Origin of the sequence: Flavobacterium crocinum, assembly GCF_003122385.1 — a bacterium.
GTDB classification, from domain to species: Bacteria; Bacteroidota; Bacteroidia; order Flavobacteriales; family Flavobacteriaceae; genus Flavobacterium; species Flavobacterium crocinum.
In genome coordinates, this window is the sequence record NZ_CP029255.1 from 2883574 (window position 1) to 2941244 (window position 57671).

The following is a 57671-nucleotide window of genomic DNA, read 5'->3' on the forward strand; positions in this document are numbered from 1 at the left end:
GATATGCTTTTTTGATATCTGCTTCAGTTGCAGATTTTGTAACATCCAATACTTTATAATAATCGATATAATCCATTTTGCTAAGATTTATAAATGGCACAATAAAGTCTTGAAGTTAAGAATAAGTTGCTAATTATCAAAATACTGAATCCGTTTTAAAAGTTAAAAAATACTGATTTTGAAAAGAATTTTGGAATTTGGAATTTTACAATTTTGATTATTATTTTTTATAAAGGAAAAAATTCTGGCAGGTTTTTTGATTCCAAAAATTAGCTTAATTTAATGTTATAAAAGTCCTAAAGTTGCAGCGCCTAATTAAATTATACTATTTTTGTGATGCTGGACTTTTGGTTTTATAGTAATAATAAAAGCCGATTCGATAATATTAATTCAATGAAGCACATTTTATTTTTCATATTATTTTTTACTGCTTTGTCAGTATCTGCCCAAGGTGAATTTAATTCTAAATTCAAAGCTATTCCTGCTCCAAAGTTCAGTGCAAAACCTAAAAAAACGCCAATTCCAGAAGTAAAAGATCCTCAGGCAGAGGTTAGTGATATTCCGGGTATTAAAACTCCAAATGTTTTTGAAAACACCACTATAACTCCCAAATCTAAATTTCAGATTGGAGAAGAAAAAAGCAAATTTACCATGTCTACCGAAACTGATTTTGCTAATCCCGGCGATCGTTATGTAGCAAAAATGGAAAAAGATCTGGACAAAGCTTTAAAAGATGCCGGTTTAAGAGAAGGTCGTGGCGTTTTGGTCAAGAAAAATATATCGCTAGGGGATTTTAAAACCAAATCAGAATATTTCATTGTTAAATTCCGTGATTTTGGAGCCATTGATGGAGATTTAGTGAAAGTGTCTTCAAATGATTATGTAATTAGAGACCGACTTTTATTAGATTCTAATTATCAATCGGTAAAAATAAATCTTGCTCAGGGTTTCAATAAATTAGATTTTGAGGCTTTAAATATCGGTACACTTGGTGGTAATACTGCAGAAATACAAGTGTTTGACGATAAAGGGAATATGGTTACAAGTGATTATTGGGATAATCTGGCGGCAGGTTTTAAGGCGTCTATTGTGGTGACGAAAGAATGATTTTTTTGAGTTGTTAAGGTTCTGAGATACTAAGTTTTTTTGAAACTTAAACACAAATAAAAAATGAGGTTCTATGTTTAGAACCTCATTTTTTATACAATCTGATTAGAAATCTCAGTATCTTAGTATCTTAGAAAGGATCTGCAGTAACTCTAAATTTCATATCTGCTTTTACAGTAACATCTTTTGTTAAAGTTTCTTTTAGGGTTACCTGAGTTCTGATTTTGTAACTGTCGGCTTTAATGTATTGATCAAGTCTTTTATCTGTACAGATCAAATCGATTGAATTAGTTGAAACATTAATATTGTCCTGATAAGCCAATTCAATTTCATCAGAATTTGTGGTTGAAATATAGATGTGAACTGATTTTAAAAACGTAAACGTTTTGTCAGAGGGATCAGATATAGATAATTTCAGAGATCTGATTTTCACATCTTTTACTAAACTCGCTTTTGTTTTGTTGTTCTCAAATTCAGCCGAAGAATTGGTTGTAACTTCCGGAGTGATTATTTCCGAAGGCAGATTGATTGGAGAAGTACTCTGGATTTTAATCGAAGCTGAATTAGAAATGTTAAAGCTTAACAAATCATCAACCGTGTTACAGGAGCTTAAAAAAATTGACAAGAAAACTGTCAAGACAATAAATTTTGATTTCATAGTTAAATTTAAATGGGTTTTTCGATAGATACGAAATAATTGGGGGTTTGGATTTTTCTTTTTAAGATTCTTAGTTTCTAAGGTGATAAGATGCTAAGTTTTTTTAGATTTTGAAATATAAAATATCAGAATCTTAGATGCTTAGAATCTTAGCATGTTTTGATTTTAAAAAAAATCAAAAATCAATTTTTGAATTTCGAATATAAAAAGTACTTTTGCGCATGCAACACAACGTACTTATTTTAGATTTCGGGTCGCAATATACTCAGCTTATTGCGCGTAGAGTTCGCGAATTAAATATATTCTGCGAAATTTTTCCTTACAATCACATTCCAAGTGATTTATCAAGTTATAAAGCCGTAATTTTAGGAGGAAGCCCTTTCTCTGTTAGAGGTGAAGATGCTCCACATCCTGATTTATCGCAAATTAGAGGTAAAATGCCTTTACTTGCTGTTTGTTACGGAGCTCAGTATTTAGCGCATTTCAGCGGTGGAGAAGTAGCCGCTTCAAACACAAGAGAATACGGTAGAGCAAACTTATCTTATATTAAAGAAGCTGAAACTTTCTTTGACGGAGTTTCAGAAAACAGCCAGGTTTGGATGAGCCATAGCGATAGTATCAAAGCGCTTCCAACAAATGCTGTAAAATTAGCAAGCACGCATGATGTAGAATACGCAGCTTACAAAATTGAAGGCGAAACTACTTATGCAATTCAATACCACCCGGAAGTTTACCATTCAACAGATGGAAAAAAAATGCTGGAAAACTTCTTAGTAAAAATTGCTGAAGTTCCTCAAAACTTTACTCCAAATGCTTTCGTTGATGAAATGGTAGCTGAATTAAAAGAGAAATTAGGAAACGACAAAGTGGTTCTTGGTTTATCTGGAGGAGTAGATTCTACGGTAGCGGCAGTTTTATTAAACAAAGCAATCGGACAAAACTTATATTGCATCTTCGTTAACAACGGACTTTTACGTAAAAATGAATTCCAAAATGTATTAGATCAATACAAAGGAATGGGATTAAATGTAAAAGGAGTTGACGCTGGAGATCGTTTCCTTGGCGAATTAGCAGGAATCAGCGACCCAGAAACCAAACGTAAAACAATTGGTCGTGTATTTATCGAAGTTTTTGATGATGAATCACACTTATTAGAAGATGTAAAATGGTTGGCTCAGGGAACAATTTACCCAGACGTAATTGAATCTGTTTCGGTAAAAGGACCATCTGCAACTATTAAATCGCATCATAACGTGGGCGGATTGCCGGATTATATGAAATTAAAAATTGTAGAACCGCTTAGAATGTTGTTTAAAGACGAAGTTCGTAGAGTTGGTGCTACATTAGGAATAGATCCTGAATTATTAGGAAGACACCCTTTCCCGGGGCCAGGATTATCAATTAGAATTTTAGGAGATATTACTCCGGAGAAAGTTAGAATTTTACAAGATGTAGATTCTGTATTTATTGAAGGATTAAAATCTTGGGGATTATACGATAAAGTTTGGCAGGCTGGAGCAATTTTGCTTCCTGTAAACTCTGTTGGGGTTATGGGCGATGAGCGTACGTACGAAAAAGTAGTAGCGCTTAGAGCTGTAGAATCAACAGATGGTATGACTGCTGACTGGGTTCATTTACCTTACGATTTCTTGATGAAAGTATCCAACGATATTATCAATAAGGTAAAAGGCGTGAATCGTGTTGTTTACGATATTAGTTCAAAACCACCAGCAACAATTGAGTGGGAATAGTAGCATATTTTAAAATTAAGGTCTTACATTTGTAAGGCCTTAATTTTTTATAACCTACTATTTATGAGAGAACTTTTAATAATTTCTCTTGTCTTTATTTTGTCTTTTAACAAAATAATTGCGCAAGATTCAATTATCGAGCACAAGATTCAAAAAGGTGAAACCGCTTATTTTATTGCCCAAAAGTATAAGGTTTCTTTAGATGAGATTTACAAACTCAACCCCGAATCGCAAAACGGAATCAAGGATAATCAAGTTTTAAAGATTCCGGTTCATTCCTCCCAACAAATTAGTACAGAAAAGCAGCAAACTCATATTGTTGCACCAAAAGAAACACTGTTTGGTTTATCAAAACAATATCATGTTTCGTTAGAAGCCATTCAAAATGCCAATCAGGAAATTCTTGCCGGTGGACTCCAAATTGGTCAGGAATTAATTATTCCTCAAAATTCAGATCATTTCTCCAAACAAGAAATTGTTGTTTCTTCAAAAGCAACACATCAGGTTCTGGCAAAAGAATCTTTATTTAGTATTGCCAGACAGTATAATGTTTCGGTTCAGGATTTGGAAAATCTTAATAAAGATATTTTGATTAATGGCTTACAAATTGGCCAGGCAATTTCAATTCCAAACAAAAGAAAAACTATTGATGGAAGAGTTCGTGTTATCAATCAGGAAACGGTTTTTCATGTTGTTGAGCCAAAGGAAACCAAGTTTTCGATTGCAAAGAAATACGGAATTTCAATTGATCAGTTAGAATCTCAAAACCCAGAAATTGTAAACGGATTAATTGTTGGAAATAAATTAGCCATCAATACAAAAGGAATTCAGCCCGCAAACGAAAGTGAAGAATTAATGTTGGCTTTGGCCGAAAAACAAGTTGTTGTTGAGAAAACTAAAGCCAAAACGGTTGAAATTGAAGATTTAAAAGATCGTTTGGTTGTTCAGAAAGAAATGAACCAGAAAATCATTAAGATTAACGATTTAAAAGTGAATCTGAATGATATGAATGGCTCTAAAGAAAATTCGGTTGAAAAACTTCGTCTGGTTTTAGAAGCCAATAAAAATGTTCAGGATGTTTTAATGGTAAAATTGGATTCGCTTGTTGTTGCCATGAACAATGATTTGAAAGAATTAAAGCGAATGGATATTTTGAATGTAGAAGAATCAAAAAGATTGGAGAAACAATCTTCTGAAGGAATCAATAAAACTAATGAATTATCGTCTCAATTGAAAAAAGAATTGGCAGAAAACAGAAAAGTGTATGCCGGTTTGATGAATAAAGTAGAGAAAATTGCCGTTGAAGAAAATCAGGAATACAAAAAGAAAATCCGCGAAAGCGAGAAAAAAACGAATACAGAACCTTTACAGCAACGTTTATCTTTAGAAGAAATTAAACGTTATAAAATAGAGCAGGAGAAAGGCGATGCGCAAAATCAGCTTTTAATTGCTAAGATTGATTCCTTAGACAATCAGAAAAAAATTGAAGTAAAAAGACACATCAGCAAAGCTTCTTATTACAGTATGGAAGCTCGAAAATTTGATGATAAACTGGCTTTGGTTAAACTGAAAAAATATCAGGATGAAGCAGTCAAAAAACGGAAGAAAGAGAATACTGTAGAAAATTCAAAAACAATTTCACTGGAAGAAATGAAACAGGAATTGAAAGACAATCCGTTAAGACCTGATAAAACAGTAAAAGTAGAAGTTTATGATAATCTTAGAGAAGTTTCGAATGGGTATTACTTAGTTTTGGGTATATTTACAGACGCAGTTGACCGAGATAAGCTTATTATGAAACTCATTGATTCTGGCGATTTTAATGCTAGTTTCTTCTTCAATATCAATAGCCTTTCGTACTATGTTTACAGTGATAAATTCGAAAACATGGAAGAAGTGCTTTATAAATGCAAGAAAAAAGAAGAAGATGAGTTATATAAAGAAATCGTAATTGCCAAAGCAGAAATCGACTTGAGGTGATTTTGAGATGAGTTTACAAACGGCCCGAATTTTGCTTCGGAGTAGATCTGTGAGATATTTTTGAATTAGAAATTAAATTGTTTTAAGCCATATTATGAAATACTATTTAACATTATTATCCCTTGTATTCTTTATTAGTTCAAGTGCTTTTTCACAAGAAAAAGTGGTGAAATATAAAGTGTCAAGCGGTGAAACTATTAATCAGATTGCACAGAAATTTAAGGTTACACCTTATGATATTTACAAACTTAATCCGGATGCCAGAACAGGAATAAGCCCAAATACAGTTTTGTTGATTCCAACAGCGGCTGGAGAAGCGAAAAAAGAAGTTGCTGAAACTAAAGCTGCCGTTTCTTCAGGAAAAGATATTATTCATGAAGTACAACCGAAAGAAACATTCTACAGCATTGAGCATAAATATGGAATTTCTGATGAAGCGTTAAAAGCAGCAAATCCATTTTTAGAGAAAACAGGAGTTCAGATTGGACAAAAACTGGTAATTCCTGCGAAAGGATCAGCTCCTAAAACAGCAGCTAAACCGACTGGAAAAGAAAAAGGAATTGAAAAATATGTTTATCATGACGTGCAGCCAAAAGAAACAAAATTTGGTATTGCAAAACAGTACAATATGTCTGTTGCGGAGTTAGAGAAAAAAAATCCGGATATCGTTACGAATTTGCCGGTTGGTTACAGATTAACAATAAAAGGAACTGCTCCAAAAACAGAAAGTACTCTGGCAGAAACAGCTAAACCTGCTGAGAATAAAAAGCCGGCGGAAACTTCGAAAAAGGCGGTTACTTACATGGATTATCAGGTTAAACCAAAAGAAACTTTGTACAGTTTGTCCAGAACTTTTCATTTGACTCAGGATGAATTAACAGCGCTTAATCCATCACTTTCTGAAGGTGTAAAAGAAGGAATGGTTTTAAAAGTTCCAACAGGATATTTAGCTCCGGTTGCGATTGTTACAGCACAAGTACCTGCAGAAAAACCAGTTGAAACTTCAGTTAACCGACCATCAGAAAGTAGTGGTGGCGGAATTAAGATTATTGATAAAGTAAAATCAACTGAGAACGATAATGTAGAAATTGTAGAATTGACTAAAAAGAGAGGAGCTAATGAGCGTAAAAAAGTAGCTTTACTACTTCCTTTTAATTTGGCTAAAGTGCAAAGTGATACTTCCGGAACAGCTAACAGAATTAAAAATGATAAGTTCTTAAATATGACTTTAGATTTTTATTCCGGAGCTATGATGGCAATCGATTCTGCTAAAACTTTGAAATTGCCAATTGATGTTACGATTTATGATTCTCAGGAAACTAAAACAACATCTAATGTTTCTGGTTTGATTTCTAAACTTCAGGATGCAGATGCCGTAATTGGACCATTCTATCAAAGTAATGCAGAAGCGGCAGCAAATTCACTTCGTTTGTATAATGTGCCGGTAATTTCACCATTATCAAAAGATATCGCAAATCCAATTGATAATTTATATCAGACTATCCCGGCAAACGATGTGATTAGAAATTCAGTTTTTGATTATATGCGATCTAAAAACGGAAATATTGTAGCAGTAGTAGATAAGAAAAAAGAGTCGGTTATCAATTATATCAGACAAAATCAAAAAGGAGTAGCATTTGCATCCCTGACTGAAACCGGTGGTTTGGACGTAGCTAATTTAAAAAGTCTGTTAATTCCCGGACGAATGAATTATGTTGTAATGGAAACTGGAAATACTGCGATGGTTAAAACGACAATAAAGGCTTTACTTGATTCTCAGAAAACCTGTCAGGTACAGCTTGTAATTCTGGAGCCAAACAGCACATTGGATACAGATGAAATTAGTTTTGATAACTTGGTAAAACTAAAATTGATGTATCCGTCTGTAACTCGCGAAAGTGATGAACAATCTGTTTTAATTTATGAAAAACAATATCGTCTGAAAAACAAAGCCAATCCAACGACTTACGCAACAAGAGGATTTGATGTGACGTTTGACACGATGATGCGTTTGGTACAAGGAAAAACATTTCAGGAAACCGCTGACTTAATGACCACACAACAAGTAGATAATAAATTTCAATATTACAGAAAAGAAGACGGCGGACACGCTAACAAAGGTGTTTACATCTTATATTACGATAGTGACTTAACTTTAAAAGTAGCAAATTAATGACATCAAAAGTAACCTATTTAGGCGATTTAAGAACAAGTTCAATTCACGTGCAGTCAGGCAGCGAAATCATTTCTGATGCACCATTAGATAACAACGGAAAAGGAGAAGCGTTTTCTCCAACAGATACTGTCGCCAATGCTTTAGCAAGCTGTATGATGACGATTATGGGAATTAAAGCCCGTGATTTAGAAGTTGATTTTGTAGGTTCAACTGCAGAAGTAACAAAGATCATGAATGCAGAACCAAGAAGAATTGGTGCAATCGAAATTGTTTTTAATATGAAAAGCAATGCTGATGAAAAAAGCAGAACAATTCTGGAACGTGCAGCAATGACTTGTCCAGTGTTTTTAAGTTTAAGCAGTGAAATTGAAAAGAAAATTAGTTTTAACTGGAATTAATTTTTAATAAATAAAAAAAGAGGCTGTCTGCAAAGGCAGCCTCTTTTTTTTTATAAGCTTCTGAGAAGCGAAATATTAATAGCAAAGAATAGACATGATTGAAATTCTATAAATATTTTGCCCGCTGGGCTTTTAAAGCGATTTCTTTTTTTAGGAATGGTCTAAAACAGACAAGAGAGCAACATCTACTTTGCTCTCTTGTCCCTTTCTAACTAACCAATAATTATTCTGAAAATTCTAATTTTTTCAATTTGTTCCATCCGCCTCGAGTGAAATCTGGAATTTCAACAGGAGCAGAATTATTGTCTAATGAAATTTCGGTTAATGAACCCAGACAAGACCATTCAGCCAAATCGTAAACATCCATATCTAATGGAAGTCCTTTTTGCAGACAGTGAATTAAACGGTAATCCATAATGAAATCCATTCCGCCGTGACCGCCCACTTTTTTAGCCTGTTCCTCGATTCCTTTTGCAATTGGATGTTTGTATTTTTCCATTAAAGCTTTTTTTACTTCTTCCGGAACAAAAGAGTGGGCACTTAATTTTTCATGATTTGGTTTAACATCATCACCAAGTTCTTTTCCATCTAAAGCATAACCTTCTAACGGATATTTATTCGCAAAACCTTTTGTACCGCTCAATTGGTACATTCTGCTGTAAGGACGAGGAGAAGTAACATCATGCTGTATCTGGATTGTTTTCCCGTTTTCAGTACGAATCATCGTCATAGTATGATCTCCATTTCTAAAATCTTTGATTTCTTTTCCTGATTTTTCTTTGATATAAGCTGGATTTCCAACTGCTTTGGTATCCATAGAAACCAGGAAATTCATTTTGTCTCCACGGTGAATGTTTAAAGCCTGACAAGCCGGCCCCATTCCGTGAGTTGCATAAACATCACCACGGTGTTTGATGTTGTAATCCATTCTCCAATTGTTCCAGTATTCTCCCCAAAATGGTTGTAACCCATGAATGTATGAACCTTCGGCATGAAGAATTTCTCCAAAAACACCTTGCTGCGCCATATTTAAAGTAGTTAATTCAAAGAAATCATAAACGCAGTTTTCTAATTGCATGCAGTGTTTGCGAGTCTTTTCAGAAGTATCGATCAGTTCCCAGATTTCGTTCATGGTTAAAGCTCCCGGAACTTCAATAGCAACATGTTTACCATCTTTCATCGCCTGAACTCCAATAACAGCATGATGAAGCCAATCTGTAGCTACATAAACTAAATCTACATTTGGTAAAGCGGTAACTTTTCTCCAGGCATTTTCGTCTCCGTAAAATTCCTGAGCTTTAGGAAAACCAGCTTTTGTTAGAATTTCATTAGACTTTGCAGTGTTTTCTTGTGTCATATCGCATAATGCCACAATTTCAACACCCGGAATATGTGTCATACGTTCTACAGCTCCGGGACCACGCATTCCTAGTCCGATAAAAGCAACACGAACCGTAGGAATCGCCGGCGCCGCTAAACGTAAAACATCGGTCTGACCTTTAGCACGTGCAGGAGTTTTTGTCTTTATCATTTGAGCAGATGCAAATGTTCCCCACAACATAATGCATGTGGCTAAAATGAATTTTAAATTACTGGTTTTCATAGTTAATTTGTTTTAAATGTTTTGATAGTTTTTCAACTATCGGAAATACTGAATTTTTTATTTTTTTACCATTAAGAAATAAGTTCATAAAGTCTGGCTTAAATTGCTTATTCTCTTAATGGTAAAAAGAAAATTAAGCTTGATTTTGAAAATGTATTACTGTAAATTATTAAAATCTATTTCTGGCTTCTTATTGTTGAGTGGTCTGGTAAAGTTAGTTTTTGGCATTGTATAATTATTAAAAAAGCCTCCATTTTTTAAGTAGAAAGAGTTGTTTTCTGTTCCGCCTGCGAAATCCATTCGGTATTCTTTAGCTCCTGTATTATCATTCGTAAATCTGGCAGTATTAAGTTCTGTCCATTTACCTTTTTCATCACAAATCCATTGATTATTGAAGAAAACTGTACGAGAATAATCACCTTGTTCCGGAATAAAATTTTCTAAAAATGAATGAAATCTCTTTAAATAAGTATTCGTTTCGGGACGACTGAAACTGGCAATCAGCATCCATTTATTCTCTTCCGGAGCGAAAAAGTAAGCGGTGTAAGTGGTTGTATTATTTCCGTTTGGTGTACCTTTTAGCAGGAATTTGTAAGTTGTGCCTGCTTTCCAATTGTACTTTAAATAGCTTTGTCCGCCGGAACCTTCATTACCAAATTCTCCTGTATGTACATTTTCTCCTTTTTTGAGCATTTGGATTTTATGTGATTCTGGAATACTGGCTGGATCATCTGTATTGAACGGACTCCAAACCGAAAATAAAACTCTTCTTTCAGTTGCTGAATTGACCTGAATTCCGAAATAGCCTTCGCCAAAACCATTTGCCATAAAATAAGAACCAATTTTATCTTCGTTTTCAGGAACCGTCATTTCGTTATAAAACCATTCAGCATTAATGTTCTCAGGAATAGCATAATTTAGGTGGACAGAGGGACCTCGGCGTCCCCAATGATAAAAATTACCTTCGTTGTTGGGAACAAAAGAGATTTTTCCGTCATAATCTGCGCTGGAAATTTTTAATCTGTCCATAGACGGAAAACGATCACCATTTTTACTAATTCCTTTTATTTTTAATGCCACATAACCTTCTTGATTGATTTTCCAGTTTCCAATTAAAACAGCTTTTTTAGAAGTAGTGAAAGTTATTTTTTTTGTTTCATTAAGAATGGAAAATTCAACTTCAGATTTTCCGAAAACTTCAACTGATTCTTCAACGGAAATTTGGAAAGTTCCCGGTTTAAAAATTCTGAAATAAACAGTAAAAGTTTCATTAGAATCCTTCCAGTTTTCGATTCCATTATCTGTAATATTGCTTTCCTCTAAATGTTTAGAACTATAAGCATTTCCTGCTAACGGTAAAGAAATAGAGGTTTTAGGATTTTCGATTGTGTTATTTTCTGAATTTGTTTCACTGTGATCAGCACAGGAAAAAGAAGCGAGGGAAAATGCTAAAATAAGATGGAGTAAATTTTTCATCAGTAAGTTTTGAATGATTAACTTTTTTAAACCTCTCTAATCTTTACAATTAGAGAGGCTGTTAAAAACAATAAACAAATCTAAAACGATTATGGGTTTTGGGTCAAAGTTCCCGGATATGCATTAATTTCTGATTGCGGAATGTATTGCACGACTCTTAAACTTGTTGCAGGCACATCATTCATAGGCAAATGCGGACCTGGATAACGTCGCGTCATAGTTTGCCCATTTCGATATACATCATAACCACGGTGCGCTTCAAAAGCCAATTCCAATTGACGTTCTTCATCGATTCTCTGCACAGCATTTGTACTGTTTAAAGAAGTGTAACTGCCACCAATAATGGCTCTTTCGCGAACAATATTCAAATTAGTCAAAGCATTGCTGTAATCGCCTTTTTTAGCATAAGCTTCAGCAAGATTTAAATACATTTCTGCTAATCGTGAAATAATAGGAGAGTGCAAGTGAGAATCATTATCCTGAAGCGAACATTTGGTAATATAATACATTGGATAAACACGGTTTAAAAGCATCATATAATCCTTTTCACCCGTATACGTTTTTCCTTCATAGACAATCGAATATTGATTTTCTGCAGCATTTACAGTAGTCAAATTGTAATTTGTAGTACCGATAGTAATATAGAATGAACCATCAGGATTACGTTTTAGAGGTTGTTGCATATAATTATATCCAGTTTGAGTTCCTCCGGTATTATAAACATCATATATAAAACGGAAAGCTTCTGTTTTGTTTCCTGCAGCATCTGTAGCATATTGCGGATCAATAAAAGCCCAGCGTGCGTCATTTTTTCCTCCGGCTTTGCGAAGTAAATCTAAATATTTAGCGCTGGCATACATTTCGCCCCAGCCTTGTCCTTGAATGTTGGCATACATACCACCAATTCCATAATAGTGATCATAGCCCGAAAATTCAGAAGCAACTTGTTTTACAGCAAAAATAGTTTCGGTTTGTTCTGGAGCGTCGGGAGCATATGTATTGTACTTCATGAAACTATTACGACTCAACATGCTGTAACGCCCGCTAGCAATTACCTTGTTTGAATATTCGATAGACTGCGTTGCATATTCCTGATTTGGCGTTTCATAAGTGCCGCTCATGTATAAGTAGATTCTGGAAAGCATTGCCTGCGCAGCTTCTTTAGTCGCATAAGCAGCGGTTTTCCCTTCATTCATTAAAGATTCCGCTTTTTTCAAGTCATTTATAGCTTGCGCATAAGTATCTTTTACAGTAGAACGATCTGGCAATGTTAAATTGTCTAAATCGGCTGGCAGACCATTTACAATTGGAACTCCTAGATTGGTTTCAGGAGATTGCGCATAAGGTCTTCCATACGTTTTGCATAGGTAGAAATAAATCATACCTCTTAAATAATAGGCTTCTCCTAATTGCTGATCTACAGCATCGCTTTCTCCTTCTTTAATAATTTTAATTAAATCACTTGACTGCGAAATAATTTTATAGCTATTGTTCCAAAAAACAGATAAACGTCCGTTATTGGTCACATGCTGATAGGATATGAAAGAGTAGAAAGAATCTGTAGAAGTTCCTCTAATCATAATATTATCGCCAGGATATTCTCCAACTCTGTGCATTACATCAGACCAGCCTTTAAGCTGTGCATAACAACCATTTAATAAAACTTCGATAGAAGCCTCTTTATCTTCCTGAATTTTATCTTGTGTATAGGAATTAAAAGGTTCTCTGTCTAACTCACATGAAGACAGGAAACTAATTGCTGTAAATAATAGAAATATCTTTTTCATGATTTTGTTTTTAAAGAGTTAAGTTAAGTCCTAATACCACTTTTCTTGTTGAAGGATAGACCTGTGTAGCAACACCGGTAATGGCACCATTAATTGGTGGGATTTCAGGATCAACACCAGAATAATGTGTAATAGTGAATAAATTTTCTCCAGCGATGTACAATCTTAAATTTGAAATGTAAAGACTCTCGATTGGCATATTGTAGCCTAAAGTCACACTTCTCATTTTAAGGTAAGTTCCAGTTTCTAAGAAACGGGAAGAAGCTTTGTTGGAGTTGCTTGGGTTGTTGTAGATAGCCTGTGGATGCGTTGCAATATCTCCGGGTTTTTCCCAACGGCTCCAGCCACTGTGTAAATTCATTTGATTACGGTCTGTATAAGCTCCATCTGAATCAAATTCAGCTCTTGCATAGTTGTAAATTTCTCCGCCAACAGAATAACTGAATATCGCTGCAAAATCGAAATTTTTATAATTTAGATTAGTAGAAAAACCTCCAAAAAAGTCCGGAGTATAAGCGCTAATTACTTTTTGATTTTTAGAAGCAGCTGCATAATCGTAAGTTTTCACACGCGCTCCGTTTGCATCTGTTGTCATCCATTGTGGTTTTCCGTTTTCGGGATCAACGCCAGCCCATTCGGTAAGGTACCAGCTATCAACATCCAATCCTGGTGTGAGCAATTTATTAGCAGAACCTGCAATACCGCTTCCGTCACCAACAATAATTTGTGTTTTACCACCGTAAAGACTGGTTACTTTATTTTTGTTTGTTCCAATGTTGGCATCAACAGACCATTTAAAGTTGTCGTTTTTAATGATGTCTACATTTATAGAAGCTTCAAAACCTCTATTGTTTACCGCTCCAACGTTTCTCCAAATACTGGTTACTCCAATTACGCCCGGAAGTGGTACTTGGTATAAAAGATCAGAAGTGTTTTTATTATAATAATCTAAAGTAATGTTCACACGATTAAACAATCCAATATCCAATCCGATATCTCCTGTGTATGTTTTTTCCCAGCTTAAATCCGGATTACCCAATTGCGAAATTAAAGCGCCAGGATTTTCATTGTAACTTTGAGAGAAAGAATACAAAGGCAGATGCCCGTATAAGCTGTTAGGTCTGTTTCCTACTGAACCATAACTTGCTTTCAATTTTAGGTTATGAATAAAATCGGCATGGAAAAAGCTTTCTTTATGAATGTTCCAACCGCCGCTTACAGAAAAGAAATTTCCGTATTGTGCATTTTTACCAAAGTTGGAAGCACCGTCACGACGAAAAGAAACCTGTGCCAAATAACGGTCATCATAAGAATAATTTATATTCGATAATAAAGACTGAACGGCCCATTGTGCTCTTCCTCCGCCTACTTTTTCAGGAACCGCCGCTGCATCTGCAACAATAATTCCCGGCGGAATTCCGGTCGCGATTCCGTTACTATATTTAGAGTTGTATTCGTTCCATTCATAACCTGCAACAGCATTAAAACTATGTTTATCAAAAGTTTTATTAAATCTTAAAAGCTGGTTGCTGTAAACTCTGTTATAATTACTAAAATAATCTTCAATTCTTCCTTTCACCGCTTCTCCTGAAGAAGATCTCGGATCTGAGTAATACGTTGAGGTATAACTTCCGAAAATATAATTATTAACCGAAGCAAAAGTCAACCAGTCTGTAAATTTAATGTCGAAATCCATGTTGGCACGAACAGTATAACTTTCAGATTCACCATAATTCCACTGTAAATCGTACAGATAATTAGAACCTGTTGTATTTACCCAAGTTGGGTTTGGAGCATTTCCAACCAAAGTTCCATCTTCTAAATATGGACTATCCCAAGGCATGTTTCCGTACAACGCGCCTACAGAATGCTGTTGGTCAAATGTAGTTTCTTTAGTTAAATTGATTTGAGGACGTAAAGTAAACCAATTACTTGGCTTGTACTCAAATTTCATTAAACCATTGTATTTTTTATATTCATATCCTTTTATGGCTCCGGTTTCGTCATAATAGCCAAGAGAAACATAACTTTTAAAATTATCACCGCCTCCGCTGATCGATAAATTATAATCGTTTGCTATTCCTGTTTTACTGCCGTTATCCCACCAATCATAGTTTTTGTTTCGCAGTTCAGGAGTCCACCACCAAACATTTTGGAAATCTTCTTTGTTAGCAAAAGAATCATATAAATCATATAATTCTGCGCCGTTCATAATGTCAAAATTTCCGTTGTTGATTGTTGTCATTGCAGTTCTTGCAGAAAAACTAATGGCAGGTTTGCCTTTTTTACCGCTTTTTGTAGTTACTACGATAACTCCGTTTGCTCCCTGCGAACCATAAACGGCTGTAGATGCAGCATCTTTAAGAACAGTAAGAGTTTCGATATCGGCTGGGTTCATATTTCCAGAGCTGTTTCCAACAATAACGCCGTCAATAACCCAAAGTGGATCAGTGCTTCCGTTTACCGTTGTTCTACCGCGGATAATAATTTTTCCAACAGATCCAGGCTGTCCTCCGCCTGTATTCACAAAAACACCGGTTGCTTTTCCTGCCAGCATATTTTCTACTGCTGGAGTTGTAACGTCAACGATTTTTTTGTTGTCTAAAGTTTGAAGAGATCCTGTTAAACTTTCCTTTTTCACTTTGCTGTATCCAACAACGACTACTTCGTCCATTTGTTGGCCAGCTTCTTTCATAGTGATTTTTAAAGAAGAATTTCCAGCTGGTACTTCCTGTTCCTGCATTCCAAGGAATGAAAATACTAATATGGTTGAAGCGCTTGGCACTTCTATGGCAAAACTTCCATCCATATCGGTTTGAACACCAGTTTTACTTCCTTTAATCACAACATTAACTCCAGGGATCGGAGTTCCTTTTTCATCTACTACTTTTCCTTTTACAATTTTTTGAAATGCCAATAAACTGGTTTTGTTTGAAGCATTTTCATTAATTGGTGCTGCAGAAGCGGCTTGAATACTTAATGTCAGCAATGAAAATAATGCCGTTTTTAAGCTTTTTTCAAGTACTGAATGCATTCTAAAAGTTCGAGACTTTTTGGCGAATACTTTTTTCATACTCTGGTTAGGTTTTGGTTAATAATTGAGTTTTTTGGTATTGTTGATTACATATTAAAATTTCAGTTTTGTTGACTTTTTTAGGCTAAAAGTGATCAAAAAAGGATAAGAATTTCAACGCTAAAATTGTAATTGTTCGACGAAACTATAGATTAAAAAATTATAAAACAAGAAAAAACAGAAAAAATGTGCTCGAACACACAAAATTTATGTTCTCGAGCACATAAAATTGTGTTACTGATTTTTTTTCTGATAAAAAGTTGTTGATTTTCTAAAATAAAATGTAAAAAGGACAGTTGTCAGATTTAATCGTATTCTTAGCGGGAAGTTTTTATTTTTATGGAATATAAAGTGCTTTTATTTTTTAATAAGAATTTCGCAATTGTTTAATTGTAAAGCTAAGAATTAATCAAGTATTTTTAAAAGTAAAATATATAAGTTTTTTCTTAATCTAATTTTTTTATTGAAGAAATAAAGAAAATCAAAATTAGATTTTCCGAAAAAGTTTGTCTTATTTAGCGTTTTTAAAATGAGTTAATAATGATTATTTTTTAAAAGTTAAAAACGGAGTTATGAAAGCACTTTTTTCCACTTTTAAAAATTAAGCTAAAAACCTTAAAAATGAGTTCAGATCTAAAAGTCTATAAAGTTAGTTTCGTTAAACAAAATGAAATAGTAAATATTGAAAATTTGAATCCTGATTTTTGGGAAAAAGCAAATTGTCTGACTGACTTTTGTTCGCCTTGGAAAACAGAATCTTTTTCTAAAATTGAGTTTAGAGCACGATGGGATTTGGATTATTTGTATTTTAATTTTCAAGTTTTCGATTCAGAAGTCTATACCGACAGAAAAGACAATTCTACAGATAGTATCTGCAATTCAGATCGAGTAGAACTGTTTTTTAGGAAAGATGACAAACTAAGTCCGTATTATTGTTTAGAAATGGATATAGATACTCGTATTCTTGACTTTGAAGCCTATCCCAAATGGAACTTTGATTATGATTGGAAATGGCCTAAAGGACATTTAGAAATATATTCGTTTAAAAATCAGGATTCGTTTATTGTTCAAGGAAAAATAAGTACGGCTTCCTTAAAGTCTTTGGGCTTGCTTCAGGACAATATTATTGAAACAGGTGTTTACCGAGCTAAATTTTCACAGAATGAAAATTTAGAATACGAACCTACCTGGATTACCTGGGTTAATCCTGATACAGAGAGTCCAAATTTTCATATTGCCTCTTCATTTGGACAATTTATTCTTGAACAGTAATTCTTGAAATAAATTAATAGATATAAAAATCGGCATTTTCGACATTAATAATGTCAATTGGAAGTAAAATGGTTTCGGGAATTTCTTTGCTGTATAAGAAATGTTCTGCTAATGTGCTTACCCCTAAATACGCTTGTCTTTTCTGGTTTTGGTGAATTAAAAAATGCAATAATCCCTGATTTAAATAGCTGACATTTTTTTCAATTAAATCGTAACCAATCAAAGCAATTTTTTTATTCTTTAAATCCGAAAGAGTCGTTGCAATTTGGTATGCTTTTGAAGTAGTAATAAAAATGCCTTTCAAATTCGGATTTTCTTCAAGGAAATTTAAAAATTTACTTTCAACATTTGGATGTTTTAATTTTAATGTAGTCAGTGAAAAATTATTCAGTTTCTTTTCTTCAAAATAACTTCTGAAACCTTTTTCTTTTTCCTGCATGTGAACTGCATTCTTTAAGCTTTCGTCGATATGCACAATCGCAATTTGTCCTTCAGTTGAAATTAGGTTCATCAAACTTGCAGCTACACGGCCGCTTTTGTAAAGATCTTGTCCAACAAAACATTTAACAGTATTAGATTCAATCTGATTATTGAAAGTGTTGACCATGATGCCGGATTCTTCATAAACCTTAACAGCATCAATTGTTTCTTTATGAAATACAGGAGCAATTAGAACAGCATCAGGTTCAAGATTTAGCACCACATCATTAGCATTTACAAAAGACTTTTTGCTTTCAGGATTAAAATATTGAATGGTAATGTTAACGCTGTAAGGTTTAAATTCCTTTACCGCATCTTGAATTCCGATCACACAAGGAAGCCAGTACGAGTCTATTTCCGGATCGGGAAGTAGCACACAGATTTTATAAATCTTGGTATTTTTTAAGTTTCTGGCAATTAAATTAGGTTCGTAATCAATAACATTTAAAACCTCATTAATTTTTTCCAGCGCAGCAGGAGAAACCTTCCCTCTGTTGTGCAGCACACGATCTACGGTTCCTTTAGAAACCCCAGCCATTTGCGCAATATCCTTGATTGTGTACTTTTTATCCATATAAGCAAATATAGAAACTTTGGTCAAATAAAAGTAAAAAACTTATAATGTTTCAAGCGTGTGCTCGAGAACATTATTTTAGTGTGTTCGAGCACATTTTTTAATTTTTACTTGTTTTATCAAAATATAATCTATAGTTTCGTACAATCAAAAAACAAAATCAAAGTAAATTTACTAACCAAAATATACTTTAAAACACTGTTTTCTAGTATTTTAATATCATGTTTTTAAATGAAGAAAATTATTGCTTCAGCGCCTGGTCGAACATGTCTTTTTGGAGATCATCAAGATTACCTGGGACTGCCTGTTATAGCTTGTGCCATAAATCGAAATATTAAGCTAATAGCAAAGGAAAATCAAACGAATACTTTTGTTCTTAATATGGTCGATATTAATGAGATACGAGTTATAGGTATAGATGCTTCTTTCGAAAAATTAGAACCACGTGATTATTTTGCTTCTGCGCTGCGTGTTTTACGAAGATATGGATGCAAACCTACTGTAGGTTATACTATTACAATTACGGGAGATATTCCAATTAATTCAGGGACTTCAAGTTCATCGGCTTTATTAATGGCATGGATTCGTTTTCTGATAGAAGCTTTTGGAATCGATCATGAGGTAACTCCCGAATTTCTTTCAAAATTAGGCTACGAGTCTGAAGTTTTGGAACATGGTGAGCCTGGCGGAATGATGGATCATTTTAGTATTGGAGTCGGAAATATAGTTTACATTAATACTAAAGAGCCTTTTTCTGTTAAGATTATTGGAAAAAAGTTAGATGGCTTGATAACCGGAGTTTCCGGTGTTCCTAAAGAAACTATCGGATTGCTGGGCGAATTAAAAGGAAATGCTTTAATGGCGATAGATATTGTAAAACAAAATTATCCCGATTTTGATTTGAATGCCTCAGTAGTTAGTGATTTGGATAAATACAGAAACTGTCTTCCGGATCGCTTGATTCCTTATTTTGAAGCTGCAATCAAAAATTACCATTATACAAAAGAAGCTTTGAAGGAGTTTGAAAAACCAGTTTTAGATCTGCGAAAAATTGGTGCTTTGATGAATAATCATCATGAAGTTTTAAGGGATTTGCTAAAAATAACTGTTCCAAGAATTGATGCTATGATTAATGCTGCTCTTAAAGCAGGAGCTTACGGTGCAAAAATTGTAGGTTCCGGCGGAGGTGGAAGTATTGTAGTTGTTGCAGATCCTAAGAAAGAAGAAACTGTAATAGAAGCGATATTAAATGCGGGTGCTAAAGAAGCTTATGCGGTTAGTGTGGATCCCGGAGTTCGAATAATTGATAATATTGAAAATTAAAATACAATGCATGATAATTTAGTGATTCTGGCCGGTGGAGCTTCGTCCCGTATGAAAAAAGAAGCGATTTTAGATAATTTGTCTCCGGAAGAAATTGCTCAGGCAAATGAAAGAAGTAAAGGTTTGATTGGTGTCGGTTCAAGCGGAAGACCTCTTGTGGATTATCTTTTATGGAATGCCAAAAAAGCAGGTTATAAAAATATTTACATTATAATAGGGGAGCAAGGTGACTTGTTTAAAGAGTTTTATGGAAGTCAGATGAAAAATAATGATTTTCATGGATTAAATATTTCATTTGCTATTCAGTATATTCCGGAAGGGAGAGTAAAACCATTTGGAACTGCCGATGCCTTGTTTCAGGCTGTAGAACAATATCCGGAACTGAACTCTCAGTTTTATTCCGTTTGCAACAGTGATAATTTGTATTCTGCAGAAGCTTTGCGTGCTTTAAGAGAAACCGAAAGCCCAAATGCATTCATAAGTTATGATCGAGATGCAATGGATTTTCCGGCAGAACGTATTTCACGTTTTGCAATTGCAAAATTAGATCAGAACAATCAGTTGCTTGATATCTTAGAAAAGCCTTCAGAAGATGTTTTGGAACAATATAAGGATGCAGAGGGAAAGATACGTGTAAGTATGAATGCTTTTAAATTTAATGGTAAAACATTATACACTCATTTAAAGAATTGTCCTGTACATCCGGAACGTGATGAAAAGGAATTGCCAACGGTGCTTTTAAACTCTGTTAAAGAAAATCCGCAAACTACGCTCGGAATTCCGTTTTCGGAACATGTTCCAGACTTAACTGCTAAAGAAGATATTGCCGATGTAAAAGCATATTTGGCAAAATATTACCCTGATTTAAACTGGAATAGCAAAAATTAACAAAATTTTCATATCTAAATTAGAAATTAAAGAAATTTAATGTACTACTTTTGTTTTGCAAAAAAAATGCAGATATTTGCATAAATTACGCATGAGTAATTAAAGCGTTGATTCTAATTTAGATTTTGAAAGAATTCAATCTATAACTAATCAACCCAAAAATTATGACAAACATTCAAAGTACAATACAGCTGGAAAGAAAGAACACCCTTGTTCCGATGGTGATTTTAACTTTATTGTTTTTTATTCTAGGATTTGTAACCTGGCTGAACGGACCGTTAATTCCGTTTTTTGAATTGGCTTGCGAATTAACCTCTTCTCAAGCGTATTTTGTGACTTTCGCATTCTATATTGCTTATTTTGTAATGGCAGTTCCTTCCTCTTATATTATTGAAAAAGTAGGATATAAGAACGGAATTTCTTTAGGATTATTAATAATTGCGGCTGGAGCTTTTATGTTTTATCCGGCAGCTTCAAGCCGAACATTTGTTTTCTTTTTACTGGCATTATTTGTAATGGGAACTGGTTTAGCAGTTTTGCAGACAGCCTCAAATCCTTATGTTGTGGTAATTGGACCAAGAGAAAGTGCCGCAGCAAGAATCAGTGTTTTAGGAATTGCAAATAAACTGGCCGGATTCGTTGCGCCAATTGTACTTACTGTTTTGGTTTTGTCTAATATGCAGGACTTTACAGCTGAAAAAATTGCTCTGATGGATGAAGCTGCTAAAACAAACGCTCTAAATTCTCTTGCATTGCAATTGCAAAGGCCGTATCTTTATATGGGATTGATTATTACGGTTTTAGCTGTGTTAGTAAAATTTTCTCCTTTACCGGAAATTGATTTGGATGAAGAAGGAAATGTTTCTAATCTGAGTATTTTCCAGCAAATCAAAAATGCATTCAGACATCCTCAGTTGGTATTAGGAGTAATTACTTTGATGCTCTATTTGTCTGCTGAAGTTTTAGCCGGAGATTCTATCGGAGGATTCGGGAAGCAACTTGGAGTGTATGGAGAAGAAGGAAATTTTTATCTTAAATTAACTTCGTTTACTATGTCGGCAATGGTTGTAGGTTATGTGCTAGGAATAGTGTTAATTCCCAAATATGTATCGCAAGTGACGGCATTAAAAGCTTCAGGGATTCTGGGGATAATATTGGTTTTGATCATTGTTTTGATTTCATCAAAAGTAACAATTGCATTCGCGGGAATTCAAAATATGCCAGTTGTAATTCTTCTGGTAGCACTTTTAGGATTAGCCAATGCACTGTGCTGGCCGGCAATCTGGCCAATGGCATTGCAGGATTTAGGCGGATATACAAAGATTGGTAGTGCCATTTTAATTATGGGGATTATCGGTGGGGCTGTTTTTCCATTGTTTTATGGAATGATTACCGAAAGCATCAATTCGTCAATTATTGCAAAAAATATGCAAAATGTTTCAAGAAGTGGTAATCAGATAGCTTATTTGATGTTATTACCCTCTTATATAATGATATTGTTTTATGCTGTAAAAGGGCATAAATACAGGAAATGGAAAAGTTGAACAAAAAATAAAAATTAATATATCATGTTAAAAAGTAAAATCGACAAAGCAACAGGTTTCGAAAAACGATTCGAAAACATAAATACGGTTGTTTTTGAAAACTCAACAGAAGCTTCAAAAGAAGTAGCGCAGGAAATTGCAGCTTTAATCAAAGAAAAACAAAAAGAAGGAAAACCTTGTATTTTAGGTTTGGCTACTGGTTCTTCTCCAAAAGGATTATATGCTGAGTTAGTGCGTTTGCACAAAGAAGAAGGTTTGAGTTTTAAAAACGTAATCAGTTTTAATTTGGATGAATACTATCCAATGGAACCAAACTCAATCAATAGTTATGTTCGTTTCATGAAAGAACTTTTGTTTGATCATGTCGATATTTTGCCTGAGAACGCCCACGTTCCGGACGGACTTTTAACAAAAGAACAAATTGCAGACTACTGTCACGAATATGAAGCTAAAATCGAAGCTTTAGGAGGAATCGATTTACAGATTCTTGGAATTGGAGGCAACGGACATATTGGTTTTAACGAATCTGGTTCACTTCAAAACTCTAAAACTCGTTTAGTGGCTTTAGATCATATTACAAGAGTTGCTGCAAGTAAAGATTTCTTTGGTTTGAATAATACACCAAGAACAGCTATTACACTTGGAGTTAAAAAAATCATGGAAGCAAAAAGAGTAATCTTATTGGCTTGGGGTGAAGGGAAAGCAAATATTGTAAAAAAATCTGTTGAAGATGAGGTTACAAACCGTGTTCCTGCTTCTTTCCTGCAAGAGCACAACAATGCAGTTTTTATTTTAGATAAAGAAGCTTCTTCAAAATTAACGAGAGTTAATAAACCTTGGTTGGTTGAGAAAATTGTTTGGACAGATAAATTGACTCGAAAAGCAGTTTTAGGATTGGCATTAGATCTTAAAAAGCCAATTTTAATGCTTACAGATGCAGATTATATCGAAAACGGTATGAGCGATTTGTTAGCAGATTCTGGTCCGGCTTACGATACTAATATTAAGATTTTTAATAAATTACAAAATACGATCACAGGTTGGCCAGGTGGAAAACCAAATTCAGACGATACGCATCGTCCTGAAAGAGCGGAACCGGCTAAAAAACGTGTGTTGCTTTTTAGTCCGCACCCTGATGATGATATTATCAGTATGGGAGGAACCTTTATGCGTTTGCAGGAGCAAGGGCACGAAGTACATGTTGCTTACCAGACTTCCGGAAATATTGCGGTTGCAGACGACGAGGCATTACGTTTTGCAAGATTCGTAATTGATTACAACGAGAAATTCGGAATCAAAAGCGAAGAAGCAGATAATATTTACAAAAAAGCCGAAGCATTTTTACAGAACAAAAAGAATAGTGAAATTGATATTCCAGAGGTTCGTTACATCAAAGGTTTAATTAGAAAAGGAGAAGCGAGAGCGACAAGTTATTTTGTTGGTCTTCCGGATTCTCAAATTCACTTTATGGAATTGCCTTTCTATGAAACAGGAACAATCGAGAAAAAACCAATTGGACCGGAAGATATTCAGTTGACAGTTGATTTAATCGAAAAAATTAAACCACACCAAATTTATGCAGCTGGAGATTTAGCAGATCCGCACGGAACACACAAAGTTTGTTTGGATGCTATTTTTGAAGCAGTAAAAGTTTTAAAACCAAAAGAATTCATGAACGACTGTTGGTTATGGTTATACCGTGGAGCTTGGCAGGAATGGGGAATTGACGAAGTTGAAATGGCGGTTCCAATGAGCCCTGATCAGGTTTTAGCAAAACGTCACGGAATCTTCAAACACCAGTCTCAAAAAGACGGAGTTGTTTTCCAGGGAACAGATGCAAGAGAGTTCTGGCAGAGAGCAGAAGACAGAAACCGTGAAACAGCAGAATTGTATCACCAATTAGGTTTGGCAACTTATGCTGCGATGGAAGCTTTCGTGAGATGGCATTACTAAAAAGTTGCTAAGGTTCTGAGATGCTAAGATTCTAAGTTTTTTTTTCTTGGTCTCTTGGAAATCAGTAATTAATCATAAATAATATTTTTGAAGCAGGAAGAGGGAATTATATAAGTTCTTTTTTCTTGCTTCTTTTTTTTTTGAGTTTCTAAGTTGTTGAGATACTGAGATGCTAAGTTTTTTTAATCTGTGTGAATCATTTTAATCTGTGGCAAAAGAAAAATAAGTAATAGCTTTGCATAGCGAAGCAAGTCCAGAAGTCTACTTTCTATATTCTAGCTTCTTTTCTCTTAAAAAAATGGATCAGGACAAAAAACAACTCATAAAATTAGCCCATACCAAAATGCCTTTCGGAAAATACGAAGGAAAATATTTAATTGATTTACCGGAATATTATGTGGTTTGGTATCATAATAAAGGTTTTCCAAAAGGAGAGTTGGGTCAGCAATTGCAATTAATTTACGAATTAAAATTGAATGGCTTAGAAGAACTGATTCGAAATATAAAGAAACAATATCCAAAGCCTTAAAATAATTAGATAATGGGAAAATTAGAAAATTAGAAAATGTTTTAGATAGATAATATTAAAATATTGTTTTAAAGTGAATTTAATTCAATGTTTTCTAATTATCACTTATCTATTTCTTAAATTTTCTAATTGATACATTTTCTAATTTTCTAATTAGCAAATTGTCTAATTAAATTTGTACTTTTGCCAAGTTTTTTACACAACTACTTACAAACAAACAACAGAATGAATCAAACAAAATATATTTTTGTTACAGGAGGTGTGACCTCTTCATTAGGAAAAGGGATTATCGCGGCATCTTTGGCAAAATTGTTACAAGGAAGAGGATACCGCACAACTATTCAGAAATTTGATCCATACATTAACGTAGATCCGGGGACACTAAACCCGTACGAGCACGGAGAATGTTATGTAACAGATGACGGGGCTGAAACTGACTTAGACTTAGGACACTACGAGCGTTTCTTAAATGTTCCTACTTCTCAGGCTAATAACGTTACTACAGGGAGAGTGTATCTTTCGGTTATTGAAAAAGAAAGAAGAGGAGAATTTTTGGGAAAAACAGTTCAGGTTGTTCCTCACATCACAAACGAAATCAAAGACAGAATGCAATTGCTGGGTAAATCCGGCGATTACGATATTGTTATTACTGAAATTGGTGGAACTGTTGGTGATATCGAATCTCTACCTTATATAGAATCTGTTCGTCAGTTGGTTTGGGAGTTAGGAGAAAATAACGGAATCGTTATTCATTTAACTTTAGTTCCTTATTTGGCTGCTGCTGGTGAGTTGAAAACAAAACCAACACAGCACTCTGTTAAAACTTTAATGGAAAGTGGTATTAAAGCAGATATTTTGGTTTGTAGAACGGAGCATGAATTGTCTCAGGAATTACGCCAGAAATTAGCTTTATTCTGTAATGTTAAAAAAGAAGCGGTTATTCAGTCAATCGATGCTTCTACTATATATGAAGTGCCAAATTTAATGCTTGAAGAAGGATTAGATGTTGTGGCTTTAAAGAAATTGGATTTACCTAAAAAAGCATCTCCGGATCTTAAAAACTGGAATACTTTCTTGAAAAGATTAAAAAGTCCAAAACAAACTGTAAACATTGGTTTGGTTGGAAAATATGTGGAAATGCAAGATTGTTACAAATCTATTTTAGAGGCGTTTATTCATGCAGGAGCTGCAAATGAAACTAAAGTAAACGTAATTTCAATTCACTCAGAGCATATTAATGCAGAGAATGTGGAAGAGAAATTAGGAACGCTTGACGGAGTTTTAGTTGCTCCGGGCTTTGGGGAAAGAGGTATTGAAGGAAAAATCGAAGCAGTTCGTTTTGTACGTGAAAACAACATTCCTTTCTTCGGAATTTGTTTAGGAATGCAGATGTCTGTTATCGAATATTCCAGAAATATTTTAGGTTATAAAGAAGCGAATTCTACAGAGATGAACGATAAAACGCCTCATCCTGTTGTGAATTTAATGGAAGAGCAGAAAAACGTAACCGATAAAGGTGGTACAATGCGTTTGGGTGCTTGGAAATGTGATATTAAGCCAGATACTTTAGCTTATAAAATTTACGGAGAAAAAACTATTTCGGAGCGTCACCGTCACCGTTATGAGTATAACAATAAATATGCAGATGAACTGCAAAAAGCAGGTTTAAAAGCTTCTGGAGTAAATCCTGATACAGGTTTAGTTGAGATCGTTGAGCTTGAAAACCACCCATTTTTTATTGGGGTACAATACCATCCGGAATACAAAAGTACAGTTGCAAATCCGCACCCTATTTTCGTAAACTTTGTGGCAGCTGCAGTAAATGCGCATAAAAAATAATAATTAATTCTAAGAAGATGTAACTTTTGAGTCTGACTCATAACTAATAACTTCAAACGAATAACTTTTTTAATTTAATAATGGAAGAAAAAAAATTAGACCTCAATTCGATCATTGGTTTTGTATTGATATTCGGAATTTTGATTTGGATTTTTTATCAAAATCAACCTTCTGAGAAAGAAATTGCTGCTGAAAAAGCCAAGAAAGAATTAGTTGCTAAACAAGAAGCACAAGCAAAAGCTGAAAAGGCTAAAACTGCATCATTACCTGCTGTAGATGTAACTCCCGGAGATACATTGCAGCTGGCTCAATTGCAAAAAACTTTAGGAGGATTTGCTTATTCTGCAACGCTTCCTTCTGCAAAAGAAACTTTTACTACAATCGAAAACGAAAAGCTTAAGCTTAAAATCGCTAATAAAGGTGGTTATATTGTTGAAGCGACTTTGAAAGAATTTGAAAAGTTTAAAAAAGGTTCCGGACAGTTAGTTGAGTTAATTAAAAACAACAACTCAAACTTAAATTTACAACTTCTTACTACAGATAACAGAACGCTTAATTCTAAGGATTTGTATTTTGAACCAACATTAGAAAAAATTGGTGCAGACCAGGTTTTGTCTATGCGTTTAAAAGCAGGTGCAAATGAATTTTTAGAGTATAAATATATTTTGAGGCCAAATGATTATTTAGTTGGTTTTGATATTCGTTCTCAAGGTTTGAACAGAGTTTTGAATTCGGCTAAGCCAGTTGATTTGCAATGGGATTTAAAAACATACAGAAACGAGAAAAGTGTTTCTTATGAGAATCGTTTTGCTCAACTTGATTTTAAATACGAAGAATCAAAATACAATAATGTAAGTTCACATGGGCAGGGAAAAGAAGAAACTCCTGCTAAAGTTAGCTTTGTGGCTTTTAAACAGCATTTCTTTGCTACAATTTTGTCTACAGAAAAACCGTTTGAGACTTCAAAATTACAGTCCGATGATTTAGTTAAAGATGAAAAAATCGATACTGTTTTTACAAAACAGTTTAGAGCAAATTTACCTTTAGCGTTTACAAATGGTGAGATCGATTACAAAATGAATTTGTATATGGGTCCTGTTGACTATAAAACATTAAAAGCTTACGATAAAAACTTTGATAAAATCATTCCATTAGGATGGGGGATTTTTGGGTGGATTAACAAATTCATCTTTATTCCATTATTCGGATTCTTAAGTTCAACTATTGGATTGTCTTTAGGAATTGCGATTATCATTTTTACGATTATCATCAAATTGGCAATGTCGCCAATTACCTATAAATCATTCTTGTCTCAGGCTAAAATGAAAGTTTTAAGACCTGATATTGCAGAGTTGGGAGAGAAATTCAAAAAGGACCCAATGAAGAAACAACAGGAAACTATGAAACTGTACAACAAAGCAGGAGTAAACCCAATGGCAGGATGTATCCCGGCATTGATTCAGCTTCCTTTTATGTATGCTTCATTCCAGTTTTTCCCTGCAGCGTTTGAATTGAGACAAAAAAGTTTCTTATGGGCAGACGATTTATCCTCTTTTGACTCTGTTGTAAAACTACCATTTAACATTCCATTGTATGGAGATCATATCAGTTTGTTTCCAATTTTGGCAGCAATCGCGATTTTCTTCTACATGAAAATGACTTCAGGAGATCAGCAAATGGCGGCTCCTCAACAAGAAGGTATGCCGGATATGGCAAAAATGATGAAAATCATGATTTATGTTTCACCATTAATGATGTTAATTTTCTTCAATAGCTACGGTGCGGGATTGAGTTTGTATAACTTTATTTCAAACTTAATTACTATCGGAATTATGTTTGTAATTAAAAACTACATTGTTGACAGCGAAAAAATTCACGCTCAGATTCAGGAAAATAAACTGAAAGAGCCTAAGAAACCAAGTAAGTTCCAACAACGTCTCCAGGAAGTGATGGAACAACAGGAAGCTGCAAAAGCTCAAAATAAAAAGAAATAATTCTAAATAAAAAAATCTCGATTTATCGGGATTTTTTTTTGCCAGTATAATTTATAATTCAGATTTTCGTTAAGCTTAAAAAATATATTATGATCTCTAAAAAAATCATTCTTGGATTACTGTTTTTAAATGCATTGATTTCAAACGCACAAACCGAAGTTAATAAAGTCGATGCAGCCGGAAAAAAAGACGGACTTTGGAAAGGTACTTATGCCGAATCGAAACGACCTCGATATGAAGGAACTTTTAATCACGGAAAAGAAACAGGTCTTTTTAAGTTTTTTGATGATACTAAAAAAGGAGATGTAATTGCTACAAGAGATTTTAGTGCTAATGATGGCAGTTCTTATACTATTTTTTATGACCAAAATAAAAATAAGGTAAGCGAAGGAAAAGAAGTTGGAAAAGCAAGAGAAGGGGAATGGAAATATTATCATAAGGCTTCTAAGGCTTTAATGTCTGTAGAAAATTATAAGAATGGTAAACTGGAAGGGATAAAAACAGTTTATTATCCTAATGAAAAACTGGCAGAAGAGATGATGTATAGAAATGGTTTAAAAGAAGGAGTTTATAAAAAGATGGGGCAGGATGGAACTCTTCTGGAAGAATCTACCTTTAAAAATAATGAATATAACGGCGATGCTGTTTTTTATGATTCGGATGCTTCTGTTGCTTCGAAAGGTAAATTTATAAATGGCAAAAAAGCAGGAATCTGGCAGTTTTATCAGAAAGGCAAGCTGATAAAAGAAGTGAACATGAGCGATCCTAAAAACACTAACAAAGCTTCTGAAAAAGGACCTGTACCTAAAAAATAATAAGAGATACAGCTCTGATTTTCATCGATTAAAAAACAAAAAGGTAAAGAATAAATTGTTTACATTTGAGTAGCCAATTTATTCTGATCTATGGATTTAAACGAACTTTTAGGACGATTTCTACTGCTGTTTTTTTCGATTTTGGTTTTGTATTTTTTCTCCAACAGAAAGGATAATGCAACCATAAATCCGTTAATGGTTATTGTTGGGCTCTGTACTTTTTCGCTTTGTTATCTTTTTACAAAAATTGAAATAGGAGTCGGAATTGGGTTTGGCTTATTTGCTATTTTTTCGATACTTCGTTTTAGAACACAATCGTTTACTGTAAATGCTATAATCTTTCTTTTTGCGACGATTACGTTATCGATTTTAGATATCATGTATCCGTTTGAAAAGATTGAATTGCTGCTGTTTTTTCAAATAATCATTATTGGTTTTTATATTTTGGCTTCGATTATTGTCAACAAAAAAGCTTCAAAATATCTTAATTCAGTTGATGTGAAAATTCCGCTTGACGAGAACTTTTCTTTAAATCAGGAATTCATTCGAAAAACAATTCAGCAGAAAATTAAAATTGAAGAATTTGATTTTAAAATTGTCTTAATTAATACAACAGCAAACGAAATAGATTTGTTGGTTTTCTATTAATCGTTAAAAGGGCGAACTTGCTTAATATACAAATCTCTTTTCTCGCCCACGATTTTAAATTCGATGTCAACAGGATGAAATTGGTTTTTACGCCAGTAACGATACATTTTTTCTTCGATTTTTCTACTCACGTTAAAAATGTTGCTCATTTCTTTTCTGCTCAATAAAGGCTCATTATTATTCAAATTAGAATTTGAAGTGTAATCAATATCAAAATCAGTATCATCCTTTCCGTCGTTAAAATGATAAGCCACAAATTGCTCGCAGATTTCGCCTTTTTCCGGTTTTACAACAGAGTTTTCTCCTTTTTGAACATTGACAGTGATTCCCGGAAAATTTTGTCTAAAAAGGTTTTTAGTAATAATAACACCATTAGCCAATTCATCAGGAAAAGAACGATGTACCAAAACCCCCATGGCAATATTTTGCTGATCGATACCAAAAAGTTCTCTTTCGTTGTACGAAGCTTCATTCCAGACACTTGCCCAAACTTGTTTGATTGCTTTTTCAAAAGTTTTGATAGAATCTCCTAAAATCCCTGTTTTAGAATCGTATAATCCGGCTCCGTTAAAATCATCCAAATCTTCAGCATTGGTTGAAGATCGGAATCTAAAGTTTTTAAATTTAGCTTCTTTAAAAGCTAAATTCAATTTTGAAATTAATTCAGGATTAACAGGTTCTTTTTTAATGGCTTCCCTGATTTTTTTTAGTTGATTATTAATCCAAATTGTAGAATCTTTTTTCGGAAAAGCTAAAAGTTCAGCTATTAAAGGGGAAATTGATTTTTTCTGAATGTGTTGTGTATAAAAATAAAACGGAATAGCATGTGCATTTTCGGGAACTTTAAACGGAATCTCTTTTGAAATCGCAATTAAGTATGCCATATTTTGTGCTTTAGAGCCAATATAATTGACTCCTTTTTTTGGAATTTGAGATAAATCAACCAATTCAGTTATAGTGTTGTCAATGATTAGTTTTTTCTTTTTTCCAATCGTTTTTGTTGTGATTTTTTTGGTTGTCTCTTTAATGTAAAAAGTATCGACGGCAATTTTTAGTTCTACTTTTTTAGAAAGTAATCTCTTGATATTGTTGTCTTTTTCAATATCGGTATAAGCCATAATCGGAATCTTTCTGTTTTTTCCTAAAAGAACCAAATGACTTAAAGGTGTCTGAAGTTCATTAACAATAATACCCCTTACATTCGGAAGAATATCCGGTGTTCCGTTCAAAATAATGATTTCATCGGGATTCGGTTTTGTAGTTTCTAATTCTTTGAGATTGTATTTTTTAAGGATTCCTATATTAGTTCCCCTAACCACTTCCTGATATTTAATTTCTCCGAATATATAATCTGATTTTACGCACGGAATTTTAAATTTCTGCTGCTGAAACCATTCCATCATCTCAGGATTGTTCAGGTAGAATTTTAATTTTCCTCCAATAAAAGTAGAATTTTTGACCAGGTTAAAGAAACGTTCAATCATTATAATGGGCATATGATCGGAAGCTGCGAGTTCGAAGATCCATTTATCCGTTCCTTTAATATGGTTTAGATTTCCGAGAAGAAAATCTCTGTCTTTTTCATTGTTGCTGTAATTTCGATTATTAAAAATTTCTAAATCCGGAGTGTAGCCTAAATAATTAACAGCAAAATCATAGTGCAGTAAAATTAAACTACTGTTGAAATAATACATTTTTTGTTTTCGAAGGACATAAATCACTTTTACTGATTCAATATTCGAGAATTTATCAGACAGAGGTTTACCTTTAAATGCTTTGTAAGCCTCATAATCAGGTAAAGAAGACACAAATCGTTGTGCATTTAATGTTGTCAGGATAAACAAGAAAAATAAGCTGTAAATGTATTTTTTCATGCTTTTAGAATTGATAATTAAATGTAATCAAAAAAGTGATAAGTTTTATCTACTGCGGGATTGCTTAAAGTAATGCAAACCTTTGTGAATTTTTCTTTTATTTGGCGTACCTTTGCGACCTTAAAAAATCAAACATTTCAAAATGAAACGAGTAGTTGTTGGACTTTCCGGTGGAGTAGATTCTAGTGTTGCGGCTTATTTATTGCAGCAACAGGGATACGAAGTAATTGGCCTTTTTATGAAAAACTGGCACGATGATTCGGTTACTATTTCTAATGAATGTCCTTGGCTGGAAGACAGTAACGATGCTTTGCTTGTTGCTGAAAAACTGGGAATACCGTTTCAAACTGTTGATTTGAGTGAAGAATACAAAGAAAAAATCGTGGACTATATGTTTAACGAATACGAAAAAGGAAGAACTCCAAATCCTGACGTGCTTTGTAACCGCGAAATCAAATTTGATGTGTTTATGAAAATCGCTTTGAGTCTTGGTGCGGATTATGTTGCAACGGGACATTACTGTCAAAAAAGCGAAATTGAAGTAGACGGAAAAACGGTTTATCAATTGATTGCCGGAAACGACGTTAATAAAGATCAGTCTTATTTCTTATGTCAGTTGTCGCAAGAACAATTATCAAAAGCCTTGTTTCCGATCGGAGCTTTAACAAAACCTGAAGTACGTGAAATCGCTGCTGAAATGGAATTGGTTACAGCCGAAAAGAAAGATTCACAAGGATTGTGTTTTATAGGTAAAGTTCGTCTTCCCGAGTTCTTACAGCAAAAATTGCAGCCTAAAGAAGGTAAAATTGTTCAGGTGGACAAAAACGATCCGATTTATGCTGTTGAAAAAACTACAGATCTTTCTTTGGAAGAAGGATTAAAATTAGAATCTCAAAAATTAGAATATATTCCAACTATGGGAAAAGTAGTTGGTAAACATCAGGGTGCGCATTATTTTACAGTGGGGCAAAGAAAAGGTCTGAATGTAGGAGGAACAACAGATCCTTTATTTGTAATTGCAACAGATGTTGAAACTAATACAATCTACACAGGTTTATCAAGTCAGCACCCGGGATTATTCAAAAAAGCGCTTTTTGTTGGAGAATCTGAAGTACACTGGATCAGAGAAGATTTGATATTAAAAGCAGGTGAAAAAATGGAAGTAATGGCTAGAATTCGTTACCGTCAGCCTTTGCAAAAAGCAGTTTTACATCAGTTTGAAGACGGAATGTATGTAGAATTTGAAGAACCGCAATCTGCCATTACAGAAGGACAATTTGTTGCCTGGTATTTAGGAAATGAATTAGTTGGTTCGGGAGTAATTTCTTAGCTTTATACTTTATTTGGAAGAGATTCCATAAAAGTATACTATGAGATATAACTTTACTTTACTTTTCATACTTCTTTCATTTACGGTATTTGGACAAGAAGAAGCTTGGGTTTATTTTAATGCTAAACCTAATGCGCAATTGTTCTTTAATAATCCACTTACGGAACTTTCTCAGAAAGCTTTAGATCGAAGAACTAATCAAAATATAGCTTTGGATGTTACCGATGCACCTTTGGAAATTTCATACGTTGACCAAATTAAAGCAAGCACGGGAATAACCGTTATGGCACAATCTAAATGGCTGAATGCGCTTCATATTAGAGGTTCGCAGGCGAATATTAATGCTTTAAAAACTTTATCTTTTGTACAAAAAGTAGAATTTGCAGACAGAACTTTAAACACTGCAAACACTACAGGAAAAAAAGTTTCTGAAACTGCAATTAGTCAGACGAAAAAACAATCGCAAACTACTATTGATTATGCTTATGGTAATTCTGCCAATCAAATCCAAATGTTGAATGGGCAGGTTTTGCATCAGCAGAATTATACCGGAGAAGGAAAAATTATTGCTGTTTTAGATGCGGGATTTCCAGGTGTGAATACGGCTCAGCCCTTTGAAAATCTTAGAAATAACAATAAAATTCTGGGAGGTTACGATTATACTACCCGAAATGCTAATTTTTATACCGGAGGCGATCATGGAACGAAGGTGCTTTCTACAATGGGAGGATACAAAGATAATGCCTTGATAGGAACGGCTCCCAATGCTTCTTATTATCTTTTTATTACAGAAATTGATACTCAGGAGAATCCTCTTGAAGAATCGCTTTGGGTAGAAGCAGCGGAGAAAGCAGATGCTTTGGGTGTTGATATTATCACGACTTCGCTGGGGTATTTTCTTTATCGTGATGAAGTTAGGTACAATCATACTTACAGCGATATGAACGGAATTACTACTTTTGTTTCGCGTGGTGCTGAAGTAGCTTTTAGTAAAGGAATTTTGGTTTTAGCTTCAGCAGGAAATGAAGGTACCGAAGTCGAGAAACATATTGGTTCTCCTGCTGATGCTGTTTCTGTTTTAGCAATTGGTTCTGTTACTGCATCTAAGGTCAAAGCGGCATCTAGCTCAATTGGTCCAAGTTACGATCACAGAATAAAGCCGGAAGTTATGGCGCAGGGAGCTTCGGCAGTGGTTTCAGATCCGAATGGAACTATTGGTGTTGCGAGCGGAACTTCTTTTTCGTGTCCAATTATGGCTGGAATGGCAGCATGTTTATGGCAGGCATTTCCAACAAAAACAAACAAAGAAATCAGACAAATGATTTTAGCTTCTGCTGATCGATATTCTAATCCGGATAATAATTACGGTTACGGAATCCCAAATTTTGGAGCGACCTTAAGTGTAGACGATTTTATCGCAGAAACTGCTTTTTCGGTTTATCCAAATCCGGTAAAAAATACAGTTACTTTTTCTTTTTTAAATGAAAGTAATACGGCTTCTGTAATAATTTATTCGGTATTAGGTCAGAAATTAATGGAAGAAAAAATAAATAATTCGAATCCCGTTCTTTCTTTACAGACTTTACAAAGCGGTCTTTACTTTTATAGTTTTGATGCCGAAAAACTGCATAAAACAGGAAAGATAATCAAGCAATAATTTTCTTAATGAATAAAATCACGCAACTTTTTAATATAAAATATCCAATCATTCAAGGCGGAATGATTTGGAACAGCGGTTATAAATTAGCTTCAGCGGTAAGTAATGCTGGGGGTTTAGGGCTTATTGGTGCAGGTTCGATGTATCCGGAAGTTTTGAGAGAGCACATTCAAAAATGTAAAAAAGCGACCGACAAACCTTTCGGAGTCAATATTCCAATGTTGTATCCTAATATTCAGGAAATCATGGATATCGTGGTTGAAGAAGGCGTAAAAATTGTTTTTACTTCAGCAGGAAATCCTAAAACCTGGACTTCATTTTTAAAAGAAAAAGGAATAACAGTTGTACATGTGGTAAGTAGTAGTGTTTTTGCTTTAAAAGCACAAGAAGCGGGTGTAGATGCCGTTGTAGCGGAAGGTTTTGAAGCCGGAGGTCATAACGGACGTGAAGAAACCACCACGATAACTTTAATTCCAATGGTGAAAGAAAAGATTAAAATTCCATTAATAGCCGCAGGAGGAATTGCAACTGGAAGAGGAATGCTGGCTGCAATGGTTTTGGGAGCCGATGGCGTTCAGGTCGGAAGTCGATTTGCAGCTTCTTTAGAATCTTCGGCACACAATAATTTTAAAGAAACAATAGTTAATACTCAGGAAGGAGGCACTCAATTGACATTGAAAGAATTAGCTCCTGTTCGATTGGTGAAAAATAAGTTTTATAATGATGTTCAGGCTTTATATGAAAAATGTCCGTCTAAAGAAGATTTGATTCAGCTTTTGGGAAGAGCGAGAGCCAAAAAAGGAATGTTCGAGGGAGATTTGGAAGAAGGAGAATTGGAAATTGGACAAATTGCCGGGCTTATTCATGAAATTTTACCAGTAGAAGAAATTGTTCAACAAATGATGTCAGATTTTAAAGCAGCTTGCGAAGAAAAGGCTACATTTGAGTTTTAATTACTGCAAGAAATATTTATGAATTCTATACGCACTTTTATTTTATTACTTTTTATAGGTTTTGGTCTTCAAAAGGTTCAAAGTCAGTCTTACCATTTTAAAACTTCCGGTTTTAGTGTCTTGCAGAAAAATGAAAGAGGGAAATGGGGCGAATGGTCTAACCTTGAATTAGTAAATCTTTCAGTTGTTTTAGATACAGACAAACATAGAATTGTAGTGTATTCGCAGGAAATTCAGCTTTTTAATATTTTGGATTATATCGAACGTGAAGAAAATGATACCGATATTGTGTATTCCTTTATGTGTAAGGATAATGATGGAAGAGAATGTAAGCTCTCCATTATTACACGCAAAAAACAAGACTTTCGGAAACAGCTTTACATAAACTATGACAACCATATCATAGTTTATAATATTATTACGGTTTAGAATTAAGTCTCTAAGAGACTAAGCTTCTGAGATCTTAAGTTTTTTTAGCTAATGGATGTGTTTTAGGCTTAAAAATAATAAACCCGACTGGTTTTAAAAACAGTCGGGTTTACTGTATTAGTATAGGTGAAACTTAGAATCTTAGCATCTCAGAATCTTAGTTATCTTAGAATCTATAAAGAGTCTATATCCTTAATAAACTCATCATATTCTAAGTAAAACATTTCAAGAGCATGCATGTTTTCGTTAAAAAAATCAAAAATAATATCCCAGGTGTTTTTGTTACTGAAACCAACACCTGTTTTTTCGACCCAAATTCTACTGATGGTTTTGCCACTTTCTAAAGTGTAATTTTTTTCGAAAACCAGATCTTTAATGAATTCTTCTTCCAGAATACTTTTTAGAGCTTCCAGTTTTTCAAAATAAGCAGTTCTTTTTTCGTCGCTTCGGTGTTCAATATCGATTAAAACCTGTGCTTTTTTATTGTCCACATAAAATTTAAAAGAAAAGTCTTTTATTTTCGTATCATAAAGAACCCATTTTCTTGGATATTTTTCTGCAAAAGCTACCCAAAATTCTCGTTTAATTCTTTGTGATTCTTCTCTGCTGTACATTTTTTAAGGCTTTAATTTTAGAAAACTTGCGGTACTGCGTTTTCTGGAGTATATTTATGTTTTATTTGAAAGTACAAAAATAAGGTTTGATTATGAATTTTCAAGATTTTTTGAAATATGTTCCCAATATAATTCCAGTAAAACTGCCAGCAGTAGAATCACACTTGAAAATGGCACCGAAAGAACGTATTGAAGGTTTAAAAAATCTTGATATAAATGCATTGAATCCCAGAATGGCAGGAGTAATGATGTTGTTTTATCCCAAACAGGAAAAAACACATCTGATTTTGATTGTTCGAAATACATACGAAGGAGTTCATTCAGCACAAATTGCTTTTCCGGGAGGGAAGTTTGAAAAAGACGATTTCAATTTTGAAAATACCGCTCTGAGAGAGACTCATGAAGAAGTTGGAATTGAAAGGGAAAAAATAGAAGTCATTAAAAGTTTTTCAGCCATGTATATTCCGCCAAGTAATTTTCTGGTGCATCCTTTTTTAGGAATTGCGAAAGAAGAACTTTCATTTTATCCTGATATAAGAGAAGTTGCGGGGATTATTGAACTGCCTTTATCTGTTTTTTTGAATGATGAAATTATTATCGAAGCCAGATTATCAACTTCTTATGGTGCTAATATTTTAGTTCCGGCATTTAATATTCAAAATCATGTGGTCTGGGGAGCAACGGCAATGATTTTGAGCGAATTGAGAGATGTCCTGAAAATGACATTTGAAAAAGGCATATGAAAATGTTTATTTAACAATTTGATATTCATTTGGATAACTTTATTTCCTTGAAAATGTTTAAAACTATTGCTAAAAGAATAATTTTTGTATGTTTGCGACCTAACAAAAAATAAGATACAATTAGTTATGGGATTGTTTAAACGAAATCCTTTTGGGCATATATTATTCATCAAGAAATGGTTAATCCGAATCTTGGGCGCTATGACGCATAGAAGATATAGAGGTTTTAATGAATTACAGATTGAAGGATCTGAAATCATTAAATCGCTTCCAGATACTAATGTATTATTCATTTCAAATCACCAGACCTATTTTGCAGACGTTGTGGCGATGTTTCATGTCTTTAACGCAAGTTTAAGCGGACGTCAGGATACCATTAAAAACATTGGCTATTTATGGCAGCCTAAAATGAATATTTATTATGTTGCTGCAAAAGAAACGATGCAGGCTGGTTTATTGCCTAGAATTCTGGCATACGTTGGAGCCATTACCGTTGAACGAACATGGCGTGCAAAAGGAGTGGATGTTACAGAAAAAAGAGAAGTAAATCCAAACGATACTGAAAATATTAAAATCGCTCTTGCAGACGGTTGGGTTATCACTTTTCCGCAGGGAACTACAAAGTCATTTAAACCAGTTCGTAAAGGTACAGCTCATATCATCAAACAGCATAAACCAATCGTTATACCAATTGTAATTGATGGTTTTCGCAGATCTTTTGATAAAAAAGGATTGCGTTTAAAAAAGAAAAACATACTTCAATCCTTTATTATAAAAGAACCTCTTCAAATTGATTATGAAAATGATACAATTGATGAAATTGTAGAAAAAGTTGAATACGCAATCGAACAACATCCGTCATTTTTAAAAGTAATTCCGGCTGAAGAAATAAAAGCTCAGGAAGAACTGAACAAAATGAGACAATGGGATTACTAGAAATTTTAGATTTCTGATTTTAGATATTAGATTTTTTTCAAAATTGTCAGGCTGAGCTAAGCCTCGTTTGCAAGGGGTGTGTATCCGGCTAAAAAAAAAACTTAGAATCTAAGCAACTTAGAACCTTAGTATCTTAGAAATCTATCTTCTTCAACTCTTTATAATTTGCGTACAATCTTCTCAAAAGTGTTCCGTAAAGTACTCTGTAAAAGCACCAGAACAATCCAAAGAAGCCTAAAATTACAAGGAATAAAATACCAATTGTAACAAACATAGCTTTTCCGTTCATGGCTAATTTGTCTCTGAGAAATTCCATATCCGGATTGTAAACAAAGGCGACAAAGAAACTTAAAATAGCCGTAATAACAATCATTCCTAAATTATACCAAACATAATACTGAACTGTTTTTCGGGTCTTTAAAATAGCACTCATTAAAGATTTTGTAGCAATTGTGGTCGAAATAGTTCTGTAGTTTTTATAGAAGATATAAACGAAAATTAAAACTACAATATAATTAAAGTAGGTAAGAAACTCTAAAGCCGTAACAATTTCAGGATGATTTATTTTGCGTAAAACATCATCTGTGTTTATAAATATATTAGAAAAAGTCCAAAACGAAATTTCCAAAATACTGATAATCAAAATCCATTTTACAATAGAAGATGACTTTCTGTGAATCATCTTGTAGATTTCATTTTCAGAAATTTGTTGAAAAGAACCTGAGTTCTTTTGCCAGTCTTTTTTTAGTAAATCCAGTTCTTTCATAATAATTTTTAAGGATTTAGTATTTTTTTAAGTTTCCCTTTAATTCTGTTCATTTTCACGCGCGCATTCACTTCGCTGATTCCTAAGGTTTCAGCTATTTCCTGATAATCTTTGTCTTCTAAATACATAAAAACTAATGCTTTCTCGATGTCGTTGAGTTGGTAAACTGCTTTATACATCAATTTTATTTGTTCCTCTTCTTCGTAATTGTAATCAACATCTTTTACAAAATGTTGATGGTTTTCATAATCTACGGTAGAAATAGTTCTTTTGGTTTTGCGGTATAAGGTAATTGCGGTATTTAAAGCCACACGATAAGTCCAGGTAGAAAATTTACTGTCCCCTCTAAATTTTGGATAAGCTTTCCAAAGTTGGATCGTAATTTCCTGAAATAAATCTTTATGAGCATCTTCGCCAGCAGTATATAATCTACAAATCTTGTGGATTATATTCTGATTTGCCTGCAATTGCGCAACAAATGACTGTTCTAGATTTTCGCTCATATTTGTATTAGTAGTTATGAAATCATTTTTGTTACAGTTGTATCAAAGTTTTCTCGTTTTATAATAATTAATCATTAAATCTATAAACTTGCTGTAACTTTCCATCCCGTCTTTCTGATTGTTTGATTTTAAGAAATTATCATAAACGAAATGAAAACCTTCATCGATAAAAGTGTCGTATTTTTTCCAGAAATCTTGACTTTCCTGATAATTTTTTAAGATTCCGGGATGTATTTGTTTTTTGAATTTGTCAAAAACTTTTTCGTTTTTAAATTTCCAGATTCCTAAGCAATAACGTAAAGCAAAACTATATCCGGAATATTGATAATATAAATTTTCGTTCTTTACAGAAGCTAAAACACCAATAAAATTGCATTCATTTTCGCTTGCGTAGCCAATTTGATGTGCCATTTCATGTGAGGTAGTAACAGGGAAATTATACATTGGAAGTAAATAGTTTATCTGTGCTTCATTTGTAAACGGATTTAAATAACCTCCAAATCCCATATAAGTTAAAGGCACGCTGAATAGGGACTTTTTTACGCTTAAAGGTTCATATTTGAAATAGGGATATTCGTTTGCCAAATTATCATAACCATTCAAAATCATATCAAAAGATTCTTTTTGAGTATATGGAAAGACAATTTTTTCATTTTTGTTTTTTGTAATTGCAAACTGAATTTCATTTGTTTTTGCAATTAATCTTTTTGTAAAAACATATAAATCGGCATCAGAATATTCTCGTTTGATTTCCATTTTTTCAAAAAGTGGCTTTCTATAATAATTGAAAGCCCAAAGTAGATGAAAGAAAAAGTAAAAAACTGAAATTTTGCTCAGGATTTTTAGAATATGATCTTTCCAGTCTGTTTTCCATGTTTTTCTAATTTTCCAAAACCATCCAATTATACTTAAAATTAGTAAGGCATAAATGCAATCGCCAACTGAAAAAGGGATTTTGCCTATAGCTACTCTTGAGAAATGCGAAATTCTTAGAAAAAGATTGTTGCTGTAAAAACCTTCGACATAATCCGGAAAATATCTCAGGATTCGTAAAAAGATAATCTGAACTAAAAGGAATAGGGGAAGAATATATTTTGATTTCACAATTTTGGTTTTGTATAAAAATAATAATTAAAAAATGGGTTGATATTATTTTTTGTAAATTTGTTATTCAATAATAAGGAAAAAATGACACAAATTACTTTAAATATTCCAGATAATGAATTGTCTTTCTTTATGCAGTTAATTGAGAAATTTAATTACGAAACTGTTATTAATGAATTTTCTGTAACTGAAGAAATGAAAAATTTATTAGATGAAAGAAGATCAACTTCAGAAGTGGGCAATTTTCTTCCTTGGGATGAAGCAAAAAAACAATTACGATTTAAATGTGAAAAATGATTTTTAATCTTGTAATTGAACCAAGAGCGATTCTTGATATTCAAGATGCAATTGATTATTATGACTCTAAACGAGTTGGTTTGGGTGAGCACTTTTATGAAATAGTTGATGAATATTTAAACATATTAGCTAGTAACCCTTTTTTTTGAAATTAGATATAAGGATTATCGTGCTCTTCCAATTAGAAAATTCCCATTTATTATCTTTTATTTTATTGATGAAGAAATTAAAACAGTATATATTATGTCTGTTTTTAATACGTCATTAAATCCTTCTAAATATCCTCTGTAAAGTTATTTCATTTTATATTGAAATTCCTGATTTAATTAGATTTAGTGTAAAACAACTTTAGAGCCATTATAATTTGTGCTAATTAGTGAAATTCGTGGCAGAAATAGCATTTAAACTTTGTAACTTTGAAGCTCTTAATTGTTAAACATCAAACAAAATATAATGAGTCAGGAAATAAGAAATCTGGAACCAAAAGCACTTTGGAATAAATTTGCAGATTTAAATGAAGTTCCGCGTCCATCTAAAAAAGAAGAACGTGTGATTGAGTTTATGAAAAACTTTGGAAACAGTTTAGGTCTGGAAACTTTCGAAGATGAAATCAGAAACGTAATCATCAGAAAACCGGCAACTCCGGGAATGGAAAATCGTAAACCGATTGTTATGCAAGGACATTTGGATATGGTGCATCAGAAAAATGCAGATACTGTTTTCGATTTTGATACGCAAGGAATCGATATGTATGTTGATGGTGACTGGGTTCGTGCCAGAGGAACTACTCTTGGTGCTGACAACGGACTTGGAGTAGCGACTATTATGGCGATTTTAGAAAGCACAGCTATTCCGCATCCTGCAATTGAGGCTTTGTTTACAATTGATGAAGAAACTGGAATGACAGGAGCTTTAAATCTTAAAGGAGGAATTCTTCAAGGTCAGATTTTATTGAATTTAGATACTGAAGAAGACGATGAAATTGATATTGGATGTGCAGGAGGAATAGATGTAACCGCTACAAGAACCTATCATGAGGAAGAAGTTCCGGAAGGTTCTGTTGGATATACAATCACAGTCAAAGGATTAAACGGAGGACATTCAGGAATGGATATTCATAAAGGTTTAGGAAACGCCAACAAAATTATGAACCGTTTATTGTTTGACGGATTTGAAAACTTTGGTTTACAGGTTGTTGAAATAAACGGAGGAAGTCTTCGAAATGCAATTCCGAGAGAAAGCGTTGCCAAAGTAATCATTTCTCAAATGTTTGACGAAGCTTATGTGTATGATATGCAGGAAATTATTTCTGATATCAAAGCAGAGTATAAAACAACTGAACCCAACCTGACTATTGAAATCGTAAAAGGAGATTTACCTGAAAAAGTAATGGATCTTGGCGTTCAGGAAGGGATTATCAGAGCAATTTATGCAGCTCAAAATGGAGTGTATAAAATGAGCGCTGATATGGCTGATTTGGTTGAAACTTCAAATAATATTGCTCGTGTTGTTGTTAAAGACGGAGAAATTTTAGTTGGATGTTTAACACGTTCTTCTGTTGAATCTTCAAAATTTGATTTGGCTAATTCTTTGCGTTCGGCTTTCGAATTAGTTGGATGTGAAGTAGAACTTTCGGGTTCTTATCCGGGATGGACACCAAATGTAAATTCTGAAATTTTAGAAGTTTTAAAAGAGATTTACGAAAAACAAAATGGGGAGCAGCCTAAAGTTGTAGCTTGTCACGCTGGTTTAGAATGCGGAATTTTAGGAACAAATTATCCGGATATGGATATGATTTCTTTTGGACCAACTATTCACGGAGCGCATTCTCCGGACGAAAGAGCGAGTATTTCTTCTGCTCAGAAATACTGGAAATTTGTATTGGAGATTTTAGAGAATATTCCAGTTAGGAGTTAAGTGGTCAGTGGTCAGTTTTTTTAGTGATCAGCATTTGAAAAGTATTCAGTGATCAGTTTTTTTAGTGATCAGTATATTATAAAAAAGAAAAGCTATCAATATTGATAGCTTTTCTTTTTTATAATAAATGGTAAAATTTCTAGATAATACTGAATACTAAAAACTGACCACTGAATACTTGTTTTAATTTCGTTTCAAGACCTTGTATTGCTCATAACAAGCGCTAATTGCATCCATGATCTGAAGATCGTTTGCTGTTTGGATAAAAGAATCAGAATAATTACAGCGGTGCATAATTTCAGGGATTTCATCTTTGCTGATACCTAATAATACCGCAACTGTTTCACGATCGTATTTCGATTCTAAAAGCGTTCTTACAGTATCGTCCTTTTTCATTTCCTTCAGCTTCTTGAGTTCTTTACCATTTTTTCCAAAGAAATTATAAAGCATATCGGCGGGGTTAAAGATGGATCCTAAAACTTTACCAAATGCATTTGGAGCATATTCTCCGGCTTCATAACCTTGAGTAAGGCCTGAAATACTGTAACGATAATTTTCTTTTGTTGGAATTAATTTAGAATCAATTTCAAGATATCCTGTTAAGGTAAAAGGAGCAATAATAACTTCTTCCAGAGCAATCGCTTTTTCGGTAAGCTGAATGCGGGTTACTTTGTTTTTGATCCAGTCATTTGTAACTCTGATTCTTAGAGATTGAAAACCAAGAATAGAAAAATGCAGTGTATCATTGACCTGAACGTCGATTTCAAAATACCCTTTTTCGTCAGATTTTGCACCGCGAACTTTATTGGTGTTGATAACGTTTACGCCTACAAGAGGCTGTTTGCTGTTGTCGTTGATAATGTAACCTGAAACTCTTTGAGGAACTGTTGGCTGCGTGTCTTGCGCAAAACCAATATTGGCCATAAGAATAAAAAAGAAAACTGCGAAATATTTCATATCCTGATTTAAAGCACTAAAAGTAGTAAATAGGGATTAAATATCTCGTAGTCTTGGAATTTAATTATAAGAAAATTAACAAAGACCACAATATTGCTTTTTTATATTAAATAAAACGGATGTGAAAGATTACTTTATCATGTTTTTGGATTATAAACTCATTTGAGAACTACAAAATTCCTGGTATAAAAAAATCCCAAATTCCAGATAAGTTTGGAATTCGGGATTTTGTATTTGAGAAATTGAATGATTAATCTCTTCTTGATCTTCTTGGTCTTGAGCTGTCGCCAAAGTTTTCTGAACGTCTTGGAGCTCTGTCAGAACCACCATTTTCGTTTCTTGGAGCAGAACTTCTAAAGCCACCTTCTCTTCTTGGAGCAGATGAATTTCTGTCGCTTCTAAAACCACCTTCGCGTGAACCTCCGTCTCTTGAAGAATTTCTATCACTTCTAAATCCGCCTTCACGTCTTGGAGCAAAGTTTCCGTCTCTTCTTCCAGAATCACGTCTTCCTCCACGGTTGTTGTGGTCACGTCTTCCTCCGCCGTCATTTTTAGAAATTTCAACATTGATACGACGACCTTCTAATTGTACGTTGTTTAAAACGTCCATTACTTTGTCAGTATGCTGTGGATCAGTGTTAAAGAAAGAGAATCCTTCTTTTACATCAACTTTAAAGATATCATCACGACCTAAATCTAATGTTTCTTTTAAGTAATCTTTTAATGACATCCAGTCAAAGTTATCTCTGGAACCGATGTTTACAAAATAACGAACTGCACCATTATTATTGAACTCTCTTGGTTCAGAATCACTTCTTTCACGTCTTTCGCCACCAGAAACAGAAATGTCTCTGTTCTTTTTGTAATAAGCGATGAAACGGTTAAATTCTACCGAAACCATTTTCTTGATCAATTCTTCTTTAGATAAATCTTCAAGAACATTGTTGATTGCTGGTAAATAGTTGTCAATTTCGTGATCAACCTCAGTATCTTTAATTTTGTTTGCTAAGTGTAATAACTGAATTTCGCAGATTTCGATTCCGGAAGGAATAGATTTTTCTTCGAATTTTTGTTTGATGATTCTTTCGATAGAAGAAATTTTACGTAATTCACTTTTTGTAACGATTACAATAGAAGTACCTAATTTTCCAGCTCTACCAGTACGACCTGAACGGTGGTTGTAAGTTTCAATCTCATCAGGTAATTGGTAGTTTACAACGTGAGTTACGTTATCAACGTCAATACCACGAGCAGCAACGTCAGTAGCAACAAGCATCTGAATTTGTCTTCCACGGAACGATTTCATTACACCGTCACGTTGTGCCTGAGATAAATCTCCGTGTAACGCAGCAGCGCTATATCCATCTTCAATTAACTTCTCAGCAATAGCCTGAGTGTCTCTTTTTGTACGACAGAAAACTACAGAGAAAATATCCGGATTAGCATCAGCTAAACGTTTTAAAGCTTCGTAACGGTCACGAGCATTAACTAAATAAAATTCGTGAGAAACTGTAGATGAACCAGAGTTTTTAGCTCCTACAGTAATTTCTAGAGGATCGCTCATGAATTGTTTTGCAATTCTTGCAACCTCTTGCGGCATAGTTGCAGAAAACAACCATGTGCTTTTTTCATCTGGAGTATCTGATAAAATAGATACGATATCATCATAGAATCCCATGTTTAACATTTCGTCAGCCTCATCAAGAATACAGTAATCTATATTTTTAATGTTTACCAGACCTCTGTTAATCATGTCTTGCATTCTTCCTGGAGTTGCCACAATAATTTGTGCACCTCTCTTTATTTCTCTTGCTTGTTCTGTTATACTAGCTCCTCCGTAAACTGCTACCACATTAATACCTTTTTCGTATTTAGAGTAGTTTTTAAGTTCGTTAGTAATCTGTAAACATAACTCGCGTGTTGGCGATAAAACTAATGCTTGTGTATTTCTGTTGTCGGCATCAATTTTTTGAATTAGCGGAAAACCGAAAGCTGCCGTTTTCCCTGTCCCTGTCTGAGCCAACGCAACCATATCCGTGTCTTTTTCCAATAATAGGGGAATCGCCTTTTCCTGTACCTCTGACGGATTTTCAAATCCTAGATCTAAAATCGCCTTCAGTAACGATTCATTTAATCCTAATTGTTCAAATTTATTCATATGTGTTTTTAAAATAGGGTGCAAAATTACTGTTAATTATTCAGATAAACTAATGCAATTTCAAGAATTATGTATTTGTTATGATTTGATTATCAAAAAGTTACGATTTATGTAAAATGATTTTTTGCAAGAAATCGCGAATTCGCCCCAAAAACACGTCTTAAAATGTAAAATTTAAGTATTAAAATGTTGTATTTTAAACAATTATTTTGTGGCGTTCAGGAAATCAATTAGTTGCTGAACCGCTTTTCCGCGATGACCTATTGCATTTTTTGTCTCCAATGGCAGTTCTGCAAAGGTTTTGTCGAAATTTTCAGGTTTGAAAATCGGGTCGTATCCAAAACCGTTTGTTCCTGTTTTGGTTTCTGTAATTTCTCCTTTTGCAATTCCTGTGAATAAATATTGTTTTCCGTCCAGATTTAAAGTGATAACGGTTTTGAACTGAGCGTTTCTGCTTTCTTCATTTTTTAAAGCTTCCAGAAGTTTATTCATATTATCATCGGCATTTTTTTGTTCGCCGGCATATCTCGCAGAATAAACTCCGGGTTCACCGTTTAAAGCCTGAACTTCTAAGCCGGTGTCGTCTGCAAAACAGTTGTAACCAAATTTTTGTGTTACATAATCGGCTTTTAAAATCGCATTTCCTTCTATGGTATCAGCGGTTTCAGGAATATCTTCAAAACAATTAATGTCTTCTAAACTTAATATTTTAATGCTTTCAGGAAGCATACTTTGAATTTCGGCTATTTTATTTTTGTTGTTTGAAGCGAAAACGAGTTTCATAGCATTAAGTGTTTAAATGATTTTCAACACAAATTTAGAATTCTTATATTTGATATGTTGCCTAAAAATGAAATAAATGCAATTATCTGTACTCTATAAAAAAATCCTGCCTTTTGTAAAACCTTACAGAAAAATGGTAATTGCTACTTTACTGCTTACATTTTTAGGATCTTTTGCAGCGCAGGTTAATGCAGTAATCTTAAAATATACTGTCGATACAATTAATAATTTGATGGTTGCGCATGAGCCTTTATCAAAAGGTTTTCATCTTTTAGGGATTATTAGTATTGTTTTGCTAGTCAAGGAATTGGTGAATTCTGTTGTTCAGTTTGGCCAGAAATTTTATGGTGAAAAACTCCGTATTTTTATTGCTCGTGATATTTCTCAAACCATAGTAGAAAAAATTCTAAGCTACAGAATGGAATTTTATACTTCTGATGAAAATGAAAGCGGGAAACTGCAAACCAGAATTGATGCCGGAATCAGCAGTTTGACACGATTAGTCCAAAACTTTTTTATTGATATTCTTCCCTTATTTGCTAATGCTTTTGTGGCTTTGGTTATTATGTTTTATGCCAATGTTTATGTCGGCTTGGTAAGCTTATGTATTATTCCGATTTACTTTTATATTAGCCAATTGCAAGCAACAAGATTAAGCGGATTCAGAAGAAGAATGCGTAATTATCGGGAAACTAAAAATAACGGAATCATAAGTTTAATCGAATCAATAACGGTGATTAAATCTTTTGTACGCGAATCTACAGAAGCGGATCGACATGAAAAGATTCAGTTTGAAATGACCGAGAATCAACTGGAAACCCGTAAAACCAGTTTTATTTTTGAAAGTATTAAAAGTTTTGTGGAACAGATTGGAGTTGTAATCATCATAATCCTGACCGCTTATTTTGTATTGAATAATCAAATGACCATTGGGGCAATTATGTTTCATATTATGTTGTTTAATAATGTTTCGTCGCCAATTCGTCAATTACATCGAATTTATGATGAAGTAAACGATGCCTTAATTTATTCTGAAGGTTTCTTTGATATTCTGGAAGCAGAAAAAGAAGTGGAGACTAGCGGTAATTATATCCCCGAAAAAATTATCGGATTAATCGAAGTCAAAAATGTTGATTTTGTTTATCCAAACGGAACTCAGGCATTGTACGATATAAATTTTACGGTTAAACCGAATGAAACTTCTGCTCTGGTCGGATTAAGTGGTGCCGGGAAAAGTACTATTATTAATTTACTGGATAAATTTTATCTGCCATCGTCAGGTCAGATTTTGCTGGATGGAGTGGATTTAGCAGATTACAATACCGATTTTCTGCGTAAAAACATCGGTTTGGTTCTACAGAAAAACCACATTTTTAAAGGAACGGTTGCAGAGAATATTTTATACGGAAAACCTGAAGCTTCTCAGAAAGAAGTTATCGAAGCAGCAAAACAAGCCTACATTCATGAACAGGTAATACAGTTACCAAAGGGGTACGATTCGGATGCACATTTACTTTCGGGCGGACAGCAACAACGAATTGCCATTGCAAGGCTTTTTCTTAAGAATCCACCCATCATTTTTCTGGATGAACCAACAGCAAGTTTAGATGCTATTGCTACCGAGCAGATTAAAAAATCTTTAGATGCCATAAAAAAAGACAGAACCGTTATTATCATTTCGCATAGTATTTCTCAAATAATCGATGCGTCCAATATCATTGTTTTAGAAAAAGGAAGATGTGTCGAAAAAGGAACTCATGATGAATTGTACGATAATAAAGGAACCTATTATCAAATATTTATGGCAATGGCCAATAGTTTAAATATTGATAAAATCACACAGACTTTCGATTAAGAAAATTCGAAGTAAATCTTTCTACAATAAAAGCAGTTAGTATTCCAAAAGTATAGGCAATAATATCCGACCATAAAAATCCCTGACCTAACACGTATCTTCCAAAAAGAGTTTTTCTAAGTTTTATTATCCATTCGCTCTGGTATAATTGCAAAAATTCAATGCCATAACAAATCAACAGAGAAAGCAATGCAATTAAGAAAGTATTTTTAAACGGAAGAAATATTCGAACTAAAAAATAAATCATTACAGCATATAAAAAATCGCCTATCCATAATGGAATGAAAGAGATTTTTCTTGAAAGGATTCCGAGGAAAATGATGAAGAAGAAAATTATGGTGTAGTAGATTCTTAGTTTTTTCAAGTTTAGAAGGGATTTGGTTAAAAGCAAATTTATATGAAATTTTTAAAACAAATTAAGTCTTGTTTGTCATTCCGAGGAACGAGGAATCACACTCGTGATTCGACAAAGATTGGCGATTCTCCTTGCGGAGTTTCTAGTATGATTGCTTCGCCAGTTCGTTATCACTCGTGTCCTCGTTCCTCGGAATGACAAACGAAACCAAAAATCCTAAAACAAGGTAATCAATAATCCAATTCTAGGCATCTAAAAATACAAAACCCAAATCGATTTACTTTATTTCCTAAATTTATCGATTAAACAAACTATCGACCACATGTATACAAGATTTTTTACGCTACTTACTGCTTTGTTTCTTTTAGGAAATCAAGGTTATTCTCAAAAAAACAAAACGTTTAATATTACAAAACAGTTGGAATATTGTGCAGAACAAGCTTCTAAAACATTAAAAGTAATTCCAAACGACGGAACTTCACCAAGAACAGTTCCAAACGGAAGTAAAGAATGGAAATTTGTTGGCTACAAAGACTGGACAAGCGGATTCTGGCCTGGCGAATTGTGGTTTTTATATGAAGCAACAAAAGATAAAAAATGGGAAAAAGAAGCCGATAAATTCAGTCGTTTTTTAACGCCTTTGTCTGTCAGCAAAGCCGGAGATCACGATTTAGGTTTTCAGGTTTTTAATAGTTTCGGAAACGGATACAGATTGACTAAAAATCCGGAATACAAAGAAATTATCCTAAAAACTGCTGATACTTTGGCAACACTTTTTAATCCTAAAGTAGGAACAATTCAGTCCTGGCCTCATAATAAAATGGGCGGTCATAATACTATTATTGATAATATGATGAATTTGGAATTATTGTTTTGGGCTTCAAAAAATGGCGGAAATAAAAAGTTATACGATATTGCCGTAAAACATGCCGAAACGACAATGGCGAATCATTTTAGACCGGATAATACTTCTTATCACGTGATCATTTATGATTTTGAAACTGGTAAAAAAATAAAAGGAAGAACTGCTCAGGGGTACAGTGATGACAGTATGTGGGCTAGAGGACAAGCTTGGGCAATTTATGGATTTACAATGACGTACAGAGAAACTAAAGATTTTAAGTTTTTAGATTTTGCTCATAAATTAGCAAGAGTGTATTTGGATAGATTGACCACAGAAGATTTAATTCCGTATTGGGATTTCAATGCGCCAAATATTCCAAACGAACCAAGAGATGCTTCGGCCGCAGCCATTGTTTCTTCGGCACTTTTAGAGTTAAGTGCTTATACAAAAGACAAGAATTTGAAAAATGAGTATCTGACAAAAGCGAAAAAAATGATTGCTTCACTTTCAGATCATTATCAGAGTCATGACGTTAATTCGGCATTCTTATTACATTCAACTGGACATAAACCCGCGAACAGTGAGATCGATTGTTCTATAAATTACGCAGATTATTACTATCTTGAGGCATTATTAAGACTTCAGAAATTAAAATAAAAAAATTATGATCAAGAAAATAAGCCAAATTGCCTTTGCATTAACGATGGTATTAATGCTTGTAAGCTGTAAAAATACCAAGCAAAAGCTTCAGGAATATGTTGTAACTTATAATAAAACAATTGCTCCAGGTTTTAGGGCAGATGATGTAACGCTTACAACTGCCAGAGGTTATATAAATGATGATAAAATCGAACTGCGATTTGAAACCAATTTAGAGCAAAATGAAGCCAATAAGTCAGCGGCTGTAATTTCTTTTCCAAAATTGATAAAACAAATGCTTGACAAGGATCAGATTCCAAGACAATTAATTGAAGAAGGAGTTCAGTTTGATGTTTATTTTCTTGCTGATGATAATACCGTTTTAGATAAAGAGATTCTAAAAGGAGAATCACTGAAAGATTTTTTAAAATAAAATAATCGTTTTTACTCGCTTTAATTCTTACATAATGAAAGTCTCTTTAAATCAAGTTTAAGGAGACTTTTTTGTATTTGCCGTTTAGTGTTAACTGTGAAATAAACCTTTTTATTCTTACAAATTCCCTGTTTTTATTCTTGTAAATGATTTGTATTCAAACGATTAAGAGTTAGTTTTTGTCGATTAAATGTTGTTTTTATATTATAAATTAGTTATGTTTGAGTTAAAAAATAACTATAAAACCAATAATTTATGAAAAAAATTACCCAAATCGCATTTGCGTTCGCTTTTGCATTATTTTTAATTAGTTGTAAAAATACCAAACAGAAAATTCAGGAACATGTGAGTACTTACAATAATTCTTCTTCTATAAAAGGTCATGGAATTACAAGTACAGCCGCAAAAGCTTTCCTGAATGACAACAAAATTGAAATTAGAATCGAAACAAACTTAGAAGAAACAGACGAAAACATGAGAGCCTACAAAGAGTCGTTTCCTGACTTGTTGAGAGAAATGATCAAGAATAATCAAATCTCTACTGAATTAATCAATGAAGGAGTTTCTTTTGATGTTTATTTCTTAGCTTATAATAATGCTATTTTAGCACAACAATTAGTAAATAAAGAAGAATTGGCAGTTTTAGAAGGAACTGCTGAACCAAATAAAGAAACAGCAAAATTGTAATTAAAATTGACTTTAAAAAAGCCTCTTCAGAATTTTGAAGAGGCTTTTTTTATTTAAGAGAACTGAGTAACATTTTTCAAATTATCAGGGAAATACATGTCTGATAAATTGGCAAATTCGTCACCTCGCATAAAAATATTAATATCCACATCGGCAAAACTGTTTTTGCCGGCTGCAGCTAAAAGTTCATTGGCAGAATGAAGTGTGTTTTTATGAAAATGATAAACTCTTTCAGATTTATCGGTTACAACCAAACCTTTCATCAGCATTTTGTTTTGAGTCGCAACTCCTGTTGGACATTCGTTATTATGGCAACGAAGTGCCTGGATACAGCCTAAAGAAAACATAAATCCTCTTGCGCTGTTGCACATGTCTGCACCAAGAGCTACGGCATGTAAAATAGAATAACCAGAAATAATTTTTCCACTTCCGATAATGCGCATTTTATCACGAATTCCTAAACGAACCAATGTTTGATTAACAAAAATCAATGCCGGTTCAAAAGGCATTCCAACACCATCGGCAAATTCTAAAGGAGCGGCACCTGTTCCACCTTCAGCACCGTCAACTGTAATGAAATCCGGGTAAATATCTTCATTAATCATTTCCTGACAGATGTTTTCAAATTCTGCGGTATTTCCAATACAAAGTTTAAAACCAATTGGTTTTCCGTTTGATAAATCACGAAGCTGTTTTATAAAATGAATTAATCCTTTCGCATCAGAAAAAGCATGATGTCCGGGAGGAGAAAGAATCATAGTGTGAGGAACAACTCCTCTAATTTTAGCAATCTGCTCCGTATTTTTAGCAGCTGGTAATACTCCGCCGTGACCAGGTTTTGCACCTTGAGAAAGTTTGATTTCAATCATTTTTACATTGGGAAGATTTGCCTTTTCTGCAAAATTTTCCGGACTAAAATTTCCTTCTGCATCACGGCATCCAAAATAGCCTGTACCAATTTGCCAGGTAATATCTCCACCTCCGGCAAGATGAAATTCCGTTAGTCCGCCTTCTCCTGTATTTTGGTAGAAATTCCCTTTTTTAGCACCAATATTAATGGCACGAACTGCATGTTCACTCAATGAACCAAAACTCATTGCAGAAACATTAAATAAAGAAGCAGAATAAGGTTGTTTGCAATCTTTTCCGCCAACCAATACGCGAGGCAATTCCTCGTTTACTTTTGCCGGAAAAATAGAATGTTTTATTCCTTCGTAGTTTTCGGTATTTAAATTTAATTGAGTTCCAAAAGGAGTGCTAGAATCAATGTTTTTAGCTCTTTGGTAAACCAGGGAACGCTGATTTCTGGAGAAAGGTTTTCCGTCTGTAGATCTTTCTATAAAATATTGCTGAATTTCCGGGGCAATCATTTCGAATAAATATCGGAAATAACCCAAGACTGGGAAGTTTCTTAAAATAGCATGTTTTTCCTGAGAGGCATTGTAAGCGCCTACAATTAGCAAAAGCGGAATAATAAAAACGAGTAAATAACCTCGCCCAGTGTAATAATAAATTGCAAGAACAATTAGAAACAATAAGAATCCGTAAATAAAGAATTTCTTTCTCATGTTTTTAAAGAATTAAAAGGTAATAAATGCTATAATTTAGTTGAATCTTAAACGTACATAAACGTGTTTGATTCCTTTTTTGTCCGATTCTCTTTCATCAATTTCCAGAATATCAGTCAAAGATTTCAACATTGGTGTGAGCTTAGAAAAACCATAATTTCGGGGGTCAAATTCAGGTTTTTTCTTTACGATTAAGTTTCCAACGTCTCCAAGAAAAGCCCAGCCGTCATCATCTTCGATATCTTCGATTGTGGCTTCGATAAGTTCAATGGTTTGTTTGTCAATTTTGTGTAATGCTTTTTCAGCAGGTTTTTCGACAGGTTTTTTGGTATCCGCAGCCGCGACTTTTGGTTTTTTCTTTTGAGTGGCTCCATCCAAAACTTCAATGTAAATAAATCGGTCGCAGGCTACAATAAAAGAACTTGGAGTTTTCTTTTCTCCAATTCCGATTACTTTCATCCCTGATTCGCGGAGTCTAATAGCAAGACGAGTAAAATCACTATCGCTCGAAACAATGCAGAATCCATCTAGTTTTCCCGAATAAAGCAAATCCATTGCATCAATAATCAAAGCAGAATCTGAAGAGTTTTTTCCAACTGTGTAACTGTACTGTTGAATAGGAGTAATAGCATGCTCCAATAAAACACCTTTCCAGCCGTTTGCATTTGGTTTGGTCCAATCGGCATAAATTCTTTTGGTGGTTGGAGTTCCAAGCTTTGCAATTTCTTCCATCATGCCTTTTACATTACTATACGGAACATTATCGGCATCGATAAGAACAGCTAGTTTTAAATCTTTCGAGTTGCTTAAAGCCATTATTTTTAAATTAGGTAATTATTACTCTCAAAGTTAGAATTAAAATTGGTTTTTATAAAAGTAAAGGGAGGAATAAGTCATTTTTTAATCACTAATTAGTTTCATTATAAATAAGATTTGTAAGCTTTAAAATTAATTAAAGATAAATTTGTCTTTTATGTAAAACCTCTATATCTTTGTAAAGAATTAATTGATGAATGTATGTTTTCAAAAGCGTGTGAGTACGGAATTAGAGCTTCTATTTTTATTGCAACCAAATCTTCTAAAGGAATTAGGGTTGGAATAAAAGATGTTGCGAAAGAAATTGATTCTCCAGAACCCTTTACGGCCAAGATCATGCAGATTTTGACCAAAAACGGAATCATTCATTCGGCAAAAGGAGTAGGAGGTGGTTTCGAGGTTTCAAGCGAAGCTGTAAAATCAATAAAATTAATCCAGATTGTGGATGCAATTGACGGAAATAAAATTTACAGTGGTTGTGGGATTGGACTAAAAGAATGTTCTGAAGAGCATCCTTGTCCCATACATCATGAATTTAAAAAAATAAGAGGCCTGCTTTTAGAAATGCTGACTAAAACAACTTTAGAACAGCTGGCATCAGATGTAAAATCAGGCGATTTCTTCCTAAAAACATTAAATACAAACGATTAACATTTAATAAATTATCTTAAAAATGAATACAAAAACCAAAATTTCAGTACTAATCTTAATGGGATTTTTAGCAGTTACTTCTTGCGGTAAAAAAGAAACAGCTCCGGCTGATCAGACAGAAACAACTGAACCGTCTACAGAAGGAGAAGCGGCTCCGGTAACATCAACTGAAGAAAATGTATTAGTTATTGAAGGAAATGACCAAATGCAGTTTAATACCAATGAATTGAAAGCCGTTGCCGGAAAACCAATCAAATTGACTTTAAAGCATGTCGGAAAAATTCCAAAAGAAGCGATGGGGCATAATTTAGTGATTCTTCAGGAAGGAACAGACCAAGCTGCCTTTGCCTTAAAAGCAAATGACGCAAAAGCAACTGATTATATTCCTGAATCTGAAAAAGCTTCTGTAATCGCTCACACTAAATTGTTAGGTGGAGGCGAAGAAGATACAATCGAATTTACAATTGATAAAAAAGGTTCTTATCCATTTATCTGCTCTTTCCCTGGTCACGTAGCCATGATGAAAGGTGTACTAATTGTTGAGTAAATAACAAAGACTCCAAATACTGGAATAGGTTTGGAGTTTTTTTAAACACTAATAAAAGATAAAATTATCTTTTATTGAATAGAAAAAAGATGAAAAGAGAAAAAAAATTATGGATTGTTTTTGCATTGGTAATGAGTATCTCATTTGCAGTGCTGGGCTATTATGGATATGAAATTTATCAGCAGGCACCTCCGGTTCCTAAAGAGATTGTTTCAGATTCCGGAAAAGTTATTTTTAGCGAAAGCGAAATTAAAGACGGACAAAATATCTGGCAGAGTATAGGAGGCCAGGAAGTGGGATCGATCTGGGGACATGGTGCTTATGTGGCCCCGGACTGGACCGCTGATTGGCTGCACAGAGAAGCTGTTTTTATACTGGATATTTATGCACAAAAAGATTTTAATAAAAAGTATGCCGAATTAGATGCTGAAAAACAGTCGGCTTTGAAAGTTAGATTGCAGCAAGATTTAAGAACAAATCGATACAATTCTGAAACTGGAGTGCTCACAATTTCTGAAAATCGAGTTGCTGCAATAGAAAATTTAAGCCAATACTATAAAGGTCTTTTTACAAATGATCCTCAATTTGATAAACTGAGAAGCGACTATGCGATTCCGAAAAATTCTATCACAGATGTTGAAAGAATGCATAAAATGAATGCGTTTTTCTTTTGGGCAACCTGGGCTACAGTTACGAATCGTCCAGATAATAACATTTCGTATACACACAACTGGCCATCAGACGAATTGGTTGGAAATACGGCAACAACTGAACTTTTGGCCTGGTCTGGAGTAAGTATTATTTTGTTGATTTTAAGTGTCGGCATCTTAGTTTTTTATCATGCAAAATCAGGTGAAGAAGAAGAATTTCCGCTTCCAAAAGAAGATCCGATTATCAAGCATGGCAAAACAAAATCAATGGGTTTGGTTGTCAAATACTTTTGGATTGTGAGTTTATTGATGGTTCTGCAAATGGTTTTCGGAATCATAACGGCGCATTACGGTGTCGAAGGAAATGGTTTGTACGGAATTCCAATTGATCAGATTTTACCTTATGCTGTTACGCGTACTTGGCACACACAATTGGCCATTTTCTGGATTGCAACGGCTTGGCTGGCAACGGGATTATATATTGCTCCGGCAGTTTCGGGCAAAGACCCTAAATTTCAATGTTTTGGAATTAACTTTTTGTTTGTCGCTTTACTAATTATTGTTTTAGGTTCAATGGCTGGACAATGGTTTGGTGTAATGCAGAAACTGAATTTAGTTCAAAATTTCTGGTTTGGACATCAAGGTTACGAATATGTTGATTTGGGTCGTTTCTGGCAGATTTTTCTTTTAGTGGGATTGTTTTTATGGCTGGCATTAATGATCCGTCCATTACTTCCGGTTTTGAAGAAAAAAACAGAAGAGAAAAACTTAATCATTTTGTTCCTGGTTTCTTGTACTGCCATTGCCATGTTCTACGGAGCGGGATTAATGTGGGGAAGACAAACCAATTTAGCCATCGCAGAATATTGGAGATGGTGGGTTGTGCATCTTTGGGTGGAAGGTTTCTTTGAAGTATTTGCAACGGTTGTAATTGCGTTTTTGTTTGTTCGTTTGGGATTATTAAAAACGAAAACTGCAACTTTAAATGTTCTTTTTGCGACGATTATTTTCATGTCTGGAGGAATTTTAGGGACATTCCATCATTTGTATTTCTCGGGAACACCAACGGCGATTATGGCACTTGGAGCTACTTTCAGTGCTTTAGAAGTTGTGCCTTTAACTTTAATCGGATTTGAAGCCTATCAAAACTATAAACTCTCAAAATCAACACAATGGATTGCCGATTACAAATGGCCAATCTACTTTATGATTTCTGTAGCTTTTTGGAATTTCCTCGGAGCGGGAATCTTTGGATTCATCATTAATCCGCCAATTGCATTGTACTATGTTCAGGGATTAAATACAACACCTTTACACGGGCATACCGCTTTATTTGGAGTGTACGGAATGCTTGGAATTGGTTTGGTATTATTTGTATTGAGAAGCTTATATCGAAACGTAAGCTGGAATAATAAACTGCTTAAAATTACTTTCTGGTCTTTAAATATTGGTTTATTCCTGATGGCAATTCTGAGTTTGCTTCCTATCGGAGTTTGGCAGGCAATTGAAAGCATCAATCACGGAATGTGGTACGCTCGTTCATCAGAATTAATGCAACAACCAGCAATGATTACGCTGAAATGGCTTCGTGCCATTGGAGACTCAATCTTCGGAATCGGATTTATTACAATGGCCTGGTTTGTATTTGAACTGACATTAAAAAACAAAAAATAAAAACATATTTAAATATAAGAATCATGGAAAATTTAAAAAACAAAACAATAGGATCGTTTGTGG

The 57671-nt window shown here is 34.0% G+C and carries 49 protein-coding genes (2 of these 49 only partly in view); 31 read left to right on the plus strand and 18 right to left on the minus strand.

Annotation, left to right across the window (positions count from 1 at the left end):
* On the minus strand, positions 1-76 hold the 5' end (the start) of the coding sequence (locus HYN56_RS12940) for a DnaJ C-terminal domain-containing protein (RefSeq protein ID WP_109192559.1). The gene continues 854 nt to the left of window position 1, outside the view; only the first 76 of its 930 coding nucleotides appear in the window; its start codon is at positions 74-76; the stop codon falls past the left edge of the window.
* A 317-nt stretch (positions 77-393) separates the two neighbouring features.
* Between HYN56_RS12940 and HYN56_RS12945 the strand changes: the two genes are divergently transcribed.
* Positions 394-1107, plus strand: a complete 714-nt coding sequence (locus tag HYN56_RS12945; protein ID WP_109194793.1) for a hypothetical protein — start codon at positions 394-396, stop codon at positions 1105-1107.
* Positions 1108-1237: 130 nt separating this feature from the next.
* Here HYN56_RS12945 and HYN56_RS12950 read toward each other — a convergent pair whose 3' ends face one another.
* On the minus strand, positions 1238-1765 hold the full coding sequence (locus HYN56_RS12950; protein ID WP_109192560.1) for a hypothetical protein: 528 nt from the start codon (positions 1763-1765) through the stop codon (positions 1238-1240).
* Between the two features lie 221 nt (positions 1766-1986).
* Here HYN56_RS12950 and guaA point away from each other — a divergent pair, with 221 nt between their 5' ends.
* The 4 genes from guaA (at position 1987) to HYN56_RS12970 (ending at position 8070) form a co-directional block, all read left to right on the plus strand.
* A complete protein-coding gene (guaA, locus tag HYN56_RS12955) occupies positions 1987-3516 on the plus strand; it encodes a glutamine-hydrolyzing GMP synthase (RefSeq protein ID WP_109192561.1) in 1530 nt (509 codons plus the stop codon).
* A 63-nt stretch (positions 3517-3579) separates the two neighbouring features.
* On the plus strand, positions 3580-5496 hold the full coding sequence (locus tag HYN56_RS12960) for a LysM peptidoglycan-binding domain-containing protein (RefSeq protein WP_109192562.1): 1917 nt from the start codon (positions 3580-3582) through the stop codon (positions 5494-5496).
* Between the two features lie 94 nt (positions 5497-5590).
* Entirely contained in the window at positions 5591-7669 is a 2079-nt protein-coding gene (locus tag HYN56_RS12965) for a PBP1 and LysM peptidoglycan-binding domain-containing protein (protein ID WP_109192563.1), read from the plus strand.
* A complete protein-coding gene (locus HYN56_RS12970; RefSeq protein WP_091491432.1) occupies positions 7669-8070 on the plus strand; it encodes an OsmC family protein in 402 nt (133 codons plus the stop codon). Before HYN56_RS12965 ends, HYN56_RS12970 begins: the two co-directional genes overlap by 1 nt.
* 223 nt (positions 8071-8293) lie before the next feature.
* Here HYN56_RS12970 and HYN56_RS12975 read toward each other — a convergent pair whose 3' ends face one another.
* The 4 genes from HYN56_RS12975 to HYN56_RS12990 all read right to left on the minus strand — a co-directional run bounded on the left by HYN56_RS12975 (position 8294) and on the right by HYN56_RS12990 (position 16009).
* Positions 8294-9631: a Gfo/Idh/MocA family protein gene (locus HYN56_RS12975; RefSeq protein ID WP_240622700.1), complete on the minus strand. Its 1338-nt coding sequence runs from the start codon at positions 9629-9631 to the stop codon at positions 8294-8296.
* 198 nt (positions 9632-9829) lie between these two features.
* A complete protein-coding gene (locus HYN56_RS12980) occupies positions 9830-11149 on the minus strand; it encodes a DUF3472 domain-containing protein (protein WP_109192565.1) in 1320 nt (439 codons plus the stop codon).
* An 89-nt stretch (positions 11150-11238) separates the two neighbouring features.
* Positions 11239-12936 carry a RagB/SusD family nutrient uptake outer membrane protein gene (locus HYN56_RS12985; protein WP_109192566.1) on the minus strand — a complete coding sequence of 566 codons (1698 nt, stop codon included), beginning with the start codon at positions 12934-12936 and terminating at the stop codon, positions 11239-11241.
* Between the two features lie 10 nt (positions 12937-12946).
* A complete protein-coding gene (locus HYN56_RS12990; RefSeq protein ID WP_109192567.1) occupies positions 12947-16009 on the minus strand; it encodes a SusC/RagA family TonB-linked outer membrane protein in 3063 nt (1020 codons plus the stop codon).
* A 621-nt stretch (positions 16010-16630) separates the two neighbouring features.
* On the opposite strand from HYN56_RS12990, the gene HYN56_RS12995 reads away from it, so the two are divergent.
* Entirely contained in the window at positions 16631-17281 is a 651-nt protein-coding gene (locus HYN56_RS12995) for a sugar-binding protein (protein WP_109192568.1), read from the plus strand.
* 13 nt (positions 17282-17294) lie between these two features.
* On the opposite strand, the gene HYN56_RS13000 is transcribed toward HYN56_RS12995, so the two are convergent.
* On the minus strand, positions 17295-18335 hold the full coding sequence (locus tag HYN56_RS13000) for a LacI family DNA-binding transcriptional regulator (protein WP_109192569.1): 1041 nt from the start codon (positions 18333-18335) through the stop codon (positions 17295-17297).
* A gap of 231 nt (positions 18336-18566) precedes the next feature.
* Here HYN56_RS13000 and HYN56_RS13005 point away from each other — a divergent pair, with 231 nt between their 5' ends.
* The 9 genes from HYN56_RS13005 to HYN56_RS13045 all read left to right on the plus strand — a co-directional run bounded on the left by HYN56_RS13005 (position 18567) and on the right by HYN56_RS13045 (position 29868).
* A complete protein-coding gene (locus HYN56_RS13005) occupies positions 18567-19658 on the plus strand; it encodes a mevalonate kinase family protein (protein ID WP_109192570.1) in 1092 nt (363 codons plus the stop codon).
* 6 nt (positions 19659-19664) lie between these two features.
* The gene (locus tag HYN56_RS13010) at positions 19665-20546 is read left to right on the plus strand and encodes a sugar phosphate nucleotidyltransferase (RefSeq protein ID WP_109192571.1); all 882 of its coding nucleotides are present in this window, start codon (positions 19665-19667) and stop codon (positions 20544-20546) included.
* Positions 20547-20710: 164 nt separating this feature from the next.
* On the plus strand, positions 20711-22090 hold the full coding sequence (locus HYN56_RS13015; protein WP_109192572.1) for a sugar MFS transporter: 1380 nt from the start codon (positions 20711-20713) through the stop codon (positions 22088-22090).
* Between the two features lie 24 nt (positions 22091-22114).
* Positions 22115-24043, plus strand: a complete 1929-nt coding sequence (gene nagB / locus HYN56_RS13020) for a glucosamine-6-phosphate deaminase (protein ID WP_109192573.1) — start codon at positions 22115-22117, stop codon at positions 24041-24043.
* Between the two features lie 298 nt (positions 24044-24341).
* Positions 24342-24572 carry a DUF3820 family protein gene (locus HYN56_RS13025; RefSeq protein ID WP_008462478.1) on the plus strand — a complete coding sequence of 77 codons (231 nt, stop codon included), beginning with the start codon at positions 24342-24344 and terminating at the stop codon, positions 24570-24572.
* A gap of 225 nt (positions 24573-24797) precedes the next feature.
* Positions 24798-26411: a CTP synthase gene (locus HYN56_RS13030; RefSeq protein WP_109192574.1), complete on the plus strand. Its 1614-nt coding sequence runs from the start codon at positions 24798-24800 to the stop codon at positions 26409-26411.
* A gap of 80 nt (positions 26412-26491) precedes the next feature.
* Entirely contained in the window at positions 26492-28405 is a 1914-nt protein-coding gene (gene yidC, locus HYN56_RS13035; RefSeq protein ID WP_109192575.1) for a membrane protein insertase YidC, read from the plus strand.
* A gap of 89 nt (positions 28406-28494) precedes the next feature.
* Positions 28495-29220 (plus strand): toxin-antitoxin system YwqK family antitoxin, encoded by a 726-nt coding sequence (locus HYN56_RS13040; RefSeq protein WP_109192576.1) that lies wholly within the window; start codon positions 28495-28497, stop codon positions 29218-29220.
* 90 nt (positions 29221-29310) lie between these two features.
* On the plus strand, positions 29311-29868 hold the full coding sequence (locus tag HYN56_RS13045) for a DUF4956 domain-containing protein (RefSeq protein ID WP_109192577.1): 558 nt from the start codon (positions 29311-29313) through the stop codon (positions 29866-29868).
* On the opposite strand, the gene HYN56_RS13050 is transcribed toward HYN56_RS13045, so the two are convergent.
* The gene (locus HYN56_RS13050; RefSeq protein ID WP_109192578.1) at positions 29865-31742 is read right to left on the minus strand and encodes a PEP/pyruvate-binding domain-containing protein; all 1878 of its coding nucleotides are present in this window, start codon (positions 31740-31742) and stop codon (positions 29865-29867) included. The two genes, HYN56_RS13045 and HYN56_RS13050, sit on opposite strands and share 4 nt — an antisense overlap.
* Before the next feature lie 142 nt (positions 31743-31884).
* On the opposite strand from HYN56_RS13050, the gene mnmA reads away from it, so the two are divergent.
* Genes mnmA through HYN56_RS13070 form a run of 4 tightly spaced genes read left to right on the plus strand, consistent with a single transcriptional unit; the run spans position 31885 to position 36111 of the window.
* A complete protein-coding gene (gene mnmA, locus HYN56_RS13055) occupies positions 31885-33072 on the plus strand; it encodes a tRNA 2-thiouridine(34) synthase MnmA (RefSeq protein ID WP_109192579.1) in 1188 nt (395 codons plus the stop codon).
* A 40-nt stretch (positions 33073-33112) separates the two neighbouring features.
* On the plus strand, positions 33113-34729 hold the full coding sequence (locus tag HYN56_RS13060; RefSeq protein WP_109192580.1) for a S8 family serine peptidase: 1617 nt from the start codon (positions 33113-33115) through the stop codon (positions 34727-34729).
* An 8-nt stretch (positions 34730-34737) separates the two neighbouring features.
* On the plus strand, positions 34738-35682 hold the full coding sequence (locus HYN56_RS13065; RefSeq protein WP_109192581.1) for an NAD(P)H-dependent flavin oxidoreductase: 945 nt from the start codon (positions 34738-34740) through the stop codon (positions 35680-35682).
* Positions 35683-35700: 18 nt separating this feature from the next.
* Positions 35701-36111, plus strand: a complete 411-nt coding sequence (locus HYN56_RS13070; protein ID WP_109192582.1) for a hypothetical protein — start codon at positions 35701-35703, stop codon at positions 36109-36111.
* 173 nt (positions 36112-36284) lie between these two features.
* On the opposite strand, the gene HYN56_RS13075 is transcribed toward HYN56_RS13070, so the two are convergent.
* Positions 36285-36725 (minus strand): DUF4268 domain-containing protein, encoded by a 441-nt coding sequence (locus tag HYN56_RS13075; RefSeq protein WP_109192583.1) that lies wholly within the window; start codon positions 36723-36725, stop codon positions 36285-36287.
* 92 nt (positions 36726-36817) lie between these two features.
* Between HYN56_RS13075 and HYN56_RS13080 the strand changes: the two genes are divergently transcribed.
* Both HYN56_RS13080 and HYN56_RS13085 read left to right on the plus strand, forming a co-directional pair.
* On the plus strand, positions 36818-37468 hold the full coding sequence (locus HYN56_RS13080) for an NUDIX hydrolase (protein WP_109192584.1): 651 nt from the start codon (positions 36818-36820) through the stop codon (positions 37466-37468).
* Between the two features lie 126 nt (positions 37469-37594).
* On the plus strand, positions 37595-38404 hold the full coding sequence (locus HYN56_RS13085; RefSeq protein WP_109192585.1) for a lysophospholipid acyltransferase family protein: 810 nt from the start codon (positions 37595-37597) through the stop codon (positions 38402-38404).
* Between the two features lie 133 nt (positions 38405-38537).
* Here the strand turns inward: HYN56_RS13085 and HYN56_RS13090 are convergent, their stop codons facing one another.
* The 3 genes from HYN56_RS13090 to HYN56_RS13100 are packed head-to-tail and all read right to left on the minus strand — an operon-like array spanning position 38538 to position 40777.
* Positions 38538-39170, minus strand: coding sequence for a hypothetical protein (locus tag HYN56_RS13090; protein ID WP_109192586.1), 633 nt, complete (start codon positions 39168-39170; stop codon positions 38538-38540).
* An 8-nt stretch (positions 39171-39178) separates the two neighbouring features.
* Complete coding sequence (locus tag HYN56_RS13095; RefSeq protein ID WP_008462500.1) at positions 39179-39673, minus strand: RNA polymerase sigma factor; 495 nt, start codon at positions 39671-39673, stop codon at positions 39179-39181.
* A gap of 42 nt (positions 39674-39715) precedes the next feature.
* Positions 39716-40777 (minus strand): DUF3810 domain-containing protein, encoded by a 1062-nt coding sequence (locus HYN56_RS13100; protein WP_109192587.1) that lies wholly within the window; start codon positions 40775-40777, stop codon positions 39716-39718.
* Between the two features lie 84 nt (positions 40778-40861).
* Between HYN56_RS13100 and HYN56_RS13105 the strand changes: the two genes are divergently transcribed.
* Together HYN56_RS13105 and HYN56_RS13110 are read left to right on the plus strand one after the other, a co-directional pair.
* A complete protein-coding gene (locus HYN56_RS13105; protein ID WP_109192588.1) occupies positions 40862-41074 on the plus strand; it encodes a hypothetical protein in 213 nt (70 codons plus the stop codon).
* Positions 41075-41527: 453 nt separating this feature from the next.
* On the plus strand, positions 41528-42991 hold the full coding sequence (locus HYN56_RS13110; protein WP_109192589.1) for an aminoacyl-histidine dipeptidase: 1464 nt from the start codon (positions 41528-41530) through the stop codon (positions 42989-42991).
* Positions 42992-43174: 183 nt separating this feature from the next.
* Here the strand turns inward: HYN56_RS13110 and HYN56_RS13115 are convergent, their stop codons facing one another.
* From HYN56_RS13115 to HYN56_RS13125, 3 genes are all read right to left on the minus strand, one after another.
* Positions 43175-43948: a carboxypeptidase-like regulatory domain-containing protein gene (locus HYN56_RS13115; protein WP_109192590.1), complete on the minus strand. Its 774-nt coding sequence runs from the start codon at positions 43946-43948 to the stop codon at positions 43175-43177.
* A 250-nt stretch (positions 43949-44198) separates the two neighbouring features.
* Complete coding sequence (locus tag HYN56_RS13120) at positions 44199-46106, minus strand: DEAD/DEAH box helicase (protein WP_109192591.1); 1908 nt, start codon at positions 46104-46106, stop codon at positions 44199-44201.
* Between the two features lie 204 nt (positions 46107-46310).
* Positions 46311-46889 carry a non-canonical purine NTP diphosphatase gene (locus HYN56_RS13125; RefSeq protein WP_109192592.1) on the minus strand — a complete coding sequence of 193 codons (579 nt, stop codon included), beginning with the start codon at positions 46887-46889 and terminating at the stop codon, positions 46311-46313.
* Between the two features lie 76 nt (positions 46890-46965).
* Between HYN56_RS13125 and HYN56_RS13130 the strand changes: the two genes are divergently transcribed.
* On the plus strand, positions 46966-48744 hold the full coding sequence (locus tag HYN56_RS13130) for an ABC transporter ATP-binding protein (RefSeq protein WP_109192593.1): 1779 nt from the start codon (positions 46966-46968) through the stop codon (positions 48742-48744).
* Here the strand turns inward: HYN56_RS13130 and HYN56_RS13135 are convergent.
* On the minus strand, positions 48725-49108 hold the full coding sequence (locus HYN56_RS13135; protein ID WP_109192594.1) for a ribosomal maturation YjgA family protein: 384 nt from the start codon (positions 49106-49108) through the stop codon (positions 48725-48727). The genes HYN56_RS13130 and HYN56_RS13135 overlap by 20 nt on opposite strands.
* A 313-nt stretch (positions 49109-49421) precedes the next feature.
* Between HYN56_RS13135 and HYN56_RS13140 the strand changes: the two genes are divergently transcribed.
* From HYN56_RS13140 to HYN56_RS13150, 3 genes are all read left to right on the plus strand, one after another.
* Positions 49422-50600 carry a glycoside hydrolase family 88 protein gene (locus tag HYN56_RS13140; RefSeq protein WP_109192595.1) on the plus strand — a complete coding sequence of 393 codons (1179 nt, stop codon included), beginning with the start codon at positions 49422-49424 and terminating at the stop codon, positions 50598-50600.
* A gap of 7 nt (positions 50601-50607) precedes the next feature.
* A complete protein-coding gene (locus tag HYN56_RS13145) occupies positions 50608-51015 on the plus strand; it encodes a hypothetical protein (protein WP_109192596.1) in 408 nt (135 codons plus the stop codon).
* Between the two features lie 255 nt (positions 51016-51270).
* A complete protein-coding gene (locus tag HYN56_RS13150) occupies positions 51271-51702 on the plus strand; it encodes a hypothetical protein (RefSeq protein ID WP_109192597.1) in 432 nt (143 codons plus the stop codon).
* A gap of 53 nt (positions 51703-51755) precedes the next feature.
* On the opposite strand, the gene HYN56_RS13155 is transcribed toward HYN56_RS13150, so the two are convergent.
* Entirely contained in the window at positions 51756-53270 is a 1515-nt protein-coding gene (locus HYN56_RS13155) for an FMN-binding glutamate synthase family protein (RefSeq protein WP_109192598.1), read from the minus strand.
* A 36-nt stretch (positions 53271-53306) separates the two neighbouring features.
* Entirely contained in the window at positions 53307-54086 is a 780-nt protein-coding gene (locus tag HYN56_RS13160) for an NYN domain-containing protein (protein ID WP_109192599.1), read from the minus strand.
* 201 nt (positions 54087-54287) lie between these two features.
* On the opposite strand from HYN56_RS13160, the gene HYN56_RS13165 reads away from it, so the two are divergent.
* The 4 genes from HYN56_RS13165 to ric form a co-directional block, all read left to right on the plus strand.
* Positions 54288-54737: an RrF2 family transcriptional regulator gene (locus HYN56_RS13165; RefSeq protein ID WP_109192600.1), complete on the plus strand. Its 450-nt coding sequence runs from the start codon at positions 54288-54290 to the stop codon at positions 54735-54737.
* Positions 54738-54759: 22 nt separating this feature from the next.
* Positions 54760-55284 (plus strand): azurin, encoded by a 525-nt coding sequence (gene azu, locus HYN56_RS13170; protein ID WP_109192601.1) that lies wholly within the window; start codon positions 54760-54762, stop codon positions 55282-55284.
* A gap of 89 nt (positions 55285-55373) precedes the next feature.
* Positions 55374-57608, plus strand: coding sequence for a nitric-oxide reductase large subunit (locus tag HYN56_RS13175; protein WP_109192602.1), 2235 nt, complete (start codon positions 55374-55376; stop codon positions 57606-57608).
* Between the two features lie 23 nt (positions 57609-57631).
* A protein-coding gene (gene ric, locus HYN56_RS13180; protein ID WP_109192603.1) for an iron-sulfur cluster repair di-iron protein crosses the window boundary here: on the plus strand, positions 57632-57671 show its beginning. Its footprint extends 692 nt past the window's final position; 40 of the gene's 732 nt are visible here — the first part of the coding sequence; it begins with the start codon at positions 57632-57634; its stop codon lies beyond the right edge, outside the window.

Bases quoted from the DNA above. Each gene is read 5' to 3' on its own strand.
- HYN56_RS12945 (WP_109194793.1), top strand. From the start codon at position 394: ATGAAGCACATTTTATTTTTCATATTATTTTTTACTGCTTTGTCAGTA.
- HYN56_RS12950 (WP_109192560.1), bottom strand. From the start codon at position 1,765: ATGAAATCAAAATTTATTGTCTTGACAGTTTTCTTGTCAATTTTTTTA.
- guaA (WP_109192561.1), top strand. From the start codon at position 1,987: ATGCAACACAACGTACTTATTTTAGATTTCGGGTCGCAATATACTCAG.
- HYN56_RS12960 (WP_109192562.1), top strand. From the start codon at position 3,580: ATGAGAGAACTTTTAATAATTTCTCTTGTCTTTATTTTGTCTTTTAAC.
- HYN56_RS12965 (WP_109192563.1), top strand. From the start codon at position 5,591: ATGAAATACTATTTAACATTATTATCCCTTGTATTCTTTATTAGTTCA.
- HYN56_RS12970 (WP_091491432.1), top strand. From the start codon at position 7,669: ATGACATCAAAAGTAACCTATTTAGGCGATTTAAGAACAAGTTCAATT.
- HYN56_RS12975 (WP_240622700.1), bottom strand. From the start codon at position 9,631: ATGTTGTGGGGAACATTTGCATCTGCTCAAATGATAAAGACAAAAACT.
- HYN56_RS12980 (WP_109192565.1), bottom strand. From the start codon at position 11,149: ATGAAAAATTTACTCCATCTTATTTTAGCATTTTCCCTCGCTTCTTTT.
- HYN56_RS12985 (WP_109192566.1), bottom strand. From the start codon at position 12,936: ATGAAAAAGATATTTCTATTATTTACAGCAATTAGTTTCCTGTCTTCA.
- HYN56_RS12990 (WP_109192567.1), bottom strand. From the start codon at position 16,009: ATGAAAAAAGTATTCGCCAAAAAGTCTCGAACTTTTAGAATGCATTCA.
- HYN56_RS12995 (WP_109192568.1), top strand. From the start codon at position 16,631: ATGAGTTCAGATCTAAAAGTCTATAAAGTTAGTTTCGTTAAACAAAAT.
- HYN56_RS13000 (WP_109192569.1), bottom strand. From the start codon at position 18,335: ATGGATAAAAAGTACACAATCAAGGATATTGCGCAAATGGCTGGGGTT.
- HYN56_RS13005 (WP_109192570.1), top strand. From the start codon at position 18,567: ATGAAGAAAATTATTGCTTCAGCGCCTGGTCGAACATGTCTTTTTGGA.
- HYN56_RS13010 (WP_109192571.1), top strand. From the start codon at position 19,665: ATGCATGATAATTTAGTGATTCTGGCCGGTGGAGCTTCGTCCCGTATG.
- HYN56_RS13015 (WP_109192572.1), top strand. From the start codon at position 20,711: ATGACAAACATTCAAAGTACAATACAGCTGGAAAGAAAGAACACCCTT.
- nagB (WP_109192573.1), top strand. From the start codon at position 22,115: ATGTTAAAAAGTAAAATCGACAAAGCAACAGGTTTCGAAAAACGATTC.
- HYN56_RS13025 (WP_008462478.1), top strand. From the start codon at position 24,342: ATGGATCAGGACAAAAAACAACTCATAAAATTAGCCCATACCAAAATG.
- HYN56_RS13030 (WP_109192574.1), top strand. From the start codon at position 24,798: ATGAATCAAACAAAATATATTTTTGTTACAGGAGGTGTGACCTCTTCA.
- yidC (WP_109192575.1), top strand. From the start codon at position 26,492: ATGGAAGAAAAAAAATTAGACCTCAATTCGATCATTGGTTTTGTATTG.
- HYN56_RS13040 (WP_109192576.1), top strand. From the start codon at position 28,495: ATGATCTCTAAAAAAATCATTCTTGGATTACTGTTTTTAAATGCATTG.
- HYN56_RS13045 (WP_109192577.1), top strand. From the start codon at position 29,311: ATGGATTTAAACGAACTTTTAGGACGATTTCTACTGCTGTTTTTTTCG.
- HYN56_RS13050 (WP_109192578.1), bottom strand. From the start codon at position 31,742: ATGAAAAAATACATTTACAGCTTATTTTTCTTGTTTATCCTGACAACA.
- mnmA (WP_109192579.1), top strand. From the start codon at position 31,885: ATGAAACGAGTAGTTGTTGGACTTTCCGGTGGAGTAGATTCTAGTGTT.
- HYN56_RS13060 (WP_109192580.1), top strand. From the start codon at position 33,113: ATGAGATATAACTTTACTTTACTTTTCATACTTCTTTCATTTACGGTA.
- HYN56_RS13065 (WP_109192581.1), top strand. From the start codon at position 34,738: ATGAATAAAATCACGCAACTTTTTAATATAAAATATCCAATCATTCAA.
- HYN56_RS13070 (WP_109192582.1), top strand. From the start codon at position 35,701: ATGAATTCTATACGCACTTTTATTTTATTACTTTTTATAGGTTTTGGT.
- HYN56_RS13075 (WP_109192583.1), bottom strand. From the start codon at position 36,725: ATGTACAGCAGAGAAGAATCACAAAGAATTAAACGAGAATTTTGGGTA.
- HYN56_RS13080 (WP_109192584.1), top strand. From the start codon at position 36,818: ATGAATTTTCAAGATTTTTTGAAATATGTTCCCAATATAATTCCAGTA.
- HYN56_RS13085 (WP_109192585.1), top strand. From the start codon at position 37,595: ATGGGATTGTTTAAACGAAATCCTTTTGGGCATATATTATTCATCAAG.
- HYN56_RS13090 (WP_109192586.1), bottom strand. From the start codon at position 39,170: ATGAAAGAACTGGATTTACTAAAAAAAGACTGGCAAAAGAACTCAGGT.
- HYN56_RS13095 (WP_008462500.1), bottom strand. From the start codon at position 39,673: ATGAGCGAAAATCTAGAACAGTCATTTGTTGCGCAATTGCAGGCAAAT.
- HYN56_RS13105 (WP_109192588.1), top strand. From the start codon at position 40,862: ATGACACAAATTACTTTAAATATTCCAGATAATGAATTGTCTTTCTTT.
- HYN56_RS13110 (WP_109192589.1), top strand. From the start codon at position 41,528: ATGAGTCAGGAAATAAGAAATCTGGAACCAAAAGCACTTTGGAATAAA.
- HYN56_RS13115 (WP_109192590.1), bottom strand. From the start codon at position 43,948: ATGAAATATTTCGCAGTTTTCTTTTTTATTCTTATGGCCAATATTGGT.
- HYN56_RS13120 (WP_109192591.1), bottom strand. From the start codon at position 46,106: ATGAATAAATTTGAACAATTAGGATTAAATGAATCGTTACTGAAGGCG.
- HYN56_RS13125 (WP_109192592.1), bottom strand. From the start codon at position 46,889: ATGAAACTCGTTTTCGCTTCAAACAACAAAAATAAAATAGCCGAAATT.
- HYN56_RS13130 (WP_109192593.1), top strand. From the start codon at position 46,966: ATGCAATTATCTGTACTCTATAAAAAAATCCTGCCTTTTGTAAAACCT.
- HYN56_RS13140 (WP_109192595.1), top strand. From the start codon at position 49,422: ATGTATACAAGATTTTTTACGCTACTTACTGCTTTGTTTCTTTTAGGA.
- HYN56_RS13145 (WP_109192596.1), top strand. From the start codon at position 50,608: ATGATCAAGAAAATAAGCCAAATTGCCTTTGCATTAACGATGGTATTA.
- HYN56_RS13150 (WP_109192597.1), top strand. From the start codon at position 51,271: ATGAAAAAAATTACCCAAATCGCATTTGCGTTCGCTTTTGCATTATTT.
- HYN56_RS13155 (WP_109192598.1), bottom strand. From the start codon at position 53,270: ATGAGAAAGAAATTCTTTATTTACGGATTCTTATTGTTTCTAATTGTT.
- HYN56_RS13160 (WP_109192599.1), bottom strand. From the start codon at position 54,086: ATGGCTTTAAGCAACTCGAAAGATTTAAAACTAGCTGTTCTTATCGAT.
- HYN56_RS13165 (WP_109192600.1), top strand. From the start codon at position 54,288: ATGTTTTCAAAAGCGTGTGAGTACGGAATTAGAGCTTCTATTTTTATT.
- azu (WP_109192601.1), top strand. From the start codon at position 54,760: ATGAATACAAAAACCAAAATTTCAGTACTAATCTTAATGGGATTTTTA.
- HYN56_RS13175 (WP_109192602.1), top strand. From the start codon at position 55,374: ATGAAAAGAGAAAAAAAATTATGGATTGTTTTTGCATTGGTAATGAGT.